Origin of the sequence: Cupriavidus cauae (genome assembly GCF_008632125.1) — a bacterium.
In the GTDB taxonomy this organism is placed as follows: Bacteria; Pseudomonadota; Gammaproteobacteria; order Burkholderiales; family Burkholderiaceae; genus Cupriavidus; species Cupriavidus cauae.
The window spans coordinates 229,491-271,559 of sequence record NZ_VWRN01000031.1; the positions used below are offsets into that span (position 1 = coordinate 229,491).

A 42,069-nucleotide genomic window follows, 5' to 3' on the forward strand; every position below is an offset into this window, starting at 1 on the left:
CAGGCCAGGCCCATGCGCTGGCGCACCATCTCGTGCACCGATTCGGCGAAGTCGCAGACCGCCACCACGTCCAGGCGGCCGGCCAGTTTGCGCCGGGCGATCTCCTGATTGACCATGCGGCCCATCGTCAGGGTTTCCGCATAGGCGATCGTCGGCACCGGCGCGCCGCTCTTGCCACGCCCGGGCAGTCGGAAGCACGGCCCGCCCGCGGCATCGGCGGCGGCGACGCAGACCAGCCGCTCGACCCCGACCGGATGGAACTGATAGCGCGCCTCGTCCAGCCGCACCGGCAGGTCCGGTGGGCTGTAGCACAGCAGGAAATCGGCATCGCCCTCGGTGAACATCGCCAGCGCGTCGTGCATGGCGAAGGTCGACAGCCGGGTGCGAAAGCCCGCGGCCACCGGATCGTGCCGCAGCGCCTGGCGCAGTCCCGCCAGCCAGGCCGGCACCAGCGAGCGCGACAGCGTCTTGCCGGTGGCGATCACCACGGTGCTGGCGTCGACGCGGTGGGCCGCCCGCAGCGCCAGCCGCGTTTCCTCGAGCGTGTGCAGCGCCGACTGCGCCGCCTCCAGAAACTGCCGGCCCTCGGCGGTCAGCCGGACCGGGAACACGCTGCGATCGATCAGCGGCGCGCCGGCCCACACCTCGACCGCCTGCATGCGGCGGCCGAACGCGGGCGGGGTGACATTGCGCAGTTCGGCGGCGCGGGCGAGGCTGCCGGCCTCGGCCAGGCATACAAAGTCTTCGAGCCAACGGATATGCATGGGGAGGCGGGCGATGGGTTCGTGTCGGGACGCGTCAGGCGGCTGCGCGCAACGTGCGCGGCCGCGTCATTCTAGAGCGTCCGAAGCGGCATGCACGGTTTGCGGCCCCGGTGCGGCGACGCCGGCAGGGGCGGGCAAACCATCCCATCGACGAATGGAGGCGTTGGATAAGCATCGCTCCATATTTGTCCGCGGAATAGTCCGGCGCGGCCCCGGAGCGCCCGATTCACTCGACAATCCGGCCTCGCGCCTGCCGCGCCGCAGCCTATCGCCCCTTCGCACCGACTCCTACACTGGCTGGAAAGCCCGACCTCGCTGGGAGTCCGCCATGCCGACCGTTCGCCGCCTCGTCCGCCACGCCGCCTGCATCCTGATCCTGCTGGGCGGTTGGCAGACCGCGATGGCGGCACCCCGGCCGCCGCAGCCCGCGGAGACGTTGACCCGGCAGGCGGTGGCCGCCTACGAGGCGGGCGCTTTCGAGAGCGCGCTGCGCGACTTCGCGGAGGCGGCGCGGCGGGGCAACCGGCTGGCGCAGTTCAATTACGCGATGATGCTGCTGCGCGGCGACGGCACGGCGTCCAAGCCCCAGGAGGCGCTGGTCTGGCTGAAGAAGGCGGCGGACAACGAGATGACGCATGCCCAATTCACCTGGGGCGAATTGCATGAGCGCGGCGACCTGGTGCCCAAGTCGCTGGAAGAGGCCAACCGCTGGTATCAGCGCGCCAGCCAGGGCGGACATATCCAGGCGCAGGTCGCGCTGGCGACCAATTACTTCATCGGCCGCGGGGTGCCGCGCGATTACGCCAAGGCCTTCGAGTGGTACACGCGGGCCGCGACCGCGGGCGACGGCGGGGCGCAGTACATCGTCGCCAGCTTCTACGAGCGCGGCGAGCCGGGGGTGGTGGAGCGCGATATCGAGCAGGCCAAGATCTGGTACGCCAGGGCCGCGGCGCGTGGCGATCCCGGCGCGCTGGCCAAGCTGCGCTCGCTGCTGGAGCAGACCGTCAGATCGCGCACGCCGACGATGTAGCGGACAGGCGAGCCGGCAAGCGCGCGGCGTGCTTCAAGTCTGAATCAGCCGCTTCTGCCGCGAGATGTTCATCAGGATGCCGATCCCCATGCCGAGCGTGACCAGCGCGGTGCCGCCGTAGCTGATCAGCGGCAGCGGCACGCCGACGATCGGCAGGATGCCGCTGACCATGCCCATGTTGACGAAGGCATAGGTGAAGAAGATCAGCGTCACCGCGCCGGCCAGCAGCCGCGAGAAGTGCGTCGGCGCATTGGCGGCGATATAGAGCCCGCGGAAGATCAGCAGCAGGTACAGAACCAGCAGCACCGCATTGCCGACCAGGCCGAATTCCTCGGAGTAGACCGCGAAGATGAAGTCGGTGTGCTTCTCCGGAATGAACTCGAGGTGGGTCTGCGTGCCCTTGAGCCAGCCCTTGCCCATCAGGCCGCCCGAGCCGATCGCGATGATCGACTGGATGGTGTGGAAGCCCTTGCCGAGCGGATCGGTGGTCGGATCGAGCAGCGTGCAGACCCGGTGCTGCTGGTAGTCGTGCAGCACCGGCCAGTTGACGCCCGGCGCGCACATGTCGTGCTCGAAGAACAGCAGCCCGGAAATCAGCGTGACCAGGATCGCCAGTGCCGGCAGGATCAGCTTCCACGACAGGCCGGCGAAGTAGATCACGTACATGCCGGCGGCCAGCACCAGCAGCGCGGTGCCCAGGTCGGGCTGCTTGGCGATCAGGCCCACCGGCACCGCCAGCAGCAGGCCGGCGACGATGAAGTCGAACCAGCGCAACGCGCTTTCGCGCTTCTGGAAGTACCAGGCCAGCATCAGCGGCATCGCGATCTTCATCAGCTCGGAGGGCTGGATCACGATGCCGACATTGAGCCAGCGGCGCGCGCCCTTGCGGATCAGCCCGAACATCGCCACCGCGATCAGCAGTGCGACGCCGACCGTATAGAGCGGCACCGCGACCCGCATCAGCGTCTGCGTGGGCAGATAGGCGATCACCCACATCACCGCGTAAGACAGCAGGATATTGCGCAGCTGGTCCTCGACGCGGCCCGGCACGTCGATCGACGCCGAGTACAGCGCCACGATGCCGGTGGCGAACAACAGGAAGACGATCAGCGCGAGCGGCTTGTCGAAGCCGGTCAGCGCGGTCTTGATCAGGGACAGGGCGCGTCTGCGATCCATCTGCGCCTCCTTCAATGCGTGACGTTGGCGCCCGGCGCCGCGGCGGCCTGCCGGGTGCGGGATGCGGGAGACGGTGCGGGGCCCGGCGCGGCGGGCGGCGTGGCGGGGCGCGTCTTGCGCTCGCCCGGTGCACCCGGTGCGGCCGGGGCGGATGGCGAAGGCGGAGCCGGCGGCGCGCCGTCATGCGGCGGCTTGCTGTGGCCGAGCGCCTGGCGCATGCGGTCCCCCAGCGTCAGCGGCGCCGAGGCGGGCGCGATCGCCTGCGGATCGATGGTCGGCGCGGCGGCTACCGCACTGGCGCCGTCCTGGTTGCCGTTGCTGCCGCCGCCATTCCTGGTGCCCTTGGCGCCTTCGTCCTTGCCGCCCGGCTCGCCTTGCGCGTCCTCGTTGGCCAGCGTGTTGCCCATCGCGGTCGCGCTGGCGATGCTGGCGGTATGGCCGGTGGTAAAGACGCTCGGCGTATCGACCGGCGGCAGCCCGTGCGCGCGCTCGGCGGCCGGCGGCGCGATCTCGGCCAGCTCGGCGGGCCATTTGCCCAGCAGGTAGTAGTCCATCACCTTGCGCGCGATCGGCGCGGCGTGCTGCGCGCCGAAGCCGGCGTTCTCGACGATCAGCGCCAGCGCGATCTTCGGCTTGTCGGCCGGCGCGAACGCGGTGTACAGCGCATGGTCGCGCTTGTGCTCGGCCAGCGCGTGGTGGTTGTACTTCTCGCCCTTGCTCAGCGAGAAGGTCTGCGCGGTGCCGGTCTTGCCGGCCGACTCGTAGGCGGCGCCGGCGAACACGCGCGCCGCGGTGCCCGAATGCGTGACGCCGACCATCGCGCGCTTGATCACGTCGATATCGGACTGCTTGAACGGCAGGCGATAGCTTTCCTTCGGCACCGTCAGGCGGCGCTGCCGGGTGACCGCGTCCTCGACCGCCTTGACCAGGTGGGGCTTCATCACGACGCCGTTGTTGACCAGGATCGAGGTCGCGTGCGCCAGCTGCAGGATCGTGAAGCTGTTGTAGCCCTGGCCGATCCCCAGCGAGATCGTTTCGCCGTCATACCAACGCTGCTGCTCGGGCTTGCGGTAGGCGCGCCGCTTCCAGTCGGTCGACGGCAGGATGCCGCGGCTCTCGCCCTCGATGTCGATGCCGGTCAGCTGGCCGAAGCCGAGCGGCTTCATGAAGTCGTGGATCGCGTTGACGCCCATGTCGCGCGCCAGCGCGTAGTAGTAGGTGTCGCACGAGGCCACGATCGAGCTGTACATGTCGACCCAGCCGTGGCCGCCCGGCTTGTCGTCGCGGAAGGTATGGTTGCCCAGCGTGAAGAAGCCGGGATCGTGCATGCCCCAGTTGGCGGTGCGCTTGCCGGTCGCCAGCGCCGCCAGCGCCATGAACGGCTTGTAGGTCGAGCCCGGCGGATAGGTGCCGCGCAGCGGGCGGTTCAGCAGCGGCTTGTCCGGCGAATTGTTCAGCTCGTTCCACGTCGCGGTGTCGATGCCCTCGACGAACAGGTTCGGGTCGAAGGTCGGCTTGGAGACGAAAGCCAGGATGTCGCCGGTGGCCGGCTCGATCGCCACCAGCGCGCCGCGGCGGTCGCCGAATAGCGCCTCGGCCAGCTGCTGCAGCCGGATGTCGAGGGACAGGATCAGGTTGTTGCCCGGCGTCGCCGGCGCGGTCGACAGCGTGCGGATCGGCCGCCCGCCGGCGCTGACCTCGACTTCCTCGATGCCGGTCAGCCCGTGCAGCTCGGTCTCGTAGCTCTGCTCGATGCCGACTTTGCCGATGTAGTTGGTGCCCTTGTAGTTGTCGGCATCCTTGCGCGGGTCGTAGTTGGCCGGATTGGCGTCGTTGGCCACGTCCATCGCCTCGATGCGCTGCTGGTCGCGCTGCGAGATGCGGCCGATGTAGCCGACCACGTGCGAGGCCGATTCGCCCATCGGATATTGGCGGAACAGCCGCGCGCGCACGTCGACGCCGGGGAAGCGGAAGCGCTGCGCGGAGAAGCGCGCCACCTCCTCGTCGCTGAGCTGGCTGCGGATCGGCAGGCTCTCGAAGCTGCGCGACTCTTCCATCAGCCGGCGGAAGCGGCGGCGGTCGCGCGGCTGGATGTCGATCAGTTCGGACAGTTCATCGATGGTGTCATCCAGCGACTGCGTCAGCTTGGACGGCGTGATCTCCAGCGTGTAGGCCGAATAGTTGCGCGCCAGCACGATGCCGTTGCGGTCCATGATGATGCCGCGGTTCGGCTCGATCGGCGCCACCGAGATGCGGTTGTCCTCGGCCTTGGCCGAATACTGGTCGTGCTTGTACCACTGCAGCCAGAAGAAGCGCAGGAACAGCAGGCCGAACAGGATCACGGCGAACAGCGCCGCGGCCGCCACGCGAAGGCGGAAGCGGCCGAGCTCGAGTTCGACGTTGCGGATTTCGGTCATGGTGCTGCGGGGACGGGCGGTCGGGGCACGGAGAGAGGCTGCGAGCGGAGTGCCATGCCGTCAGATCGGCCGGGTTTCGTCGACGTCGATGGAGCGGCGCTGCGGCGCCAGCAGCAGGCCGGTGGCCAGCGGCCACAGCAGCGCCTCGATGCCGGGCGCGACCAGCAACGGCCAGCCGGGCAGCGGCGCGCCCATCAGCAGCCGGATCACCACCGGTACCGCATGCGCGATGAACAGCAGCGGCAGCACGTGCAGTGCCTGCGTATAGACGCTGAACCACAGCACGCGGCGGTGGATCGTGATGGCGAAGTAGGCCAGCAGCGTGTAGGCCATCGCGTGCTCGCCGAGCAGGCGGGCATCGTGCACGTCCATCAGCAGGCCCAGCACGAAGGCCACGCCCATGCCGACCTTGCGCGGCTGGTGGATGTTCCAGAACACCAGCACCAGCGCCACCATGTCCGGCACCCACAGGATGTCGCCCCACGGCAGCAGGTTGAACAGGAACGCCAGCACGAAGGTCAGCGCGATGAAGGCCGGGTTGACCGGCCGCAGCAGGTATTGGGGATGGGTCACCGCTTCTGCTCCTGGCTCGGCGCGGCCGCGGGCGCCGCGGCGACCGTAGCAACTGTGGCGGCCGTAGCCGCGGCGTCCGCCTTGGGCTTGGGCGCCTTCTCGGTTTTTTCCGCCTTGTCGGCTTTCTCGGGCTTGTCGGCTTTCGAGGCCTTGCCTGCCTTGTCCGTCTTGCCTGCCTTGCCCGCGTTCTTGCCGTCGTCGCCGGCCGGCAGGTCGCGCGAGGGCTTCTCGGCCTCGTAGCGCACCACCAGCAGCTGGCGGTGCGAACGCACGCCCGCGACCGGCTCGCAGTAGACGCGCGAGAACGCGGTATCGGCCTTGCGTTCGATCTGCACGATGCGCGCGACCGGCAACCCGGCCGGATAGACCCCGTCCAGGCCCGAGGTCACCAGCAGGTCGCCCTGCTGCAGATCGGCCGACGCCGCCATGAAGCGCAGGTCCAGCATGCCGGCCTTGCCGCCACCGAAGGCAATGCTGCGCAGGCCGTTGCGTACCACCTGCACCGGGATCGCCTGGTCCTTGTCTGTCAGCAGCGTGACTTCGGACTGGAACGGCGTCACGCGCGTGACCTGGCCGACCACGCCGCGATCGTCGATCACCGGATAGCCGGCCCGCACGTCGTGCTGGCTGCCGCGGTCGATCACGATGCGCTGGCTGTACGGATCGCGCGCGTCGTACAGCACCTCGGCCGCCGTGACCGGCGTGGCCGATTGCTCCTTCAGGTCCAGCAGCTTGCGCAGCTGGCGGTTCTCGGCCTCGAGCTGGGCCTGGCGCAGCGCGTCGTCGGCCTGCGCCACCGCGCGCCGCCGCAGCTCGCGGTTCTCGCTGGCCAGCGCGGCGGACGACTGCAGATAGTCGAACGCGGCGCGCGCCATGTCGCGCGGCACCAGCACGGCGCGCTCGACCGGCATCAGCACGGTGGCGGCGACCTGCCGGACCGTGGACAGCGCATCGAAGCGGGCGTCGACGACCAGCAGCACCAGCGCCATCGTCACGAAGATGACCAGGCGCGCGAACGCGGACGTGCCCTGCTTGAATAGCGGTGGCGGCGTGTAATCCATTTAGCCGTACGCAGGCGGTGGCGGTCCGCATCGCCGGCACGCCGCGCTCGGGCGTCCGGGGGCGGACCGGAATTGGCGGAGTCGCGCGGGCCGCCGGCAGGCGGCGGCCGGCTTGGCCAGGGTGGCGCGGCGGCGGACCTGCCCGTGGCCGGCCTGGGCCAGCGGTGCGGGCAGGGCGCGCTTCGCCACGGGAACGATCCTTTTGCCGGACCGGCTTACTCGTAGGCGAAGATGCTGCCGAGCTTGTCCATGCGCTCCAGGGCCATGCCCGAGCCGCGCACCACGCAGGTCAACGGATCCTCGGCCACCAGCACCGGCAGGCCGGTTTCCTCGGCCAGCAGGCGGTCCAGGTCGCGCAGCAGCGCGCCGCCGCCGGTCAGCGTGATGCCGCGCTCGGCGATGTCGGCGCCCAGTTCCGGCGGGGTCTGCTCCAGGCCGATCTTCACGGTGGAGACGATCTGGTTCAGCGGATCGGTCAGCGCTTCCAGGATCTCGTTGGACGAGACCGTGAACGCGCGCGGGATGCCCTCGGACAGGTTGCGGCCCTTGACCTCCATCTCGCGCACTTCCGAACCCGGGAAGGCCGAGCCGATTTCCTTCTTGATGGCTTCGGCGGTCTGCTCGCCGATCAGCATGCCGTAGTTGCGGCGGATGTAGTTGACGATGGCCTCGTCGAACTTGTCGCCGCCGACGCGCACCGAGCCCTTGTAGACCATGCCGCCCAGCGAGATGATGCCGACCTCGGTGGTGCCGCCGCCGATATCGACGACCATAGAGCCCGACGGCTCCGACACCGGCAGGCCGGCGCCGATCGCGGCGGCCATCGGTTCCTCGATCAGGTAGACCTGCGAGGCGCCGGCGCCCAGCGCCGACTCGCGGATCGCGCGGCGCTCGACCTGGGTCGAACCGCACGGCACGCAGATGATGATGCGCGGCGACGGACGCAGCAGCTTGCTGTCGTGCACCATCTTGATGAACTGCTTGAGCATCTGCTCGGTGACGGTGAAGTCGGCGATCACGCCGTCCTTCATCGGGCGGATCGCCTCGATGTTGCCCGGCACCTTGCCCAGCATCTGCTTGGCTTCCTTGCCGACTGCCTGAATGGTCTTCTTGGCGTTCGGGCCGCCGCCCAGGTGGATCGCGACCACCGACGGTTCGTCCAGCACGATGCCCTTGTCACGCATGTAGATCAGCGTGTTGGCGGTGCCGAGGTCGATCGCGAGATCGTTGGAAAAGTAGCTGCGGAGAAATCCGAACATCAGGAGTCCTGTTTTCTGGTGGGTTCGCAGGTATGCGAAGCGGCCGGCGCCAGTCCTTGGCGCCGGCCGCGATATTCATATGTCTTCGATGGAAACGGCGCGCGTCCTTCCGCGCATCCACGGTCCCGCCCATGCCGTTGCGGTGCGCCAGGCGAACCGCGACAGTCCTGAGGGATTTCGCCCGCCGGGCCGGCGGAACGCATTCCCACGGGAACCTTTGATTAGACGGCGCCAGAAAGTTCGCCAAACTTCATTTGGCGGATGGCCGGACGGCGGTCCGGGCGCCACAGACCCGGCACCCACAAGGGGGCAGCGGCGAGTCGGTCTAATCGGAGGATCCTGGTCCGGGCCCCGCGGGCAGTCGGGTCCGGCGTCCTTCAGCGGCCGGACGCTGGGTCCAAGCGGCGAAGGCGCCGCCAGGGGCGGCGGCAAAACGGAATGATACCTTATAATTCCGCGTGTTTCGGCGGCAAATTGCCCTGAAAAAACCTGTAATTCTGACGATTGTGGGGCGTCGCGCGCGGCACTTTCCCCAGGCCGATGTCGACGCGGCAACGGCCCGGCAATGGCCCGGCAACTGCCCGACAGCGGTCCGGACGCGGCGCCGCCCAAGGCACGCCCGCCTGGCCCGGTCCGGCGCTCCCGACGCTGTCCGCACGGTCGTCCTTCTCCCGGCTTCGTTCCGGCCTTGCGCCGGACTGCCGGGCCCTCTGGAATTCCTCGCACCCACGCCATGGCACTCGAGCTAACCGACGTCAAGCGCATCGCCCATCTTGCCCGCATCGACATCAGCGATGAAGAAGCCGGCCAGACGCTCGGGCAACTGAATCAATTCTTCTCGCTGGTCGAGCAGATGCAGGCGGTGGACACCAGCGGCGTCGCGCCGCTGGCGCATCCGCTGTCGGCGGTCCGCGAGATGCAGCAGCGCCTGCGCGACGACGTCGTCACCGAGCCGAACCGGCGCGATGACTACCAGCGTCCCGCGCCGGCCACCGAGGCCGGCCTGTATCTGGTGCCGAAGGTGATCGAATAACGTTCCCGATAACGGCCCCGATAAGGTCCCGATAACGGTCCCGCACCCGGCCCGCCGACGTCGCCCGAAATTTCCGTATCGACGTACCGATACGCCAAGGTGGCATCTTCCGAATCGATCCGCCGGCGGCGCCCATGCCCCGCCGGCCGTTCTCCGAAGCTTTTCCGACACTCCATGTCTTCTTCCGCTTCCTCCTTCCCGGTCGGCTCGACCGTGACCTCGCTGCGCCAGATCGCCGACGCGCTCGCCGCCGGCGCGGTGTCGGCCGAAGAACTGGCGCGTGACTATCTGGCCCGCATCGAGCAGGCCGGCGCGCTGAACGCCTATGTCCATGTCGACGCCGAACTGACGCTGGCCCAGGCCCGCGCCGCCGACGAACGCCGCGCGCGCGGCGAGGCCGTTCCGCTGACCGGCGTGCCGATCGCCCACAAGGACGTGTTCGTCACGCGCGGCTGGCGCTCGACCGCCGGCTCGCGCATGCTGGCCGACTACGAGAGTCCGTTCGACGCCACCGTGGTCGAGCGGCTGGCCGCCGCCGGCATGGTGACGCTGGGCAAGACCAATATGGACGAATTCGCGATGGGCTCGTCCAACGAGAACTCGCACTTCGGCCCGGTGCGCAACCCGTGGGACGCGTCGCGCGTGCCCGGCGGCTCGTCGGGTGGCTCGGCCGCGGCGGTCGCCGCGGGCCTCGCGCCGGCCGCCACCGGCACCGACACCGGCGGCTCGATCCGCCAGCCGGCCGCGTTCTCGGGCATCACCGGCATCAAGCCGACCTACGGCCGCGTGTCGCGCTTCGGCATGATCGCGTTCGCCTCGTCGCTGGACCAGGCCGGCCCGATGGCGCGCAGCGCCGAGGACTGCGCGCTGCTGCTCAATGCGATGGCCGGGTTCGACGAGCGCGATTCGACCTCGCTGACGCCGGCCCAGGGCGGCGTGGACGAGGACTTCACGCGGCTGCTGGGCCAGCCGCGCGGCGGGGCCAGCGCCAGCCAGCCGCTGGCCGGCCTGCGCATCGGCCTGCCGCGCGAGTACTTCGGCGCCGGACTGTCGGCCGATGTCGAGGCCGCGGTGCGCGCCGCGCTGCGCGAATACGAGAAGCTCGGCGCGACGCTGGTCGAGGTGTCGCTGCCGAAGACCGAACTGTCGATCCCGGTCTACTACGTGATCGCGCCGGCCGAGGCGTCGTCGAACCTGTCGCGCTTTGATGGCGCGCGCTACGGCCACCGCGCCGCCGAGTACCGCGACCTGCTCGACATGTACAAGAAGACCCGCGCCGAGGGCTTCGGCTGGGAGGTCAAGCGCCGCATCCTGGTCGGCACCTATGTGCTGTCGCACGGCTACTACGACGCCTACTACCTGCAGGCGCAGAAGATCCGTCGCATCATCGCGGACGACTTCCAGCGCGCCTTCGGCGAATGCGACGTGATCATGGGACCGGTCGCGCCGACGGTGGCGTGGAAGCTCGGCGAGAAGAGCGCCGATCCGGTGCAGATGTACCTGGCCGACATCTTCACGCTGTCGACCAGCCTGGCCGGCCTGCCCGGCATGAGCGTGCCCTGCGGCTTCGGCGAGGGCGGCATGCCGGTCGGCCTGCAGATGATCGGCAACTACTTCGGCGAGGCGCAGCTGCTGCAGACCGCGCACGCCTTCCAGCAGGCTACCGACTGGCATCTGCGCCAGCCTTCGCAGGCATGACCATGAACGCGCTGCTTTCGACCCGCCCGTCCCGCCGTCCGTCCGCCGGTCTTTCGGCCGGCCGCCTGGGCTTGACCGCCGTGCTGCTGGCCGCGCTGGCCGGCTGCATTCCGCTGCCGCGCATCGGCGGTCCGACGCCGATCGCCGATCGCGATATCGACCTGGCCGGCGACTGCCGCCGCACCGAGGAGGACGGTTTCCGCGAGGACGCGCAGCTGCGCGTGTCGGACAACAACGTGCAGCAGCTGTCGTGGAAGCTGTGGGTCGGCAAGCGCGGCTCGTGCAGCTTCGACCTGGCCGAGTTCCGCCAGACCCGCCGCAAGCCGCATATCGAGCTGGCCGCGCGCGACGGCAGCGCGTGCAAGCTGCTGGTCTGGCAGGACCCGCGCCGCGTCACGCTGGCGCATGCCAATTGCCAGAGCCGCTGCACGCCGGGCATCTACGAAGAGGCGTGGCCGGTCATGTTCGAACCGGGCACCGGCACCTGCGCGCGCACGCAATAGCGCGCGGCAGAACCCGCAGCGACGGAACGCACAGCGACGAAACGCACAGCGACACAACGCAGAACGCGGAACGCACAACGCAGAACGCGAAAGCAAACGGCGGCGCGGCCCATGCCGGCGCCGCCGCAAGGAACCAACAGGAATACCGCCATGCAATGGGAAGTGGTGATCGGCCTCGAAACGCATACGCAGCTATCGACGGCCTCGAAGATTTTTTCCGGCGCCTCCACCGCGTTCGGCGCGGCGCCCAATACCCAGGCCTGCCCGGTCGATCTGGCGCTGCCCGGCACGCTGCCGGTGCTGAACAAGGCCGCGGTCGAACGTGCGATCCAGTTCGGCCTGGCGATCGGCGCCCATGTCGCGCCGCATAGCGTGTTCGCGCGCAAGAATTACTTCTACCCGGACCTGCCCAAGGGCTACCAGATCAGCCAGTACGAAATTCCGGTGGTGCAGGGCGGCAGCCTGACCTTCCAGGTGGAGGGCCGCAAGGGCGAGTTCTACGAGAAGACCGTGCAGCTGACCCGCGCCCACCTCGAGGAGGACGCGGGCAAGTCGCTGCACGAGGACTTCGCCGGCATGACCGGCATCGACCTGAACCGCGCCGGCACGCCGCTGCTCGAGATCGTCACCGAGCCCGACATGCGCAGCGCCGCCGAGGCGGTCGCCTATGCGCGCGCGCTGCATTCGCTGGTGGTGTGGCTGGGCATCTGCGACGGCAACATGCAGGAAGGCAGCTTCCGCTGCGACGCCAACGTGTCGGTGCGGCCGGTCGGCAGCGACAAGCTCGGCACGCGCCGCGAGATCAAGAACCTGAACTCGTTCCGTTTCCTGCAACAGGCCATCGAATACGAGGTGCGCTGGCAGATCGCCGAGATCGAGGACGGCCGCGAGATCCAGCAGGCCACGGTGCTGTTCGATCCGGACACCGGCGAGACGCGCGCGATGCGGACCAAGGAAGACGCGCACGACTACCGTTACTTCCCCGATCCGGACCTGCTGCCGCTCGAGATCGAGCCGGCCTGGGTCGAGCGCGTGCGCGCCGCGATGCCGGAGCTGCCGGCCGCGATGCAGGCCCGCTTCGTCTCGCAATATGGCCTGCCCGCCTACGATGCCAGCGTGCTGACCTCGTCGAAGGCGCTGGCCAACTGGTTCGAGCAGGTCGTCGCCGAAGCCGGCGCGGCCAACGCCAAGCCCGCAGCCAACTGGCTGATGGGCGATGTCGCCTCGCAGCTGAACCGCGAGGGCATCGAGATCGACGGCGCGCCGATCCGCCCCGCGCAGCTCGCGCTGCTGCTCAAGCGCATCGCCGACGGCACGGTGTCGAACAACACCGCCAAGAAGGACGTGTTCCCGGCGATGTGGGCCGGCGAGTGCGACGGCGACGCGGACGCGATCATCGCGGCCAAGGGCCTGAAGCAGATGTCGGACACCGGCGCGCTCGAGGCCATCATCGACGAGGTGCTGGCCGCCAACGCCAAGTCGGTCGAGGAATTCCGCGCCGGCAAGGAGAAGGCGTTCAACGCGCTGGTCGGCCAGGCGATGAAGGCGACCAAGGGCAAGGCCAATCCGGCCCAGGTCAACGAACTGCTGCGCAAGAAGCTCGGCTGACAGGCGCGATGCAGGCAGATGACGAACCCGCGCTCAGGCGCGGGTTTTTTCATGGCGCGGCGGGTTTGGCGCCATGCTGGTCGATCGATCGCCCGGCCCCTCTCCCCGGCCCTCTCCCGCTTGCGGGAGAGGGAGAACACCGACAGCGTTTTTCTTCTTTCTCCCGCCTGCGGGAGAAAGCCTGGGGAGAGGGCAGCCCGCTCCTCACCAACTGCGTTTGCTACACTCCAGCGCAAATCGTTCGATGACCCGCCAATGAATCCGCAAGACGTCGCCGCCTATCTGCAAAGTCATCCCCAGTTCTTCGAGGACCACGCCGAGCTGCTGGCCTCCGTGCAGCTGACGAGCCCGCACAGCCATCGCGCGGTGTCGCTGCAGCAACGCCAGATGGAAATCCTGCGCGAGAAGAACAAGGGCCTCGAACTGAAGCTGGCCAATCTGATGCGCCACGGCCACGACAACGACCGCACGCAGAACCGCATGCACGCGTGGCAGCTGCGGCTGCTCGGCGAAGCCGATGCGCTGGCGCTGCCGATGGCGGTCAGCCAGGGCCTGCAGCAGGTGTTCGATGTGCCGGCCGTCGCGCTGCGGCTGTGGCAGCTGGCCGAAACGCACGCCCCGCTCGATCTGCTGCGCGGCGACGCGGCCGCCGCGACCGAAGCCGCGCGCCGCTTTGCCGAGGGTCTGCAGACGCCGTATTGCGGCGGCAATCCGTGGGCCATCGAACCGGCCGTCGCCGAAGAGGGCGCCCCGCCTGCACCCGCACCCGCGTCAGCGGCCGCGGCCGATACGCTTGGCGAAGGTGGCAAGCAGGCGGTCGACTGGCTCGAGCGCGACGACATCGCATCGCTCGCGATGGTCGCGCTGCGCGCCCCCGCCGGCGAGGACGCCGAAACGGGTCCGACCTTCGGCCTGCTGGTGCTCGGCTCGCCCGACCCGCGCCGCTTCCACGAAGGCATGGGCACCGCCTATCTGAGCCGCATCGGCGAACTGGCCGGCGCGGCGCTGGCGCGCCTGCGCGCCTGAGGCGAGGACCCGGGCGGCAACAGATGGCCCGCTCCCGCGAACCCGCCGCCGCGGCGGACACGCCCCCTCCCGCCCTCGATCCGCTGCTGCGCACCTACCTCGACTGGCTGGCCAGCAGCCGCAAGCTGGCCGAGCACACGCTGGTCGGCTACCGGCGCGACCTGTCGGTATTGCAGGCGCAGGCCGCCAAATTCGCCCCCGGTACAGCGCTGACCGCGCTGCGTACCGACCAGATCCGCAGCTTCGCCGCGCGTCTGCGCGGCAGTGGCCTTGCTTCCACCAGCATTGCGCGGGCGCTGTCGGCCTGGCGCGGCTTCTATCTGTGGGCCGCGCGGCATGGCCACGGCGTCGAGGCCAATCCGGTAGACGGCGTGCGCGCTCCCAAGGCCGGACGGCCGCTGCCCAAGGCGCTGTCGGTCGAGCATGCGGTGGCGCTGGTCGGCCAGCCGGCCGGCGAGGGCGCCGAAGGGCTGCGCGACCAGGCCGTGTTCGAGCTCGGCTATTCGAGCGGCCTGCGCGTGTCCGAGCTGGTGCAGCTCGATCTGCGCTACGTGGAAGAGGACGGCTACCGCTCGTCTGGTTGGGTCGACCTGGCCGCGGGCGAGGTCACGGTGCTCGGCAAGGGTTCGCGCCGCCGCAGCGTGCCGGTCGGCAGCAAGGCCGTGCAGGCACTGCGGGCCTGGCTGGCGGTGCGCGACGAGTGGGTACGGGCGACGGCCGAAGCTGGCCATCGGCACGCGCTGTTCCTGTCGCGGCGCGGCGAGCGCCTGTCGGACCGCACCGTGCGCACCCGCATCAAGCAGCAGGCCATCCGCGCCGGCGTGCCGGCCGACGTGCATCCGCACATGCTGCGGCACTCGTTCGCCAGCCACGTGCTGCAGTCGTCGGGTGACCTGCGCGCGGTGCAGGAGATGCTGGGCCACGCCAGCGTGGCCACCACGCAGATCTACACGGCGCTCGACTTCCAGCACCTGGCCAAGGTCTACGACCAGGCCCATCCGCGCGCACGGCTGGCCGAGCGTGACACGGCGGCGACGCCCTCGACGCCCTCGACGCCCTCGAAGGCATCCACGCCCTCGAAGTCATCGATGCCGGGCGACGACGAACCGGCCTGAGGCTCCTGGCTTCCGCTCAAGCTCAAGCCCAAGCCCAAGCCCAAGCCCAAGCCCAAGCCCAAGCCCAAGCCCAAGCCCAAGCCCAAGCCCAAGCCCAAGCCCAAGCCCAAGCCCAACCCCAACCCCAACCCCAACCCCAACCCCAACCCCAACCCTAGGCCCACTGCGACAGCACCTGCCGGAACGCCGCGATCTCCGGCAGCAGCCAGGTCCGGAACGCCTGCACCTTCGGCGTATCGAGCATCGCCGGCGTGCAAACGAAGTACAGCAGCCACGGACACGGGATGCTGACGTCGAACAGCCGCACCACCCGCCCCGACAGCAGATCGTTATAGGCCAGCGACGAGCGGATCAGCGCGATACCCTGGCCCTCGGCCGCGGCCTGCAGCAGCAGCGACGAATCCTCGAACATCAGCCCCTTGCGCGGCTCGGGCCAGTCCAGTCCGGCCGCCTCGAACCAGGGCCGCCACGGATCGCCTTCTCCGCGCAGCAGCGTCAGCCCCTGCATGTCCTCGGGACGCGCCGGCAGCTTGCCGCCCAGGAAGTTCGGGCTGCAGACCGGGAAGAACACATCGTCGAGCAGCCGTTCGACATAGAGCCCCGGATAGTCGCCGCTGCCCATGCGCAGCGCCACGTCGACCTCGTCGCGGGTGAAGTCGACCAGCGTGTTCGACGACATCAGCTCGACGTCCAGCTCGGGATGCCGCTCGATGAAGCTGCCGATGCGCGGCGTCAGCCAGCGCGCCGCGAACGACGGCATGGTGCTGATGGTCAGCCGCTTGTCGCGCGTGCCGGACTGCAGCGCCCGCGTCGCCTCGGCAATCTGCAACAGCGCGTCGCGCACGCGCTCGGCGTAGACGCGTCCGGCCGGCGTCAGGCTGACCCGCTTGCCGTTGCGGGCGAACAGCGGCTGGCCCAGTTCCTCTTCCAGTGCCCGTACCTGATGGCTGACCGCCCCATGGGTGACGAACAGCTCGGTGGCGGCGCGCGAGAAGCTTTCGTGCCGGGCGGCGGCCTCGAAGGCGCGCAGCGCGGTCAGCGCCGGCAGCCGTGGCAGTTCCCGATGCCAGGCGCGCGGCAGTTCGGCGGGGTTGCGCTTGAGGGTCATTGCAGCGTTGATCAGGGGTTCGTTATGTGAGATTGGCTAACAAGGGAAATCAATATATATCGTTTTGGGGGTGGCCGGGCAATCACTAGAATGCAGTGCATCGGGACCGCAACCGCGAGCGCGCCAGGCCAACCCAGGCCAGACACGGTAAAGCGCGACGCCAGCCACGCGAGATTCGCGTGCCGTACGGTACCGTCACCTTAGTGAAGGAAGTCCAAAATGGAAACCCTGCTCACAACGACCGTCTTCAGCCTGAACCCGGGCGAGGTCGCGCCGCTGTCGGTGCATACCGCGCAACGGCTTTATGTGGAAGATGCCGCCGGCCTGAACCTGTGGGTCACCCGCGACGGCGATTCGGAAGATTACTGGCTGCGCTGCGGCGCCAGCCTGCAGCTGAACCGCGGCGACGAAGTGGTGCTCAGCGTCGATCCGCGCGCCGAGCGCCCGGTACGGCTGGCGCTGATCGCCGAGGCGCGCCGCCCCGCGGCCACCAACCTGCCGCATCTGGTGAACCGCATCGTGAGGCGCCTGGTTCGAGGCACGCAATGGTCGCCTAGCCAGGACGTCGTCGCCGCCTCCTGAACGGAACGGGGAGACGAAAGCGAAAGCGGCAGGCCGGCGCCATCTGCGGCTGGTCTACAGCCGGCCGCCGGCGCGTCCGATCCCGGACGAAGGTCGGCCCGGCCGCGGACAACCCTGACACAACCCTGACGGCGCCAGGGTGACAGCCGCCAGCGAACCAAGGGCCGGTGCGAACCGGCCCTTTTCGCTACACTCTCGGCATGCAAGCAATCGAAGTCATCGAACGGGGCCGGGAGGACTACGCGCCCTGTTTCGACGCGATGCGCGCCTACACCGCCGCGCGCACCGCCGAATCTCCCGACCAGATCTGGCTCGTCGAGCATCCGCCGGTCTACACGCTGGGCCAGGCGGGCGACCCCTCGCATCTGCTGTCCCCCGATCCGGCGATCCCTGTGGTGCGGATCGATCGTGGCGGACAAATCACTTATCACGGACCCGGCCAGGTCGTCGCCTACCTGTTGCTGGATCTGCGCCGCCGCCACCTGATGGTGCGCGAGCTGGTCCATGCGATCGAGCAGGCGGTGCTGGACACGCTCGCGGCGTATAATCTGCCCGCCGAACGCAAGCCTGGCGCGCCCGGCATCTATCTGTCCGACGGTCCGCACCGCGGCGCCAAGATCGCCGCGCTGGGCCTGAAGATCCGCAACGGCTGCAGCTATCACGGCGTCAGCCTGAACGTGCGGATGGATCTGGACCCGTTCCTGCGTATCAACCCGTGCGGTTATGCCGGCCTCGAGACGGTCGACATGGCCCGCGCCGGCGCGACGGTGCCGGCGGCCGATGCCGACGGCGGCGTGCGCCGGGAAGCGGTCGACGCCCGGCACCAGCCCGAGATCGCGCGTCGCCTGGCGGCGGCATTGTGCGAGGTACTGGCGGCGGCGCAACTGCGCGCGGCGGGCGGCGAGCCGGTAGTGAACGACGAAGCGAACGAACCGGCGAACCAGCGAGAGAACGAGCCAGCCGCCACGGCCCCCGGCCAACTGACACCCCTGACCACGGCCTAGCCGACCTATGCGCGCGGGGAGCGCGCGGAGAACACCATGAGCGACGCCCTGATCGCCACCTCGAATCCCCAAGGCGATGCCGCCCAAGGCGCGGCCTACGACCCGACCCGCAAGCAGAAGTCGGCCGACAAGACCGCCCGCATTCCGATCAAGATCGTCCCCGCCGAGAAGCTGAAGAAGCCGGACTGGATCCGCGTGAAGGCGGCCACCGGCAATTCGCGTTTCTACGAGATCAAGGACATCCTGCGCGCCAACAACCTGGTGACGGTGTGCGAGGAAGCGAGCTGCCCGAACATCGGCGAATGCTTCGGCAAGGGCACCGCGACGTTCATGATCATGGGCGACAAGTGCACGCGCCGCTGCCCGTTCTGCGACGTCGGCCACGGCCGCCCGGATCCGCTCGACGTCAACGAGCCGCTGAACCTGGCCAAGACCATCGCCCAGCTGAAGCTTAACTACGTGGTGATCACCAGCGTCGATCGCGACGACCTGCGCGACGGCGGCGCCCAGCACTATGTGGATTGCATCAGCAAGACCCGCGAGCTGTCGCCGATCACCCGCATCGAGGTGCTGGTGCCGGACTTCCGCGGCCGCCTGGACAAGGCGCTGGACATCCTGCAGGCTTGCCCGCCCGACGTGATGAACCACAACCTCGAAACGGTGCCGCGCCTCTACAAGCAGGCGCGTCCGGGCGCCGACTACGCGCACTCGCTGAAGCTGCTGCAGGAGTTCAAGCGCCGCAATCCGGACGTGCCGACCAAGTCCGGCCTGATGGTGGGCCTGGGCGAGACCGACGAGGAAATCCTGGAGGTCATGCGCGACATGCGCGCGCACGACATCGACATGCTGACCATCGGCCAGTACCTGGCGCCGTCGAATCACCATCTGCCGGTGCTGCGCTACGTCCATCCCGACACCTTCAAGATGTTCGAGGAAGAGGCCTACAAGATGGGCTTCACCCACGCCGCGGTCGGTGCGATGGTGCGCAGCTCCTACCATGCCGACCAGCAGGCGCACCAGGCCGGCTTCGCCTGATCCCGCCCGGCGCCCTTCCGCGGCGCCGGCATCCGCCTTGCCCGACAACGATTGCGCGGCCGCCCCTTCCGCGGCCGCAGTTTCCGCGGCCGCCCCTGCTCTTGATGCGGGCACCAGCCGCCTGCGCACGCCGCGCGATATCACCGATCTGCTCAATTTCCGTCTCGCGGCGCTGGTTGGCGCCAGCGGCGCGGCCGTGATCCGCCTGTGCGAGGGCCAGTACGGTGTGTCGCGCCGCGAATGGGCGCTGCTTGGGCTGCTGGCCGTGCGCGGCGCGCAGGCGCCGTCGGAGATCGCGGACCAATGCCATCTGGACCGGACGCGCGTGTCGCGCGCGATCACGCGGCTGACCGCCAAGGGTTTGATCCGGCGGCAGACGCTGGACGGGGACCGCCGGCGCGCCAGCGTCGCGCTGACGCCAGCGGGGCAGGCGCTCTATCGGCAATTGTTCGACGAGGTGGCGGCGATCAACCGGCAGCTGGTCGAGACGCTATCGGATGGCGAACTGGCGGTGCTCGACACGCTGCTGACCGCGCTGACCGAGCAGGCGGTACGCGTCAAGCGGCAGGTCGCCACCACGGTCAGCACCAACCGCTGGCGGGGCGGCGGTGCGCGGCGCCAGTGGTCGGCGCCCGAGGATGCGTCTGACGATGCGTTGGACGATGCATCGGAGAACGGACCGCAAACGCAGGCCATCTCCGGCCAGGACCGCGCCAACCGCTAGCGCGGCGCCGATCGTCAGCCCAGCGCCGATCGTCAGCCCAGCGCCGAGCGTCAGCGCAGCCCCAACGTCAGCGCCCGCTGGCGCAGTGCCGACCGCCAGCGCGGCGCTGACCGTTATCGCAGCGCCTCCCGGGCGCCGCGCCATTTCTCGTGCAGCAGCTCATCCGGAAGCTCGCTCTCGTCCCAGAACCCGAGCAGGATCCCCTTGCGGACCGATGCGCCCCGCATCGCGGCGATGCGCTCGTCGCTGATCGCGGTGCGCTGCGACTGCCGCAGTCCCCATTGCGCGAGCGCAAGATACATCCGCTCGCATTGCGCCTGGTGGGCCGGATCGGCGCCGAGGTCGTGCAGCTCGTGCGGGTCCTCGGCGAGATCGAACAGCATCGGCCGGAAGCCCGGCGCGTGGATGTACTTCCAGCGCTCGTCGACCACCATGAACAGCCGCGCATCGAGCGGCGCGACGCCCAGCGATATCGCGGCACCGGTGGCCGAGTAGTCGTATTCGCTGATCGCATGGCGGCGCCAGCTGGCCGGCGCCTGCCCATGCAGCCAGGGCTGCAGCGGGCGTCCTTCCAGCCGGTGCGGCTGGGGCGTGCCGCCGCAGGCTTCGACGAAGGTCGGCACCAGGTCGATTGCCTCGACCAGCGCATCGCATACCGAGCCGCGCGTCGCGTCCGCCGCCGGCGAGGGATCGACGACGATCAGCGGCAGCCGCACCGACGGCTCGTGGAACAGGTCCTTCTCGCCCATCCAGTGGTCGCCCAGGTAGTCGCCATGATCGGAGGTGAACACGATCATGGTGTCGTCGAGCCGGCCCTGGCTCTCGAGGAAGCGCATCAGCACGCCGATCTGGTCGTCGATCTGCGTGATCAGGCCCATATAGGCGGGAATCACCGCGTCGCGCACCTCGTCGCGGGAGAAGGCCCGGCTGACGCGCGAATTGAGGAAGGCCTGGTAGATCGGATGCGGCTGCGCGCGCTCGGCCTCGCTGCGCACGGGCGGCGGCACGTCGGCGGGGCCGTACATCGCGTGATAGGGCGCCGGCGCGATGCAGGGCCAATGCGGCTTGATATAGGACAGATGCAGGCACCACGGTGCCTCGCCCGCCTGCTCGATGAATTCCATCGCGCGCCGGGTCATGTACGGCGTTTCGGAATGCTCCTCGGCCACGCGCGCCGGGCGGGTCGAATTGCGCAGCAGCCAGCCCGACAGCAGATTGCCGTGCTCGTCCTCGCCGGCGTTGGCCCAGTCGTCCCAGCCGTCGTCGCCGGCATAGCCGAGGTCGCGCAGATAGTCGTTGTAGCGCACCGGCTTCGGATCGTAGCGGCCGGCCGGGCCGCTGCCGTGCAGGCCGTCGTCGCGCTCGTACGGATCGAAGCCGCACTCGGCCACGCGCGTGCCGATCAGCGAATTGGGGTCGATGCCCAGCCGCGCCATGCCCTCGGTGTCGGCCGCCATATGGGTCTTGCCGACCAGCACCGTCTGCCGCCCGAGCGGTCGCAGATAGTCGCCCAGCGTCATCTCGCCGACCTTCAGCGGGAAGTTGTTCCAGGCGGCGCCGTGCGAATCGACATAGCGGCCGGTGTAGAAGCTCATCCGCGACGAGCCGCAGATCGTCGATTGCGCATAGGCGCGCGAGAAGCGCACCCCGCGCGCGGCCAGCGCGTCGATATTCGGCGTGCGGATGGTCGGATGCCCGGTGCAGGACAGGTAGTCCCACCGCAGCTGGTCGCACATGATGAAAAGGATATTGCGGGCCATCGCCGTCGCTCCTTGCTGATCCAGTCCGGCCGGACGTTATTGCTGGAAGCCGCTGCGCTTGACCACCGGCTGCCACTGGGCGTTGTAGGCCTTGAGCATGTCCGCGGTCTGCTGTTGCGTGCTGGCCACCGGCTGCATGTTGGCGGCGACGAAGCGCTGCTGCACCGCCGGGTCCGACATCACGCTGTGGATCGCCGCGGACAGCGCCTTGACCTTCACGGGCGGCATCGACTTCGGCGCGAAGAACGCGTTCCAGCCGTCGGCGGCCAGGTCGATGCCGGCCTCCTTCAGCGTGGGGATGTCCTTGGCGAACGACGAGCGCGTCTTGCCGGAGACCGCCAGGATCTTCAGCTTGCCGCTCTGGTGCAGCGACAGCACCGCGTCGAGCGTGTCGACGCCGACCGGCACCTGGCCGCCCAGCATGTCGGTGGCCAGCGGCGCCGAGCCCTTGTAGCCGACCACGTCGCCCTTGACGCCGGCGCGCTCGGCCAGCATCAGCGCGAAGAAGTGGGGCAGGCTGCCGGTGGCCGGCACGCCGAAGAAGGCCTTGCCGGGATTGGCCTTGAGCCAGGCCACCAGATGCGACATCTCGCGGACCGGCACCTGCGGGCCGGTGATCACGGCGAAGTCGTAGGACGAGACCTGCGACACCGGCACGAAATCGGTGTCCGGATCGTAGCTGGTGTCCTTGAACACCAGCGGCGCGACCGTCATCACGGCGGGATTGCCGAGCATCAGCACGTTGTCGGCGGGGCCGGCGTGCCTGACCTGCTGCGCGGCCAGCCGGCCGCCGGCGCCGGCCTTGTTCTCGACCACCACGGTGACGCCGTACTTGGCCTGCAGCGCCTGGCCGACGATGCGCGCGGCGCGGTCCGAGGCGCCGCCCGGCGCGTAGCCGACGACGAAGCGCAGCGGTCCGTCGATCTTCTCGATTTTCTGTGCCAGCGCGGCGGGCGCGCCGGCGGCGCCGGCCGCCAGCAGCGCAACGGCCACGGCCGCATGGCGGGCCTTGCGGGTCAATTCTGCGAATGTCATGGCGTCTCCGTGAGGTTCCTTTCTGCGAGGTTGCGGGCAAATTTAAGCGGGACATCGACGATTGATCTAATCAACTATCGGCGCGCGCCGCTATGGAAAACCCTAGGCGCCGGCATGGCGCCACAGGTTTCGCAAAACTCACTTTCTCGATAAATTGCCGATAAGACGCATGGCGGGCTCCACCGCGCTTTTCCGGACAGCATTCCGGGCGCGCATTGCCGAACCCATCTCCCAACGCATTCCCGAACGCATTCCAGACCCGCCACGCCACCTGGATTCCGCACCCACCGATCACCATCATGGCCACCTGCACGATCCACCGCCTTGCCGAGCGCGCGCTGCTGTGCAGCGTGCCGCCTCCCGCGTCGCTCGACGTGCAACGCCGCTTCTGGGCGATGGCCGACCTGGCGGGCGCATGGCCCGGCGTGGTGGACGCCTATCCCGGCATGAACAGCCTGACGGTGCTGTTCGACGACGGGGCCGACCCGGACCAGCTCGAAGCCGCGCTGGCGCAGGCGTGGGCGCGCGGGGAGGGCGGTAACGTCGGCGGCAAGGTCAGCGGCGAGGTCCACGCCCACGCCCACGGCCGCGCCAACGTCAGCCCCAACGCCGGCCCCAACGCCGGCTTCAACGCCGGCCCTAACGCCGGCTCCAACGCCGGCCCTAACGCCGGCTCCAACGCCGGCTCCAACGCCGGCTCCAACGCCGGCCCCGAGGTCGCCGGCCGCGTCGTCGAGATTCCCGTCCGCTACGGTGGCGACGACGGTCCCGATCTGGCCGACGTCGCCGCTCATACCGGCCTGACGCCCGAGGAAGTGGTGCGGCGGCACAGCGCTGGTACCTATACCGTCTACTTCCTCGGCTTCCAGCCCGGCTTCGCCTATCTCGGCGGACTCGACCCCGCGCTGGCGACGCCGCGCCGAACCGAGCCGCGGCTCGCGGTGCCGGCCGGCGCGGTCGGCATCGGCGGCGAGCAGACCGGCGTCTATCCCGCGGCCGCGCCCGGCGGCTGGCAATTGATCGGACGTACCGAATTGCCGCTGTTCCTGCCCGAGCGCGATCCGCCTTCGCTGCTGGCGCCGGGCGACACCGTGCGCTTCGTGGTGGCATCGGTGGCCGGACCGGTCGCCACGCCGCACGCCAAATCGGACGCCAAATCGGACGCCGGCTCGGACGCAAGGTCGGATGCAAGGTCGGATGCCGGATCGGATCCCGGGGCGGGAGTGCGATCGAACGCCAAACCGGTCGCCGGATCGGTCACCAAACCGGAGCGGCCATGATCGAGATCCTTCGCCCCGGCGCGCTGGCGTCGATCCAGGACCTCGGCCGCAACGGCATGCGGCGGTTCGGCGTCGGCGGCACCGGCGCGCTCGACAGCCTCGCGCTGCGGGTCGGCAATCTGCTGCTGGGCAATGAGCCCGGCGCGGCCGCCATCGAATTCACGCTGGGCCGCGCCACGCTCCGCTTCCACGCCGATCTGCGCATCGCGCTGACCGGCGCCGAAGGCCGCGCCGATCTCGACGGCGAGCCGGTCTGGTGCTGGCATGCGTTCGACGTGCGCGCCGGCAGCACGCTGACGCTGCCCGCGCCCCGTGGCGGCACCCGTACCTATCTGTGCGTGGCCGGCGGCATCGACGTGCCGCTGGCGATGGGCTCGCGCAGCACCGACCTGAAGGCCGGCTTCGGCGGACACCAGGGCCGCGCGCTGCGGCGGGGCGATCGGCTGGCGGCGCTACGGCCCGGCTTCGGTCCGGCGCCATTGCCGCCGATCGGCGTGCTGGCGCCCGCGTGGGCGTTGCCGTCTCCGTTGTCTCCGTCGTCACCGCCGCAGCAATCGCAGCAGTCGTCGTCGCCGTCGCAGCCGCTGCAGTGGTGGCAGTCGCCTCAGTCGCTGCGGACGCCGCAGTCGTCGCTGTCGGCAGCATCCGCCGACGGCCGCGCGCTGCCGATCCGCATGCTGCCCGGGCTGGAGTACGATCAGTTCGAGGCGGATGCCCAGCAGGCGCTGTGGCAGGCGGAGTGGATCGTCACGCCGAACAGCAACCGCATGGGCTTCCGGCTCGAAGGTCCCGCGCTGGCGCGGCGGCCCGGTGCGCCGGAGTTGCTGTCCCATGGCGTGGTGCCGGGCGTCATGCAGGTGCCGCCGGGCGGTCAGCCGATCGTGCTGATGGCCGACGCCCAGACCACCGGCGGCTATCCGAAGATCGGCGTCGTCATCGAGGCCGATCTGTGGCGCCTCGCGCAGGCGCCGCTGGGCGCTGCGGTGCGCTTTCACCGCGTCAGCCTCGAGGAAGCCGAGGCCGCGCGCATGCAGGTGCAGACCTATCTGCGCCAGATCGCGCGGGCGGTGGCGTGGCAGTCGGAGGCGCGGACCGGCGCACAGGCGCCGGCCGCGCGGCGGCGCGCGATGACGCGCCGGCTGTCACCGGCCGATGCCATGCTGCCGTGACGCGAGCGGACCCAACGAACGCGACGAACGGACAGAGCGCACCGACCCACCGACGCACCGACGCATCGAACCGAACGCAACGAACGCAACGAACGCAACGAACGAACCAAGCGCACCGAGCGCACCGCGCGCACCGAGCCCGACGAACCGAACGAACGCAACGAACCGACCGAACCATCCTGGAGACCCGTCATGCAGATCGATCTGAACGCCGACCTCGGCGAAGGCTGCGGCAGCGACGAAGCGCTGCTGGCGTTGATCAGCTCGGCCAATATCGCCTGCGGCTGGCATGCCGGCGACGCGTCGACCATGCTGCAGACGGTGCAGTGGGCGCTGGCCAAAGGCGTCGCCATCGGCGCGCATCCGAGCTACCCCGATCGCGAGAATTTCGGGCGTACCGAGATGCAGCGCGACCCGCGCGACATCTATGCCGACGTGCTGTACCAGATCGGCGCGCTCGCGGCGATCGTCAGGGCCCAGGGCGGCCGCCTCGCCCACGTCAAGGCGCATGGCGCGCTCTACAACCAGGCCGCACGGAACCGTGCGCAGGCACAGGCGATCGTTGACGCGGTGCGGGACTTCGATCCGCGGCTGACCTTCTTCGGCCTGGCCGGCAGCGTGATGATCGAGGTCGCGCGCCAGGCCGGGCTGACGGTCAAGGAAGAGGTCTTCGCCGACCGCGGCTACAACCCCGACGGCTCGCTGGTCCGCCGCGGCACGCCCGGCGCGCTGCTCGACGACGACGAGGCCGTGCTGTCCCAAACGTTGTCGATGGTCCGCGACCACAAGGTCCGCGCCATCGACGGGCAATGGATACCGATTCAGGCCGACACCGTCTGCCTGCACGGCGACGGCCCCCACGCGCTGGCCTTTGCGCAACGGATAAGGGACCGCCTGCGGGAAGAGGGGATTGCGGTGCGGGCTTAGGCCGCGTCGCCGGTGTTCGGTGCGTTTCGCCGCGCCCCACGGCTGCGCCGTTCCCTTCGCCGGGTCAGTCCGAACTGCTCGACGCGCCAGGCGAGATAGCAGAAGGCCAGGAACGGCCACAGCCAGCCGAGCCATTGGGCCAGGCCGTTGAAATGGACGAAGCGGCCGAGGCGCCAGCCCTGTTCGGAGACCCAGGCGTAGGGATTGGGCGGCAGCACGTTGGTCAGGATCACCAGCGTCAGCAGCGCGCTCATCGCCAGGATGCCGCGCAGCGGGCGCGGCAGACGCACCAGCAGCACCAGCGCGAGCGTGCCGGTCACCAGCGCGTAGCGCCCGCCCTCGGACAGCCAGTTGAAGGCGTTGTCCGCCGGGAACTGCAGTTCGGCCGCGAGCCCCTTGAGCAGCAGCGTGGCGGCCAGCAGGCCGGCGAGGATGCGCAGCGTCGGCGCCTGCCGGCGCATTGCCACCGAGGCGAACAGGCCGGTGCCGACCCACGCGCAGCCGGTCACCAGCGATTCGAGCAACTGGTGCTGCTGCATGTCGTCGGGGCGCAGGCCGATGTCCTCCTGCAGCCGCAGGAAGCCGGGGAACACCCACTGCACCAGCTGCATCGGCCACGACTCGGGATTGGTCAGCCATTGCCGCACCAGGCCGCCCATGCCGAACAGATGCTCCTGCGGGAAGATCTGCGCGAACGGCCACAGCAGGATCAGGATGATGGCGAAGCTGGCGTGCGACTCGAACCAGGCGATGCGCAGGCGCCGCAGCGTGCCGCGGTCGATCATCGCGCTGGCGAACGGCGCCATCATCGTGCCGCCCAGCAGCGCGCCCAGCGCATTGGTCATCAGGTCGATGTTCGACGGAATGCGGTTGGGCAGCCAGGTCTGCAGCGCCTCCATCGCGCCGGACAGCACGATGCCGGCCGCGAAGGCCAGCAGCGCCGCGCGCGCCCCGGTCACGCGCGGATGCAGCGACAGCACCACCAGCGCGCCGAACGGGCAATAGCCGAGCACATTGGTCAGCAGATCGAAGTCGGTGATGTAGCGCGGCTTGGGCGCATTGAGGAAGGCCCACGGCGAGATGCCGTTGTCGGTCCAGCCGGTGAACGGATACAGGCTGGCGTAGATCATCAGCAGCGTCATGCACAGCAGGCCGAAGCGCGCCAGCGGCGAATGCCGCAGCGTGCTGGCGCTCTCGGGCGGGATCGCGGCGAAGCGCGGGTCCGGCGGCGTGGAGGACGGAGGCAGATCGGCCTGTTTCATGGTGCCGCTGTGATGGCGTACCGATTCAGCGTACCGGCAGCGTCGCCACCCAGTCGATGATCGCCGCGATCACGGCATCGGTGCTGCCGGCCAGCGCGCGCACGCCGCCCGCGCCGTCGGCGCTGGGGGCGGGCTGCTCGGCGGTGAAGGTCTTCTGGCCGATCATGCCGTTGCGCATCACGGTCGCGCGCACCTGCACCACGCCGCGGCTGCTGTCGGCGCTGTCGAACACCTGCTCGAAGTCGACGATATCGACCTTCAGCGCGGGCGCCTGCGTGTCGCCTCCCCAGCTCAGTTCGCCGCGGGCCGATACCGCTTCGCGCAGCCGCTCGTCGAACAGCCGCACCGGCGACATGATCCAGCGCTGCGTCGCATAGGGCTGCAGGCGTTCGGCCTGGGCATAGCGCAGCCGGTAGTGGATCGCGTTGCCGTCGAGCCAGGACGGACCATCGGTGGACAGCACGCGCAGCCGCGGCAGCGTCTTGCCCGCTGCCGCCGACGGTGCTGCGGTGGGCGGGCCGAGATCGTACGTCGTGCTCTGCGGCGTATCCGGCAGCAGCGAACAGCCGGTCAGCAGCGCGGCGGCCAGCAGGGTAACGACCAGCATTGCGCCGGCGCCGGGGCGAAGCGCGGCGGAAAGGCGGGTGAGGCGGAGCGGGGCAGCGTCGGTCATGGGCGTCGGTTCCCGGTACAGGGTTGGATTCACGGTGCGGTCCCCGCGGATGGCGCGCTGAAGCCGTCCTCGCCGGGACCGGGCGGGGTCGCCGAGCCGCCGAACAGCACGCTTTGCGGCCGCTCGTTGAACTGGCCGGCGGCGCGGTCCAGGCTGCGCACCGTCTGCCGCGCATCGCGCGCGAGGCCGTTGAGCTGGGGCAAGGTCTGGTCGTTCAGATTGTTGGCCGCGTGCTCGACCGAGCCCGCCGCGGCGCGCAACTGCTGGCCGACGCCGTCGACGGTGCGCATCAGCGTGCCGTCGGGGCTGCCGAGCTCGCGGGTCAGCTGCTGCGTCGACTTCAGCGTGGCGTTCAGGTTCGCGGTGACCTGCGGCAGTTGCCGCGCGGCCGGTTCGAGCGCGCGCGCGACGCGGGCATAGTCGTCGACGCCTTCCTTGATCGAGCGGATCGTCGTCATCAGCTCGCGCCGGTTCTCGCCCTGGAACATGTCGTTGAGCGAGGCCATCAGCGATTCGACCTGCGTCAGCAGCGAATCGCCGCGCCGCTCCAGTTCCTCGAAGAAGCCCGGCCGCATCTGGATGCGGGCGACCGCGCGCGGCGAGGTCTCCAGCGGCGGCGACGGCGCGGTGCTGCCTTCCTGCGCCGCGGTGTCGTCCAGCTGCACATAGGCGATGCCGGTCACGCCCTGCAGGCCCAGCGTCGCATAGGTCGTGCGCGTGATCGGCGCCTCCTTGTCGACGCTGATGCGCACGATGATCTGGCCCGGCACGGACGCATCGAAGCGGATCGACTCGACCCGGCCCACCGTCAGCCCTCGGTACTTGACGTCGGCCTGCGGTCCGAGCCCGGTCACGGTCGAGCGCGTGACCAGGTCGTAGGGCACGCGCTCGGTATGGTCGGTGCCGAACCAGAACAGCGCGAACAGCACCAGCACGGCCAGGCCGATGGTGAACACGCCGGCGAGAAAGGCGTTCGACTTGTTTTCCATCACGACTCTCCAGCGTGGCGCGCCACGGCCGCCACGTCCGATGCAGGGTTGGCGCCGGCGCTCTGCGTGCTCAGCGCGCTGAGCGCACGCTGGCCGCGTTCGCCGAGAAAATATTCGCGGATGAAGGGATGGTCGATCTTCACCAGCTGCGGGATCGGCAGCGCCGCCAGCACCTTGCGGTCCGCCAGCACCGCGACGCGGTCGGACAGTGCCACCAGCGTGTCCAGATCGTGCGTCACCATCACCACCGTCAGCTTCAGTTCGCGCCGCAGTTCGCGGATCAGCGCGACGTAGTCGTCGGACGCCATCGGGTCCAGGCCGGCGGTGGGCTCGTCCAGAAACACCAGTTCCGGCTCGAGGGCCAGCGCGCGAGCCAGCGCCACGCGCTTGATCATGCCGCCCGACAGGTCGGCCGGCATCTTGTCGGCGTCCCGCGCCGACAGGCCGACCAGTTCGAGCTTGAGCAGCGACGCCTCGCAGATCAGATTGTCGGGAAGGCAGCGAAGTTCACGCAGCGGCAGCGCGATATTGTCGATCACCGACAGCGACGAGAACAGCGCGCCGCGCTGGAACTGCATGCCCCAGCGGTTGCGCATCCATTGCAGCCGCGCCGGATCGAGGCTGGCGAGGTCCTCGCCGAACAGGCGGATGGTGCCGGCGGTGGGCCGCTCCAGGCCGACGATCTGCCGCAGCAGCACGGTCTTGCCGGTGCCCGAGCCGCCGACGATCGACAGCACCTCGTCGCGATAGACCTCAAGGTCGAGGCCGTCATGCACGACGGTATCGCCGAAGCGCTTGACCAGGCCGCGTACCTCGATGATCGGGGTGCGTGCGCCAGGCGGGGTTCCGCCGCCGGTGCCGCCGACGGTGCCGGCCCGCGTATCGATGCTCGCCGTCATATGCCGACATCCTTGAACAGGATCGCGAAGATCGCATCGGCCACGATCACCACGGTGATGGCGGTGACCACCGACGCGGTCGTTCCCTCGCCCAGGCTCTGCGTATTGGGCTTGATGCGCAGGCCGAAGTGGCACGCGGTCAGCGCGATCAGCATGCCGAAGGCCACGCCCTTGCCCAGGCCCAGCCACAGGTTGGCCACCGGCACCGCGTTGGGCAGCTCGCGCAGGAAGAAGACCGGGCTCAGGCCCAGCTGCATGTTCGACGCCACCATGCCGCCGATCAGCGCGAGCAGCGCGGTCCAGGCGACCAGCAGCGGCATCGCCACGGCCAGCGCGATCGCGCGCGGCATGATCAGCCGGAAGCTGTGCGAGATGCCCATCACGCGCATCGCGTCGAGCTCCTCGGTCACGCGCATCACGCCGATCTGCGCGGTGATCGCCGAACCCGAGCGGCCCGCCACCAGGATCGCGGCCAGCACGGGACCGAGCTCGCGGATCACCGACAGGCCGAGGATATTGACGATGAAGACGCTGGCGCCGTAGGTACGCAGCTGGTTCGCCAGCAGATAGGCCAGCACCACGCCGATCAGGAAACCCACCAGCGCGGTGATGCCCAGCGCCTTGTAGCCGATGCTGTAGACGTTGGCCGAGATCTCCCGCCACGGGCCGCGCCGCGGCGCGGCGGCGAAGCGCAGCAGGTCCAGCGACAGCTGGCCCAGCATCGCGATGCCGTTACCGAGCTGCGAGAACAGCGACAGCATCGACGCGCCGAGCAGCGTGACCGGGTTGAAGCGGTCGACCATCCGTTTTTTCCAGCCGTGCCGCCGTACCGCGGCGATCCGCTCGAAGGCGCGGCGCTGGCCGTCCGTGGCCTCGAGATGGGCCGGAAAGCGCTCGCCCCAGGCCTGCCACAACAGCTGCGCGCCGATATGGTCGAGCCGGCCGATGCCGCTCAGCTGCCAGCGCGCCGTGCCGGGAACGAGTGCCTGCAGCTGCCGGCGCAGGTCATGGGCGCAGCGCTCCTGCGCCAGCGACAGCGCGGTCCAGTCTCCCTGCAACTGCACGGCGGCGGTGCCGTCCTGTTGCGTGACAGCGATGTCCGGCTTCGTATAGCGTTCCAATGGCTGACCGATGTAAGGTGCGAAAGCCGATTTTAAGCCACGCGCCGGCAGGCGCCAAAGTGGACGCGGCTACAATGCGCATGGCCCGATATCCACGGGCCGCCGCCGAATTCCAGCTTCCCTCCGCCCGCATGACCGCCGCCCCGATCGATTCCCCCGCGTCTTCGTCCTCCTTGCCGCCTGCCTGGCGTATCGATCCGGTCCGCCTGCGGGCCGCGCTGGCCGAAGAGGCCCGGCAGTGGCAGCTCGAGATCGTCGAGGAAACCGGCTCGACCAATGCCGATCTGGTCCAGGCCTGCCGTCGGGCCCCGTGGGGCGAGGCCGGCATGCTCAGGCTCGCCTACCGGCAGACCGCCGGCCGCGGACGCCAGGGGCGGCCATGGCAGGGGCAGGCCGGCATGACGTTCTCGGTGGCGATGCCGCTCGCGTTGCCCCCGGCCCGGCTGGCGGGGCTGAGCCTCGCGGTCGGGCTGGCGCTTGCGGACGCGCTGAACGACGTCGACGCACGGCTGGGCAAGGCGGTCGGCCTCAAATGGCCGAACGATCTGCAGATCGACGGGCGCAAGCTGGCGGGCATCCTGATCGAATCGGTGCCGGCGGGGCCGCAGCGGGTCTGGGCGGTGGTCGGCATCGGCCTGAACCTGGTGCGCGACGCCGCGATGGAGGCCGCGCTCGGCCGCTCGCTGGCCGGCGTCACCGAATGCATGGCCCGATTCGACCCGCAGCATGGCCCGACCGACTTGCTGGCCGCGGTGCTGAACCGGCTGGCGGCGATGCGCACCGCCTTCCTTGCCGACGGCTTTGCGCCGATGGCGCGGCGCTGGTCGGCGCGCGATGCCTACCGCGACCAGCCGGTGCGGCTGCTGCACGACGGCGCGGTACAGGCCGAGGGCATGGCGCGCGGCGTCGACGACGAGGGCCATTTGCTGCTGGAAACCGCAAACGGGCTGCAGCGGATCGCCTCGGGCGAGCTGTCGCTGCGGCCCGCCGGCGAGGGGGCGCGATGAGCGCGAACCAGGATGCGGACACCATTGCGGGCGGCACTGCGCGCGCCAATGCGAGCGGCACTGCGAACGCCAATGCGAACACCAATGCGAGCGCGACTGCTGACACCACCGCCGACGCCAATGCGACCGCCACTGCGGACACCACCGCGGGCGCTGCCGCTGACGCTGCCGCGGACATCGCCGCGGCCGCTGCCGCAGATACCACCGCGAACGCCACCGTGCTGCTGATCGATATCGGCAATACCCGCTTGAAGTGGGCCTGGTGCGACGCGGCCTCGCTCGGCGCCCCGGCCACCGGCGCGCTGCCGGTGCCGTGGCGCACCGGCGGCGCCTGCGGGCATGAAGCGCTGGCCACGCTGGCCGGCGATTGGCGCGCGCTGGCCGATGCCGAGGGCGCACCACGCGGCGTGTGGATCAGCAATGTGGCCGGCCCTGTCATCGCGGCCGAGGTCGATGCCTTGCTGGCCGATGCCTTTGGCGGTCCGCCGGCGGTGCACTGGGCCCGCGCCACCGCGTCGCACGGCACGCTGGACAACGGCTATCGAGAACCGAGCCAGCTCGGCGTCGACCGCTGGGTCGGCGGCATCGGTGCGCGCCACCATCTGCCCGAGGGCAATCTGCTGATCGTCACGGCCGGCACCGCGACCACGATCGACGTGGTGCTGGCGCCGGACCGCGGCGACGGTAGTGACGGCAATGAACAGCGCATCGGCGGCAGCGCCAGCAACCGCAGTGGCGGCAGCAACGCCAGCAACGCCAGCAGCGGCGCGCCGGCGCGCTCTCGCTTCGCCGGCGGCATGATCCTGCCCGGACTCGCGCTGATGATGGGATCGCTGGCGCGCAATACCGCGCAGCTGCCGGCGGTCGAGATCGGCGAGGCCCATGCCGCGGCGGCCTGGGCCGACAACACCCGCGATGCGATCGCCGCCGGCTGCCTGGCGGCCCAGGCCGGCGCGATCGAACGCGCCTGGGACGCGCTGACCCGGCGCGGTCCGGCCCGCTGCCTGCTGTCGGGCGGCGCGCGCGAGGCGCTGGCCGGCGCGCTGACGCTGCCGTTCGAGCGGCACGAGAATCTGGTGTTGCTGGGTTTGTCGGTGATGGCGGCGCAGCAGCGAGGGCGCTGAACGCGGGTTGAACGCCGCCCGAACAGGGCGAACGCGGGCACCGTTCAACGCGGAACCACGGCCGCGGTCCGCAGGGCCCGGCCCGCAGGTTCAGCCGCCCTGCCTGACCTTGTGCAGCAGCTTGGTGGTCGAGCGGTCGTGCAGGAAGGGGATCGCGTAAGCCTGGCCGCCCCAGCTGCGCACGAGCCGGGTCTCTTCCAGCGTATCGATCTCGTAGTCGCCGCCCTTGACGTAGATGTCGGGGCGGACCAGCCGGATCAGCTCGACCGGCGTCTTTTCGCCGAACATCAGCACCAGATCGACCGATTCGAGCGCGGCCAGCAGCGCCATGCGGTCGGCCTCGCCATTGAGCGGGCGATCGTCACCCTTGCCCAGCATCCGTACCGAGGCGTCGCTGTTGACGCCGACCACCAGGCAGGCGCCCAGCTGGCGCGCCTGCGCCAGGTAGGTGGCATGGCCGCGATGCAGGATGTCGAACACGCCGTTGGTAAACACCATCGGGCGCGGCAGGGCCGCCAGGCGCCGTTGCAGCGCCTGGGGATCGTCGGTCGAAGCGAGCTTGGCCTCGAAGGCCGGGGGAGACAGCGTCATCGCAAGGACGGCGCCGGCATCAGGCTTCGGCGGGCTTGGCGCCGCCATTGGCCTGCAGCCGCGCGTTCAGTTCCTTGCGATAGCGGTTCAGGTCCTGCACGGTCTCGAAGGTGCGCTCGAACAGCAGCGACATGTTGTGCAGGATGCGGTCGATGACCTTCTTCTCCCAGCCTTCGTCGAAGCGGATCTGCTTGTCCAGCCAGTGCTCGAGCCAGTCCGGATCGGGCAGGCGAGACTGCACGGTGTCGTTCGGGAACAGGGCCTTGTTGACGTGCAGGTTGGTCGGGTGCAGCGGCTTCTCGGTGCGGCGCGCCGACGCCATCAGCACGCCGATCTTGGCGAAGGCCGAGCGCGCGTTGTCGCCGAACTGGTTCAGGTACTTCTTCATGTAGCGCAGGTAGGCGCCGCCGTGGCGAGCCTCGTCCTGCGACAGCGTGCGGTAGATATGCTTGATCACCGGCTCGGTGTGCCATTCGGCGGCACGGCGATACCAGTGGTTCAGGCGGATCTCGCCGCAGAAATGCAGCATCAGCGTTTCGAGCGGCGGCGCCGGATCGAATTCGAAGCGCACCGCGTGCAGTTCTTCCTCGGTCGGGACCATATCCGGGCGGAAGCGGCGCAGGTACTCCATCAGCACCAGCGAATGCTTCTGCTCCTCAAAGAACCACACGCTCATGAACGCCGAAAAGTCGGAGTCGTGGCGGTTGTCGCGCAGGAACATTTCGGTGGCCGGCAGGGCGGACCACTCGGTGATCGCGTTCATGCGGATGGTTTTCGCCTGATCGTCCGTCAGCAGACTGGCGTCGAAGGAATCCCAGGGGATGTCCTTGTCCATATGCCAGCGGACCGCTTCCAGCGATTTGAACAGTTCGGGGTAGAGCATGGTAAGCCTTTGAAATTACGGGCAGATTCTACCAGATGCGAATCATTCCTATAGACCTTTTGCTGGCCGTCCGCAAGTTGCCGCGCGAACGGTTCGATGCCGCTTGCCAAGGGCGGACCCGGCGGCAGCCTGCCACAGCAAGCTGTCGGGACTGTGAAAATCCGCAAAACAGCGTCAGGCCAGCGCCGAAGCGGGCGGAGAGCCTGCCTCGCTGGTCGCCGGCGCGCGGCTCCCGGCCGGCGTGCCGGGGATCACACCGTAGAGGAAAGCGGCCAGTTCGTCGCCCTGCGCCTGCGCATCGCGCTCGCCCAGCGCGATCAGCGCCTGCGTGAACTCGGGCTCGAACAGCAGGTAGCTAGCAAATGCCGCGCCTTTGGCTTCGGTGCCGCCGAGCGGGGCCAGCAGCGCGCGCACGGTGCGGGGCAGCCGCTTGACGTGTTCGATCGCCAGCGACTCGATCGGCTCGCTCGGCGAGATCGTCATCACTTGCACCGGGCGCCAGCCTTCTCGATCGTTGGCGATCTCCGGCATGCGGGTCAGCAGCGTGTTGATGTGCTGCAGCCGCTCGAGATCGGCCGACAGGCCGTCCAGGAAGATGCTGGCCAGCGCCTGGCCGCCGACCTGCGCCAGCGACGGGTAGCCGCCCGCCGGCACGGTGTCGTAGCCGCCGGCGCGCGGCGCCGAGGCCGCGCCGATCGCCAGGATGCGCGAGGCGCCGAGGTGGATGGCCGGCGACAGCGGCGACATCTGCCGCATGGTGCCGTCGCCGAACCACTCGTGGTGGCCGTCCAGTTCCAGCGGCGTGGCGGGAAACAGGAAGGGGATCGACGACGAGGCCAGCAGATGATCGACGCCGATGCGCGCCTCCACCGCGATGCGCTGGCTGCGCCGCCAGGGCTGGATGCGGCGGTGCGACTGGTAGAAGGTCACGTGCCGGCCGGTCGAATACGACAGCGCGGTGATGGCCAGCGCCTGCAGATGGCCGGCATCGAGGCTGCCCTGCACACGGTCGGGATCGAACAGCTCGCTCAGCAGGCTGTCCAGCGGCTTGTTGTCGAACAGCGCGCGCGGCGCGTGCCGCAGCGCCCAGCCGACCGCCAGCGCGGAGAGCCAGCGGGCCCCCGAGATGCCGACGCGCAGCACGTCGGTCCGATAGACGTCCTCGGCATGGATGCTGGACCACAGCGCGGCCAGCGTTTCGGTGGCGCGATCGAAGTCGCCGGCGTCGATCGCCAGGCCGGCGCCGTTGATCGCGCCGGCCGAGGTGCCGCAGATGATCTCGAAGGGATTGCGCGTGCCCACGCCATGGCGGGCGGCGATGCGGGCGATGCCGCGCAGCACGCCGGCCTGGTAGGCGGCGCGCGCGCCGCCGCCCATCAGGATCACCGCGGTGGTCTTGCTCGCTGCCAAGGCGCCTCCGCTGTCAGTGTCCGTTGTTGGCCTTGCCGCGGCGCACGGGCTTCGCGGTCTTGCCGGCGGGCGCGGCGCCGTTCGAGGGGCCATGCGAGGGGCCACTCGAGGCGCCATTCGAGGTGCCATGGGAGGTGCCGTTCGTGCCGGCCTTCGTGCCCGCTTTTGCCCCCGCTTTTGCCCCCGCTTTTGCACCCGCCTTCGCGCCGCCTCCGCGGGTCCCGTCGGGGGGGCCGTCATTTGCCGCGCGTGTCGCCCTGCTGCCTGCCGCCTTCGCCGCCGGTTTGGAGCGGCCTTTGGCCGTCGGCTTCGCGCTGCCCTTGCCGGACGGCGCCGGCTGTTCCGGTTCGCTCGCGCCAGCGGCCCCCGCCTGGCCGCTGCCCTGGGCCGCCGCCCCGGTTCCCGGCTGGCCGGCGCCGAAGGCGCCCAGATTGTTCAGCGAGGCCAGGCTCGCGGCGGCCGCGCTGCTCGCGATCTGATTGAATTGCTGCTGCAGCATGTCCCACCACAGATTGGCCTGCGGGGGCGGCGAGGCGCCGCCGGACTGCGATGCGCCAGCTTGCTGCCCGGCCCGCTGTCCGGCCTGCTGTCCAGCGCGTTGCCCCGGCTGTTCCGCTTGTTCCCCTCGGCGTTCGGGCGGCGCTTCCTGGTCCGGGCTGTCCGGGCCCTCGTCCTCGTCCTCGTCGTAATCGGGCGTGGCCTCCATCTCGGCCATGTCGGCCAGATCGCTCGGGTCGATGCCTTCCGCGCCGGCGGCGGGCTGTGCCGGCGGCGGTGAAGCCGGACGCCGCGGCGGCGTCGCGCTCGGCGCGTTGGCCGCGCGGGCGACGTTTTCCATCGCGCTCTGCAGCGCCTCGGGCGACAGCGCCTCGCCGACCGTCTTCAGCGCGACCAGCGTCGCGCGCTGGACCTCAAGCCCCTGGATCGTGGTGCGCAGCAGGTTGGCGTTCAGCTGCAACCAGCTTTCGACCGCCTTCAGGTCATGGATGCGCTTGTCGACCTCGTCCAGATCCATTGGCGGCGTCATCGCCTGCAGGCCGGGCATCAGCCCGGTCGGCATGCCCGCCGCGTTGCCCCACATCTTGCGCAGAAATTCGAAGCCGTCATTGAAATCGGGTATCTGTCCAAACATGGTCTGTGCTCCGCGGTGGGGCCATCGTCATTGGAAAATGCGCGCTGTCCGGGGCGTCCCGCGCGCGGGCTCAAGCGCCAACTCAAGCGCCAACTCAAGCGCCAACTCAAGCGCTGATTCAAACGCCGACTCAAGCGCTGATTCAAACGCCGACTCAAAGGCCGACTCAAAGGCCGACTCAAAGGCCGACTCAAACGCCGACTCAAAGGCCGACTTCAACGCTGACCCGTGGCCGACGCACAAAGTCGACCGAACCGTCGGCTCAAGCGCCGAAACGCGGCGGCCGTTTCTCGCGCAGGCTGGCCACGCCTTCGCGGACATCGGGTCCGGCAAAGCCCATGAATTCGAGCGCCAGCGAGGTATCGAAGGCGGGCCCGGCCATGCGCAGCCAGTTGTTCAGCGCGTACTTGGTCCAGCGGATCGCGCTCTGCGAACCTTCGGCGAGCCGGTTGGCGATCTCGAAGGCCTTGGCCACCAGCTCGCTCTCGTCGACCGCCAGCGAGACCAGCCCGATGCGCTCGGCTTCCTCGCCGCTGACCGACTCGCACAGCATCAGATAGTACTTGGCCTTCGCCATGCCGCACAGCAGCGGCCAGACGATCGCGGCGTGGTCGCCGGCGGCGACGCCGAGCCGCGTATGCCCGTCGACGATGCGCGCGGTGCGCGCGGCGATCGAGATATCGGCCAGCAGCCCGGCCACCAGCCCGGCGCCCACGGCGGGACCATGCATCGCCGACACCACCGGCTTGTCGCAGTTGATCACGTTGTAGACGAGGTCGCGCGCCTCGTGCCAGACGCGCGCGCGGGTCTCGAAATCGTTGGCCATGTCCTCGACCAGCGCGAGGTCGCCGCCGGCCGAGAAGCCCTTGCCTTCGCCGCGGATCAGCGCGACGCGGATCTCCGGGTCGGCCGACACGTCGCGCCAGATCTCGGCCAGTTCGCGATGCATGTTGGCGTCGGCGGTGGCCAGCTTGCGGTTGGCCGATTGCTGTGCGCCCATCACGATCTCGAGGATGGGGCCGTGCTGGCGCAGGGTCAGCGCCTGATAGCGGGCGTAGCGTTCGGAAGGCGTGGTGCCGTTGTTGCCAACGGTGGCGGCTGAAGTGGCGGCGGGGGTGGTGGTCATGGCGGGCGCGGACTCCTGGCGTGGGTGGGAGGCGCGGCGGGCGGCCGCGGCTGCGCCGGACAGGGGAGCAATCGGCGGCCCGAAACGGGCGCGCCGGAATTCCCCAACCGGACGGTCGGGAAATTATAGGCGCATCGCTGCCGCGGTCCGCATCACGCCGCGCCGGTCCCAGACTCCGCCGCAATCCGGCGGGTCAGGCCACTTCCGGGCGCGTCACGCTGCTCAGGCCGCTCAGGCCCCGCTCAGGCCACTCAGGCCGCTCAGGCCGCTTCTGGCCGCTTCTGGCCGCTTCGGGCCGCTTCAGGCCGGCGCCGCCACCACCTGATCGATCGCGCCGAAGATCGAGCGGCCCTGGGCGTCGAACATCTCGATCTTGACCGCGTCGCCGTACTGCATGAACGGGGTCACCGGCGCGCCGCTCTCGATCGTCTCCAGCGTGCGCTTCTCGGCGATGCAGCAGTAGCCCTTGCTGCGATCGACGTTGGAGATCGTGCCCGAGCCGACGATGCTGCCGGCCCGCACATTGCGCGTCTTGCAGATGTGGGCGATCAGCTGGCCGAAGTCGAACACCATGTCGGTGCCGCAGTCGGGCGAGCCGACCTTCTTGCTGTTCCACCAGACCGTCAGCGGCAGATGGACCTTGCGCTCGCGCCAGGCCTCGCCGAGCTCGTCGGGCGTGACCGCCACCGGCGAGAACGCCGTGGCCGGCTTGCTCTGGAAGAAGCCGAAGCCCTTGGCCAGTTCGGCCGGGATCAGGTTGCGCAGCGACACGTCGTTGGCCAGCATCAGCAGCCGGATGCCTTCGGCCGCCTGCTCGGGCGTGGCGCCCATGCGCACGTCGCCGGTGATCACCGCGACCTCGGCCTCGAAGTCGATGCCCCAGGCCTCGCTGGCGCAGACGATGTCGTCGCAGGGCCCGAGCAGGTCGTCCGAGCCGCCCTGGTACATCAGCGGATCGGTCCAGAACTCCGGCGGCATCTCGGCGCCCCGCGCGCGGCGCACCAGTTCGACGTGGTTGACGTAGGCCGAGCCGTCGGCCCACTGGTAGGCGCGCGGCAGCGGCGCCATGCACTGGCGCGGATCGAACGCGAAGGGATGGCGCGCGCGGCCGGCGTTCAGCGCGTCGTACAGATCCTGCAGCTGGGGCGCGAGGAAGTGCCAGTCGTCCAGCGCGGTCTGCAGCTTGCCGGCGATGTCGGTGGCATAGTGCGCGGTCTTCAGGTCGCGCGACACGACCACGAGCTGTCCGTCGCGCGAGCCGTCCTTCAGGGTGGCCAGTTTCATCGGGATTCCTGCATCAAGAACGACGCCGGCATCGAGCCGGCGTGCGGATGGCGAGATGGCGCCGGCTGTGCCGGCCGCCGCGAGGGCGTCAGTCTACCGTGATGCCCTTGGCCTTGATCAATTTGCCCCAGCGTTCGGCCTCGGTGCGGGCGTACTGCGCGAACTCGTCCGGCGTGCTGGAGACCGGCTCGACGCCGATGCCCTCGAAGCGCTTGTGCACCTCGGGCTGCTTCAGCGCCTTGACCAGCTCGGCGTTCAGCCGGGTCACCACCGGCTGCGGCGTGCCGGCCGGGGCGACCACGCCCTGCCAGGCGTAGGCCTCGAAGCCGGCGACGCCGCCCTCGGCCACCGTCGGAACCTGCGGCAGCGCGGCCAGCCGCTTGGGCGTGGCGCTGCCGAGCGCGCGCAGCTTGCCGCCGAGCACGTTCTGCTGGCCAGCCGCCAGATCGAGGAACATCACGTCGACCTGGCCCGCCAGCAGGTCCTGCACCGCGGGCGCCGCGCCCTTGTACGGCACGTGGGTCATCCTGATGCCGGTCTGCTCCATGAACAGCTCCATCGCCAGATGGTGCGGGCTGCCGGCGCCGGGCGAGGCGAAATTGACCTTGTCCGGGTTCTTGCGCGCGTAGTCGACCGCCTCCTTCAGCGTGCGCGCGGGGAAGTTCGGGTTGGCGACCAGGATCAGCGGGAAGCGGGCGATCATGCCGACGTGGACGAAGTCCCTGGCCGGGTCGTACGGCAGCTTGCGGTACAGCGAGGGGTTGGCCGCCAGCGTCGCGGTGTCGGCGGTCAGGATCGTGTAGCCGTCCGGCCTGCTGTGCGCGACGGTGTCGGCGCCGACGATCGTCGCCGCGCCGGGCCGGTTGTCGATCACCACCTGCTTGCCGAGCGCGGGGGAGATCGCCTGGGCCAGCGTGCGCGCGACCACGTCGGTGCCGCCGCCGGCCGGATAGGGGACCACCCAGCGGACCGGCTGGCTGGGCCAGGCCGCCTGCGCCGCGGCCGGGCGGGGCAGGGCGGCGGCAATGGCGGCCAGCGCGCCGGCGCTCAGCACGGCGGCGTTCAGCAGGCGACGCAGGATCGGCAGGGAAGGGCGCGCGGTGGGCGCAGCGGCAAGCGGGGCTGGCATGCGGGTCTCCGGGATGTTGTTGTGCGGGCGTGGTGCCGTGTTCGGGTGTTCGGGTTTTCGGGTGTTCGAGCGCTCGGCGTCCGCCGTCCGGGCGGCCCGGGCGTCCTGGCCTTCGGGCTCTTGGGTTTTGGGCTTGCGGACGTCCCTGGATGCATTTCGACGCTTTTCGGCACGGTCGGCACCCTTGCGCAGTCTAGCGACGGATTAAAAACTGGTAAATCGATTTCGCTATAGTAAATTTACGGATCGGGGCGTAGCGCGACGTGACGGAATCGAACTATATTGCCGCGCTGGCCCGCGGCTCGCCGGCCCGGGCGCTGCCATTCCGTATCCCCCGTACCCAAATCCCGGGTACCGACCCGCCCGCTCCATATCGACGCATGACCGAACTAGAAGAAGACGACGCCAAGCTGCGCACCGGCATCCAGTCCATCGAGGTGGGCTTCCAGCTGCTCAAGGCGCTGGCCGCCTCGCCGCGCGCGATGATGCTGCGGGACCTGGCCGCCGCGGCCGACATGAATCCGGCCAAGGCGCATCGCTATCTGGTCAGCTTCCAGCGGCTGGGCATGGTCGCGCAGGACCCGGTCAGCGGCCGCTACGACCTGGGGCCATTCGCACTGCAACTGGGACTGGCCGGGCTGAACCGGCTCGATCCGGTCAAGAAGGCGCGCCCGATCCTGTCCCAGCTGCGCGACGACATCGACCAGACCGTCGGCATCGCGGTCTGGGGCAACCACGGGCCGACCGTGGTGCACTGGGAGGAGTCGAGCCACCCGGTCACCGTCAGCCTGCGCCTGGGCGACGTGATGCCGATGCTCAATTCGGCCACCGGGCGCCTGTTCGGCGCCTATCTGCCGCGCCAGCAGACGCTGCCGCTGATCGAGCGTGAACTGAACGAGCGCCGGGACGACAATCTGCCGGACCTGCCGCGCTCGCTGGCCGACTACGACGCGGTGTGCGCCGACGTGCGCGCCCACGGCGCGGCGCGCACGCTGGGCGGGGTGCTGCCGGGCATCAACGCGATCTCGTTTCCGGTGTTCGATGCGAGCGGCCACGTCTCGATGGCGCTGATCGTGCTGGGCGCCCAGACCGTATTCGATGCAGAATGGGGCGGAGCGATCGACCGCCAGGTGCGCGAGATCGCACATCGGATCTCGACGGAGCTTGGATATCTTGGCGGGACCCCGCCGACCGGAAACGCCGGTCACGCCTGATGCGAAACGTGCGCGCCGCCTGCGCTGGGCGGTCGCGCTGGCGGTCGTACTGGTCGCGCATGCGCTGGTGCTGATCGGGCTGGTGCGGATGCCCGGTCCGCTGATTCCGCTCGACGCGGTCGACACGCCGGCGCTCGAGGCGATCCTGCTGCCGCCCAAGCCGGTCGCCGTCGCCCCGACTCCGCCGCCACGTCCGCGCCGTCCTCCCCCAAAACCCGCTCCCGCCCCGGCCGCCACGCCGGAACCTGAGCCGGCTGCCGAGCCCGCGCCAGGGCCGCCGGCGCCGGCCGAAGGCTCCCCGCTGGCGACCTCGCCGGGCGGCACCGGCAGCGTCGCGG

The 42,069-nt window shown here is 69.7% G+C and carries 37 protein-coding genes and 2 pseudogenes (1 of these 39 cut by a window edge); 18 read left to right on the plus strand and 21 right to left on the minus strand.

What is annotated here, in order from left to right:
• Positions 1–764: the 5' portion of a LysR family transcriptional regulator gene (locus F1599_RS11955; protein ID WP_150083240.1), read on the minus strand. 223 nt of this gene lie to the left of the window's left edge; 764 of the gene's 987 nt are visible here — the first part of the coding sequence; its start codon is at positions 762–764; the stop codon falls past the left edge of the window.
• A 400-nt stretch (positions 765–1,164) separates the two neighbouring features.
• Between F1599_RS11955 and F1599_RS11960 the strand changes: the two genes are divergently transcribed.
• A complete protein-coding gene (locus tag F1599_RS11960) occupies positions 1,165–1,794 on the plus strand; it encodes a tetratricopeptide repeat protein (protein ID WP_223819604.1) in 630 nt (209 codons plus the stop codon).
• A gap of 33 nt (positions 1,795–1,827) precedes the next feature.
• Here F1599_RS11960 and rodA read toward each other — a convergent pair whose 3' ends face one another.
• From rodA to F1599_RS11985, 5 genes are all read right to left on the minus strand, one after another.
• On the minus strand, positions 1,828–2,970 hold the full coding sequence (gene rodA, locus F1599_RS11965; protein WP_149317343.1) for a rod shape-determining protein RodA: 1,143 nt from the start codon (positions 2,968–2,970) through the stop codon (positions 1,828–1,830).
• An 11-nt stretch (positions 2,971–2,981) separates the two neighbouring features.
• Positions 2,982–5,387 carry a penicillin-binding protein 2 gene (mrdA, locus tag F1599_RS11970; RefSeq protein WP_150083242.1) on the minus strand — a complete coding sequence of 802 codons (2,406 nt, stop codon included), beginning with the start codon at positions 5,385–5,387 and terminating at the stop codon, positions 2,982–2,984.
• 60 nt (positions 5,388–5,447) lie between these two features.
• The gene (gene mreD / locus F1599_RS11975; RefSeq protein ID WP_006579990.1) at positions 5,448–5,960 is read right to left on the minus strand and encodes a rod shape-determining protein MreD; all 513 of its coding nucleotides are present in this window, start codon (positions 5,958–5,960) and stop codon (positions 5,448–5,450) included.
• Positions 5,957–7,021 carry a rod shape-determining protein MreC gene (gene mreC / locus F1599_RS11980; RefSeq protein ID WP_150083243.1) on the minus strand — a complete coding sequence of 355 codons (1,065 nt, stop codon included), beginning with the start codon at positions 7,019–7,021 and terminating at the stop codon, positions 5,957–5,959. Before mreC ends, mreD begins: the two co-directional genes overlap by 4 nt.
• A 215-nt stretch (positions 7,022–7,236) precedes the next feature.
• Entirely contained in the window at positions 7,237–8,280 is a 1,044-nt protein-coding gene (locus tag F1599_RS11985; protein ID WP_023264573.1) for a rod shape-determining protein, read from the minus strand.
• A gap of 733 nt (positions 8,281–9,013) precedes the next feature.
• On the opposite strand from F1599_RS11985, the gene gatC reads away from it, so the two are divergent.
• From gatC to F1599_RS12015, 6 genes are all read left to right on the plus strand, one after another.
• Positions 9,014–9,313 carry an Asp-tRNA(Asn)/Glu-tRNA(Gln) amidotransferase subunit GatC gene (gene gatC, locus F1599_RS11990; RefSeq protein ID WP_149317339.1) on the plus strand — a complete coding sequence of 100 codons (300 nt, stop codon included), beginning with the start codon at positions 9,014–9,016 and terminating at the stop codon, positions 9,311–9,313.
• A 174-nt stretch (positions 9,314–9,487) separates the two neighbouring features.
• Positions 9,488–11,011: an Asp-tRNA(Asn)/Glu-tRNA(Gln) amidotransferase subunit GatA gene (gatA, locus tag F1599_RS11995; protein ID WP_150083244.1), complete on the plus strand. Its 1,524-nt coding sequence runs from the start codon at positions 9,488–9,490 to the stop codon at positions 11,009–11,011.
• Positions 11,008–11,514 carry a hypothetical protein gene (locus F1599_RS12000; RefSeq protein WP_223819592.1) on the plus strand — a complete coding sequence of 169 codons (507 nt, stop codon included), beginning with the start codon at positions 11,008–11,010 and terminating at the stop codon, positions 11,512–11,514. The genes gatA and F1599_RS12000 overlap by 4 nt, the downstream gene beginning before the upstream one ends.
• A 150-nt stretch (positions 11,515–11,664) precedes the next feature.
• Positions 11,665–13,122: an Asp-tRNA(Asn)/Glu-tRNA(Gln) amidotransferase subunit GatB gene (gene gatB / locus F1599_RS12005; RefSeq protein ID WP_149317337.1), complete on the plus strand. Its 1,458-nt coding sequence runs from the start codon at positions 11,665–11,667 to the stop codon at positions 13,120–13,122.
• 255 nt (positions 13,123–13,377) lie between these two features.
• Positions 13,378–14,148, plus strand: coding sequence for a DUF484 family protein (locus tag F1599_RS12010; protein WP_149317336.1), 771 nt, complete (start codon positions 13,378–13,380; stop codon positions 14,146–14,148).
• A gap of 23 nt (positions 14,149–14,171) precedes the next feature.
• A complete protein-coding gene (locus tag F1599_RS12015; RefSeq protein ID WP_223819593.1) occupies positions 14,172–15,263 on the plus strand; it encodes a tyrosine recombinase XerC in 1,092 nt (363 codons plus the stop codon).
• Between the two features lie 154 nt (positions 15,264–15,417).
• Here F1599_RS12015 and F1599_RS12020 read toward each other — a convergent pair whose 3' ends face one another.
• Positions 15,418–16,371, minus strand: coding sequence for a transcriptional regulator GcvA (locus F1599_RS12020; RefSeq protein ID WP_149317335.1), 954 nt, complete (start codon positions 16,369–16,371; stop codon positions 15,418–15,420).
• A gap of 219 nt (positions 16,372–16,590) precedes the next feature.
• Between F1599_RS12020 and F1599_RS12025 the strand changes: the two genes are divergently transcribed.
• The 4 genes from F1599_RS12025 (at position 16,591) to F1599_RS12040 (ending at position 19,716) form a co-directional block, all read left to right on the plus strand.
• Positions 16,591–16,953, plus strand: coding sequence for a DUF2917 domain-containing protein (locus F1599_RS12025; protein ID WP_149317334.1), 363 nt, complete (start codon positions 16,591–16,593; stop codon positions 16,951–16,953).
• 200 nt (positions 16,954–17,153) lie between these two features.
• Positions 17,154–17,957 carry a lipoyl(octanoyl) transferase LipB gene (gene lipB / locus F1599_RS12030; RefSeq protein ID WP_150083245.1) on the plus strand — a complete coding sequence of 268 codons (804 nt, stop codon included), beginning with the start codon at positions 17,154–17,156 and terminating at the stop codon, positions 17,955–17,957.
• Between the two features lie 36 nt (positions 17,958–17,993).
• The gene (lipA, locus tag F1599_RS12035) at positions 17,994–18,992 is read left to right on the plus strand and encodes a lipoyl synthase (protein ID WP_006577815.1); all 999 of its coding nucleotides are present in this window, start codon (positions 17,994–17,996) and stop codon (positions 18,990–18,992) included.
• 37 nt (positions 18,993–19,029) lie between these two features.
• On the plus strand, positions 19,030–19,716 hold the full coding sequence (locus F1599_RS12040; RefSeq protein WP_190286345.1) for a MarR family winged helix-turn-helix transcriptional regulator: 687 nt from the start codon (positions 19,030–19,032) through the stop codon (positions 19,714–19,716).
• Positions 19,717–19,829: 113 nt separating this feature from the next.
• Here the strand turns inward: F1599_RS12040 and F1599_RS12045 are convergent, their stop codons facing one another.
• Entirely contained in the window at positions 19,830–21,476 is a 1,647-nt protein-coding gene (locus F1599_RS12045) for an alkaline phosphatase family protein (RefSeq protein WP_150083247.1), read from the minus strand.
• Between the two features lie 36 nt (positions 21,477–21,512).
• Positions 21,513–22,511 (minus strand): tripartite tricarboxylate transporter substrate-binding protein, encoded by a 999-nt coding sequence (locus tag F1599_RS12050; RefSeq protein WP_150083248.1) that lies wholly within the window; start codon positions 22,509–22,511, stop codon positions 21,513–21,515.
• Positions 22,512–22,810: 299 nt separating this feature from the next.
• Here F1599_RS12050 and pxpB point away from each other — a divergent pair.
• The 3 genes and pseudogenes from pxpB to pxpA all read left to right on the plus strand — a co-directional run.
• Positions 22,811–23,626: pseudogene (pxpB, locus tag F1599_RS26200) on the plus strand (5-oxoprolinase subunit PxpB); the annotation flags it as partial.
• Positions 23,627–23,787: 161 nt separating this feature from the next.
• Positions 23,788–24,960 carry a 5-oxoprolinase subunit C family protein gene (locus F1599_RS12065; RefSeq protein ID WP_150083249.1) on the plus strand — a complete coding sequence of 391 codons (1,173 nt, stop codon included), beginning with the start codon at positions 23,788–23,790 and terminating at the stop codon, positions 24,958–24,960.
• Between the two features lie 192 nt (positions 24,961–25,152).
• Complete coding sequence (pxpA, locus tag F1599_RS12070; protein ID WP_150083250.1) at positions 25,153–25,887, plus strand: 5-oxoprolinase subunit PxpA; 735 nt, start codon at positions 25,153–25,155, stop codon at positions 25,885–25,887.
• Here the strand turns inward: pxpA and F1599_RS12075 are convergent.
• From F1599_RS12075 to F1599_RS12095, 5 genes are all read right to left on the minus strand, one after another.
• Positions 25,884–27,149 (minus strand): VanZ family protein, encoded by a 1,266-nt coding sequence (locus F1599_RS12075; RefSeq protein ID WP_150083251.1) that lies wholly within the window; start codon positions 27,147–27,149, stop codon positions 25,884–25,886. The genes pxpA and F1599_RS12075 overlap by 4 nt on opposite strands.
• A 25-nt stretch (positions 27,150–27,174) precedes the next feature.
• Positions 27,175–27,756: an ABC-type transport auxiliary lipoprotein family protein gene (locus F1599_RS12080; RefSeq protein ID WP_223819594.1), complete on the minus strand. Its 582-nt coding sequence runs from the start codon at positions 27,754–27,756 to the stop codon at positions 27,175–27,177.
• Positions 27,757–27,851: 95 nt separating this feature from the next.
• Positions 27,852–28,811: an MlaD family protein gene (locus F1599_RS12085; RefSeq protein ID WP_187829131.1), complete on the minus strand. Its 960-nt coding sequence runs from the start codon at positions 28,809–28,811 to the stop codon at positions 27,852–27,854.
• Complete coding sequence (locus tag F1599_RS12090; RefSeq protein WP_223819595.1) at positions 28,811–29,710, minus strand: ABC transporter ATP-binding protein; 900 nt, start codon at positions 29,708–29,710, stop codon at positions 28,811–28,813. Before F1599_RS12090 ends, F1599_RS12085 begins: the two co-directional genes overlap by 1 nt.
• Complete coding sequence (locus F1599_RS12095) at positions 29,707–30,831, minus strand: MlaE family ABC transporter permease (protein ID WP_150083253.1); 1,125 nt, start codon at positions 30,829–30,831, stop codon at positions 29,707–29,709. The genes F1599_RS12090 and F1599_RS12095 overlap by 4 nt, the downstream gene beginning before the upstream one ends.
• 131 nt (positions 30,832–30,962) lie before the next feature.
• Here F1599_RS12095 and F1599_RS12100 point away from each other — a divergent pair, with 131 nt between their 5' ends.
• Positions 30,963–31,838: a biotin--[acetyl-CoA-carboxylase] ligase gene (locus F1599_RS12100; protein ID WP_150083271.1), complete on the plus strand. Its 876-nt coding sequence runs from the start codon at positions 30,963–30,965 to the stop codon at positions 31,836–31,838.
• On the plus strand, positions 31,835–32,962 hold the full coding sequence (locus F1599_RS12105; RefSeq protein ID WP_150083254.1) for a type III pantothenate kinase: 1,128 nt from the start codon (positions 31,835–31,837) through the stop codon (positions 32,960–32,962). Before F1599_RS12100 ends, F1599_RS12105 begins: the two co-directional genes overlap by 4 nt.
• 90 nt (positions 32,963–33,052) lie before the next feature.
• Here F1599_RS12105 and rfaE2 read toward each other — a convergent pair whose 3' ends face one another.
• The 7 genes from rfaE2 to F1599_RS12140 all read right to left on the minus strand — a co-directional run bounded on the left by rfaE2 (position 33,053) and on the right by F1599_RS12140 (position 40,517).
• The gene (gene rfaE2, locus F1599_RS12110) at positions 33,053–33,547 is read right to left on the minus strand and encodes a D-glycero-beta-D-manno-heptose 1-phosphate adenylyltransferase (protein ID WP_149317603.1); all 495 of its coding nucleotides are present in this window, start codon (positions 33,545–33,547) and stop codon (positions 33,053–33,055) included.
• 25 nt (positions 33,548–33,572) lie between these two features.
• Positions 33,573–34,436, minus strand: a complete 864-nt coding sequence (locus tag F1599_RS12115; protein WP_149317322.1) for an acyl-ACP desaturase — start codon at positions 34,434–34,436, stop codon at positions 33,573–33,575.
• A gap of 174 nt (positions 34,437–34,610) precedes the next feature.
• Complete coding sequence (locus F1599_RS12120; protein WP_190286347.1) at positions 34,611–35,813, minus strand: patatin-like phospholipase family protein; 1,203 nt, start codon at positions 35,811–35,813, stop codon at positions 34,611–34,613.
• Positions 35,814–35,859: 46 nt separating this feature from the next.
• Positions 35,860–36,978, minus strand: a complete 1,119-nt coding sequence (locus F1599_RS26205; protein ID WP_395895535.1) for a PhaM family polyhydroxyalkanoate granule multifunctional regulatory protein — start codon at positions 36,976–36,978, stop codon at positions 35,860–35,862.
• A 262-nt stretch (positions 36,979–37,240) separates the two neighbouring features.
• Complete coding sequence (locus tag F1599_RS12130) at positions 37,241–38,104, minus strand: enoyl-CoA hydratase/isomerase family protein (protein ID WP_150083256.1); 864 nt, start codon at positions 38,102–38,104, stop codon at positions 37,241–37,243.
• Between the two features lie 300 nt (positions 38,105–38,404).
• Positions 38,405–39,388, minus strand: a complete 984-nt coding sequence (locus F1599_RS12135; RefSeq protein ID WP_150083257.1) for a fumarylacetoacetate hydrolase family protein — start codon at positions 39,386–39,388, stop codon at positions 38,405–38,407.
• Between the two features lie 88 nt (positions 39,389–39,476).
• A complete protein-coding gene (locus F1599_RS12140) occupies positions 39,477–40,517 on the minus strand; it encodes a Bug family tripartite tricarboxylate transporter substrate binding protein (RefSeq protein WP_150083258.1) in 1,041 nt (346 codons plus the stop codon).
• 380 nt (positions 40,518–40,897) lie between these two features.
• Between F1599_RS12140 and F1599_RS12145 the strand changes: the two genes are divergently transcribed.
• Positions 40,898–41,731 (plus strand): IclR family transcriptional regulator, encoded by an 834-nt coding sequence (locus F1599_RS12145; protein WP_150083259.1) that lies wholly within the window; start codon positions 40,898–40,900, stop codon positions 41,729–41,731.
• Positions 41,691–42,069 (plus strand): annotated as a pseudogene (locus F1599_RS12150) (DUF3108 domain-containing protein); the annotation flags it as partial. The gene F1599_RS12145 and the pseudogene F1599_RS12150, both read left to right, overlap by 41 nt.

Excerpts from the sequence above, each read along its gene's own strand:
- F1599_RS11960 (WP_223819604.1), top strand. The coding sequence starts at position 1,165 with ATGGCGGCACCCCGGCCGCCGCAGCCCGCGGAGACGTTGACCCGGCAG.
- F1599_RS12045 (WP_150083247.1), bottom strand. The coding sequence starts at position 21,476 with ATGGCCCGCAATATCCTTTTCATCATGTGCGACCAGCTGCGGTGGGAC.
- gatB (WP_149317337.1), top strand. The coding sequence starts at position 11,665 with ATGCAATGGGAAGTGGTGATCGGCCTCGAAACGCATACGCAGCTATCG.
- F1599_RS12080 (WP_223819594.1), bottom strand. The coding sequence starts at position 27,756 with ATGCTGGTCGTTACCCTGCTGGCCGCCGCGCTGCTGACCGGCTGTTCG.
- F1599_RS26205 (WP_395895535.1), bottom strand. The coding sequence starts at position 36,978 with ATGTTTGGACAGATACCCGATTTCAATGACGGCTTCGAATTTCTGCGC.
- F1599_RS12085 (WP_187829131.1), bottom strand. The coding sequence starts at position 28,811 with ATGGAAAACAAGTCGAACGCCTTTCTCGCCGGCGTGTTCACCATCGGC.
- F1599_RS12015 (WP_223819593.1), top strand. The coding sequence starts at position 14,172 with ATGGCCCGCTCCCGCGAACCCGCCGCCGCGGCGGACACGCCCCCTCCC.
- gatC (WP_149317339.1), top strand. The coding sequence starts at position 9,014 with ATGGCACTCGAGCTAACCGACGTCAAGCGCATCGCCCATCTTGCCCGC.
- F1599_RS12105 (WP_150083254.1), top strand. The coding sequence starts at position 31,835 with ATGAGCGCGAACCAGGATGCGGACACCATTGCGGGCGGCACTGCGCGC.
- F1599_RS12010 (WP_149317336.1), top strand. The coding sequence starts at position 13,378 with ATGAATCCGCAAGACGTCGCCGCCTATCTGCAAAGTCATCCCCAGTTC.
- gatA (WP_150083244.1), top strand. The coding sequence starts at position 9,488 with ATGTCTTCTTCCGCTTCCTCCTTCCCGGTCGGCTCGACCGTGACCTCG.
- pxpA (WP_150083250.1), top strand. The coding sequence starts at position 25,153 with ATGCAGATCGATCTGAACGCCGACCTCGGCGAAGGCTGCGGCAGCGAC.
- F1599_RS12065 (WP_150083249.1), top strand. The coding sequence starts at position 23,788 with ATGATCGAGATCCTTCGCCCCGGCGCGCTGGCGTCGATCCAGGACCTC.
- F1599_RS12135 (WP_150083257.1), bottom strand. The coding sequence starts at position 39,388 with ATGAAACTGGCCACCCTGAAGGACGGCTCGCGCGACGGACAGCTCGTG.
- F1599_RS12130 (WP_150083256.1), bottom strand. The coding sequence starts at position 38,104 with ATGACCACCACCCCCGCCGCCACTTCAGCCGCCACCGTTGGCAACAAC.
- F1599_RS12120 (WP_190286347.1), bottom strand. The coding sequence starts at position 35,813 with ATGGGCGGCGGCGCGCGCGCCGCCTACCAGGCCGGCGTGCTGCGCGGC.
- F1599_RS12025 (WP_149317334.1), top strand. The coding sequence starts at position 16,591 with ATGGAAACCCTGCTCACAACGACCGTCTTCAGCCTGAACCCGGGCGAG.
- lipA (WP_006577815.1), top strand. The coding sequence starts at position 17,994 with ATGAGCGACGCCCTGATCGCCACCTCGAATCCCCAAGGCGATGCCGCC.
- lipB (WP_150083245.1), top strand. The coding sequence starts at position 17,154 with ATGCAAGCAATCGAAGTCATCGAACGGGGCCGGGAGGACTACGCGCCC.
- F1599_RS12020 (WP_149317335.1), bottom strand. The coding sequence starts at position 16,371 with ATGACCCTCAAGCGCAACCCCGCCGAACTGCCGCGCGCCTGGCATCGG.
- F1599_RS11985 (WP_023264573.1), bottom strand. The coding sequence starts at position 8,280 with ATGTTCGGATTTCTCCGCAGCTACTTTTCCAACGATCTCGCGATCGAC.
- F1599_RS12100 (WP_150083271.1), top strand. The coding sequence starts at position 30,963 with ATGACCGCCGCCCCGATCGATTCCCCCGCGTCTTCGTCCTCCTTGCCG.
- F1599_RS12075 (WP_150083251.1), bottom strand. The coding sequence starts at position 27,149 with ATGAAACAGGCCGATCTGCCTCCGTCCTCCACGCCGCCGGACCCGCGC.
- F1599_RS12145 (WP_150083259.1), top strand. The coding sequence starts at position 40,898 with ATGACCGAACTAGAAGAAGACGACGCCAAGCTGCGCACCGGCATCCAG.
- rodA (WP_149317343.1), bottom strand. The coding sequence starts at position 2,970 with ATGGATCGCAGACGCGCCCTGTCCCTGATCAAGACCGCGCTGACCGGC.
- mreC (WP_150083243.1), bottom strand. The coding sequence starts at position 7,021 with ATGGATTACACGCCGCCACCGCTATTCAAGCAGGGCACGTCCGCGTTC.
- mrdA (WP_150083242.1), bottom strand. The coding sequence starts at position 5,387 with ATGACCGAAATCCGCAACGTCGAACTCGAGCTCGGCCGCTTCCGCCTT.
- F1599_RS12000 (WP_223819592.1), top strand. The coding sequence starts at position 11,008 with ATGACCATGAACGCGCTGCTTTCGACCCGCCCGTCCCGCCGTCCGTCC.
- F1599_RS12050 (WP_150083248.1), bottom strand. The coding sequence starts at position 22,511 with ATGACATTCGCAGAATTGACCCGCAAGGCCCGCCATGCGGCCGTGGCC.
- F1599_RS12090 (WP_223819595.1), bottom strand. The coding sequence starts at position 29,710 with ATGACGGCGAGCATCGATACGCGGGCCGGCACCGTCGGCGGCACCGGC.
- F1599_RS12140 (WP_150083258.1), bottom strand. The coding sequence starts at position 40,517 with ATGCCAGCCCCGCTTGCCGCTGCGCCCACCGCGCGCCCTTCCCTGCCG.
- F1599_RS12115 (WP_149317322.1), bottom strand. The coding sequence starts at position 34,436 with ATGCTCTACCCCGAACTGTTCAAATCGCTGGAAGCGGTCCGCTGGCAT.